We start from the raw sequence: 54,842 nt of genomic DNA, 5'->3' as shown, positions 1-54,842 counted from the left end.
GTTCATAGGTTAGAACAGCTCATTGCTAATAAAATTACAACAACAATCAAAATAAGGAATATAAAATGGCTAAGGGGCAATCGTTACAAGACCCTTTTTTAAACGCGCTTCGTCGTGAAAGGGTACCCGTTTCAATTTATCTAGTTAACGGCATTAAACTACAAGGGCAGATTGAGTCATTTGACCAATTTGTGATTCTATTAAAAAATACTGTCAATCAGATGGTATATAAGCATGCGATCTCTACGGTGGTCCCTGCAAGAGCAGTGAATCATCATACTGCCGCGGATCGTCCGCAAGGTGAGCAGAGCTCCCCTGAAAAAACTGAAGAGTAATTCACTTATAAGGAGCGATTTGCTTGTTTGACCGTTACGAGTCAGGTGAACAGGCTATTCTTGTTCATATTAACTTCACTCAAGAAGGTGAATGGGCTGACCTCAGCGAATGCGAAATGTTGGTTTCATCCGCTGGGGTTAATGCATTACGAGTAGTGACTGGCAGCCGCCAATCTCCTCATTCAAAGTATTATGTTGGGGAAGGAAAAGCACAAGAAATTGCCGATGCTGTGAGATCGGAAGGCGCTGAAATTGTCATTTTCAATCACGCGCTATCTCCAGCTCAAGAGCGAAACCTAGAGATGTTATGTCAGTGTCGAGTGATCGACAGAACCGGCTTAATTCTTGATATATTTGCACAACGAGCTCGTACACACGAAGGTAAGCTTCAAGTTGAACTTGCTCAGTTACGTCACCTTTCAACCCGTCTTATTCGTGGTTGGACGCACCTTGAAAGGCAAAAAGGTGGGATTGGTCTTCGCGGGCCAGGTGAGACACAACTTGAAACAGATAGACGTTTGCTTCGAGAAAGGATTAAAGCTATCTTGCGTCGTTTAGCTAAAGTGGCTAAGCAACGAGAGCAAGGTCGAAGAGCGAGGAACCGAGCAGAGATACCAACGATCTCTTTAGTGGGTTATACCAACGCCGGAAAATCAACACTCTTTAACCGTCTAACTGACTCAGAGGTCTATGCTGCTGATCAGCTGTTTGCCACACTTGATCCTACACTACGTAAGATTGAACTGGCAGATGTAGGCTTGGCAATTTTAGCGGATACTGTTGGTTTTATACGACATCTTCCTCATGATCTCGTTGCCGCCTTTAAAGCAACGCTTCAAGAGACACAAGAAGCCGATATTCTCTTACACGTTATTGACGCAAGTGATGACAGGTTTAGAGAGAATATCCAAGCGGTCGATGTGGTTCTTGAAGAGATTGACGCTGATGATGTTCCATCACTGATGGTGATGAATAAAATTGATAACATGCAAAATCAGCAAGCAAGAATTGAGAGAGATGACGAAGGTATACCTCGTTGCGTGTGGATATCAGCGATGGACGGTATTGGTTTGGAGCTTCTGTTTGAAGCACTGACTGAGCGCCTCGCAAAAAGTATGGTGAGTCATACTTTAAGACTTCCGCCAGAGCATGTTAGTCGTTTAAGAAGTAAATTCTTTCAAATGCAAAGTATCTTAAACGAAGAGTATGAAGAGGATGGTTGCCTGTTAATCGATGTTCGTATGCAGCAAGTAGACTGGTATAGACTTGAAAAAAGAGAAGACGCACATTTAAGTAACTTTATTATTGCTTAATTTAGCAATTACTTAATAGTATTAATATATTGTAACAGTAGATTCTGACCAATCTTATCAATTTGATGGAGTTTTCTAATGGCGTGGAATGAGCCTGGAAATAATAATGGCCGCGATAAAGACCCTTGGGGTAATAAAGATAGCGGTGGAAAAAAAGAGCAAGGTCCACCTGACCTTGATGAAGTATTTAACAAGCTGAGCCAAAAATTAGGCGGTAAGTTTGGTGGCGGTGGCAAGAAAGGGGGCAGCGGTTCACCTTTCAACGGCGGCGGTGCAATCGGACTTGGTGTTGTTGCAGCGGTTGCTGTTGCGGTATGGTTCTTTTCTGGCTTTTACACCATTGGTGAAGCAGAAAAAGGGGTCGTACTGCGCCTTGGTAAGCAACAAGAAGCTCTGGTTGATCCCGGTTTGAACTGGAATCCTACTTGGATTGATACGGTAACTCCGATCAATATGGAAGCGATTCGTTCTTTAAAAAGTTCTGGTTTGATGCTGACTAAAGATGAAAACGTTGTGACCGTTGAGATGGGTGTTCAGTACCGTGTCAGCGATCCAATTAAATACCTCTTCAGTGTGACCAATGCAGATGACAGCCTACGTCAAGCGACAGACTCTGCGCTTCGTGCTGTTATTGGTGATGCTGTGATGGATGATATTCTTACCAGTGGTCGTCAAGTGATTCGTGAGCGTACTCAGGTAACTATCAATCGTATTATCGAAAAATACAATCTGGGCTTAACTGTTGTTGATGTCAACTTCCAGTCAGCTCGACCTCCTGAAGCAGTTAAAAGCTCATTTGATGATGCAATTTCTGCTCGAGAAGATGAAGAGCGTTTCATTCGTGAAGCGGAAGCTTATAGTAATGATATTTTGCCAAAAGCAACGGGTCGTGCTGAGCGTTTGAAAAAAGAAGCCCTTGGGTATTCTGAAAGAACGGTTAACGGAGCATTAGGTCAAGTGGCACAGTTCGAGAAGTTGTTGCCTGAATTTAAAGCGGCACCTGAAGTAACACGTACTCGTATGTACCTTGATACGATGCAAAATGTTTATAGTAAAACGAGCAAGGTTCTTATTGATTCTGAATCAAATGGCAACTTGTTGTATTTACCTCTTGATCGAATGATGAATCAATCTGCTGATAAGGTATCGACAACAAAAGATGCTTCAGCGGATTATGATTACGGAATTGAGCTTGAGAAAACAGCGAATGATACACAAGACGCTAACAATGGTCGCTCTACCACTCGTCAAGGGAGATACTAATAATGCGTAAGTTAATGATCCCTGTATTAGTCTTTGTGGTCGCCACTTTTCTGATGTCACTGTTTGTGATTCAAGAAGGTGAAAGAGGTATCGTTATCCGTTTTGGCCGAGTGCTGAAAGTGGATAATGCTGATATGGCTAGAATTTATGAACCGGGTCTGCATTTTAAGTTCCCTCTATTTGATAGAGTGAAAACATTAGATGCACGTATCCAAACCATGGATGACCAAGCTGACCGTTTTGTTACTAATGAGAAAAAAGATGTCATCATCGACTCATACGTAAAATGGCGTATCTCAGATTTCGGTCAATTCTACCTATCAACAGGTGGTGGTAATATCTTAACTGCAGAGTCTCTACTACAGCGTAAAGTTGCAGATGGCCTTCGTGCTGAGATTGGTTCTAAAACCATCAAAGAGATTGTCTCTGAGAAACGTGAAGAAGTGATGGCCGAAGTTCTGACTGACGCTAAAGAGAGCTCGTTCGATCTAGGTATTGAAGTGGTTGACCTTCGAATTAAGAAGATCAACTTACCCGATGAGATCAGTGAGTCTATCTATAAGCGTATGCGTGCAGAGCGTGAAGCGGTTGCTCGTAAACACAGAGCACAAGGTAGAGAGAAAGCAGAAGTACTTCGTGCACAAGCTGAGCTTGAAGTAGCGACAGTATTGGCTGAAGCAGATAAAACAGCACGAATTACTCGTGGTGATGCAGATGCGAAAGCGGCTTCTATCTATGCGAAAGCGTTTAATCAAGAGCCTGAGTTCTTCGGATTTGTTCGTTCTCTTGAAGCGTATGAAAAGAGCTTCAATAATAAGAATGATATCTTGGTACTTGATCCTAAGACCGATTTCTTCAAATACATGAATAGCTCAGATGGTAGCAGTAAATAATTACTGAATGATCGTCTACGAAAACAAGGCCTCTGGGCCTTGTTTTTTTTTATAAGGATAAATGTTATGACACACTCAATCTGGATTGCGTTAAGTGCAGTGTTAGTGATCGAAGGATTAGGGCCTCTTATTGCACCAAATGCGTGGCGAAATATGATGTCTCAGCTGGCTCAGCAGCCTGACAACATGTTAAGAAGGCTAGGGGGATGTTTAGTCGTATCCGGGATTGTGATTGGGTATACGATGTATAGCCTGTTGTAAACGTTTGAAAAATAAGGATGTGATAGGTTTCTCTTTAAAGCGGTAACTTTGTTTAAAAAATGACTGCAAACTTCCGTTAATAGGTGCTAGAATTCTTTTTTAATTATCAGACAGAATTGGGCAGATGGGAAAAAACAACGTAGTCGTTCTAGGCACCCAGTGGGGTGACGAAGGTAAAGGGAAGATCGTTGATCTTTTAACTGAAGATGCAAAGTATGTTGTTCGCTATCAAGGCGGTCATAATGCAGGTCATACCCTAGTCATTGACGGTGAAAAAACCGTTCTTCATTTAATTCCATCCGGTATTCTTCGCAACAATGTGAAGTGTATTATTGGTAATGGTGTTGTGTTATCTCCTGATGCTCTCATGAATGAAATGGGTCCATTAGAAGAACGCGGTATCCCTGTTCGTGAACGTCTGTTCATTTCAGAAGCCTGTCCTTTAATTCTTCCTTACCATATTGCTCTTGATCAGGCGCGTGAAATCGCTCGTGGCAAGAAAGCTATTGGTACCACTGGCCGTGGTATTGGTCCAGCCTACGAAGATAAAGTTGCCCGTCGCGGTCTACGTGTTGGCGATCTGTTCGATAGAGAAGCATTTGCTGTTAAGTTAAAAGAAGTGATGGAATTCCATAACTTCCAACTTGAGCACTTCTACAAAGTTGAACCTGTCAGCTACGACGAAGTTCTTGAAACCATCCTTTCTCAAGCTGATATGTTGACCTCAATGGTTATCGACGTAACTGATGAGTTAGATGCTGCTCGTAAACGTGGTGATAAGATCATGTTTGAAGGCGCACAAGGTACTCTTCTTGATATCGACCACGGTACTTACCCATACGTAACCTCTTCAAATACCACTGCTGGTGGTGTTGCTTCAGGTTCTGGTTTTGGTCCTAACCATTTAGGTTATATTCTAGGTATTGCTAAAGCATACTGTACTCGTGTTGGCGCAGGTCCTTTCCCAACTGAGCTCGATGATGAAATTGGCAACCACTTAGGTGTCAAAGGTCATGAGTTTGGTGCAACTACTGGACGTAAGCGTCGTTGTGGTTGGTTTGATGCTGTTGCTATGCGTCGTGCAATTCAAGTTAACTCTATCACCGGCTTCTGTTTAACAAAGCTTGATGTAATGGATGGTTTGAAAGAGATCAAAATCTGTACGGGCTATAAGACAAAAGATGGCTCAATTCTTACTGTCTCTCCAATGGCTGCAGATGCCTATGACGATCTTGAATTGATTTATGAAACGGTTCCAGGTTGGTCAGAAAACACCTATGGTGCGAAGAGCTTAGATGAGCTTCCTCAAGCTGCTCTTGATTACATTCAGCGTATTGAAGAGTTGACTGGTATCCCTATTGATATCGTATCAACGGGTCCAGATCGTAACGAAACGATTGTTAAGGTTCACCCATTCTCGGTGTAAGCTTATTCTAATCGTTCAAAAAAAAACCAGCCTTTTTGGCTGGTTTTTTTTGCAAAAAATAACGCTAAAGGCAATAATTTAATCAAAGTATAAAAAATGACACCTAATACCTAAAGGATTGGCGCTGATTGTCGATAAGTTACACATGGTATGAATAGTGGGGACTTTTAATGAAGTTACGTGCTCTCGTCGTGTCAATGATGTTGGCAACGGCACCTGCGCAAGCAATAACCGATGTTGGAGCTCCGGTTGAAATTTACTCTGAAGCACAATTAATTAAACTCTTTAATGTAAATGGGCACTTAGATAAATTAAAGCAAGACAGTTGTCAGCTAGTCGAAGATATTGAAGCTCGTGCAACTCGAATAGACTCACCTGCTTACCAGTTTTTATATGGTGACATGCTCGCATGGGGTGTGTGTGTTGATCGAGATGTTGAGTTGGGTATCTACTATATGGAGAATGCCGCTCATCAAGGGCTTCCCGAGGCATTAGAACAACTTGGACGATATTACTCAAAAGGAATCTTGGTTCAACGTGATAGAGAGCGAGCGATTCCTTATCTACGTGAAGCGGCCGCAATGGGTAATATTAATGCTAGAATTCATTTAGCAGAGCTGTTGCTGGGTGACTTTGGTAGCCCTCTCGATTATGAGGATGCCTACCGATGGTTGTACAACTCTATCTCTGCAGATAAAGGGTCTCATCGTAAAATAACCTCTTTACGCAGAGGCCTTGAACAGAGAATGCCACAGAATATTATCGCTAGAGCAAAACGACGCGAGGTCTTTTGGTAAAGGCTCATGATGAATGAGCCTTTTTCATTTCTAAGAAACTTCACACACCAAGTTTGGTATTAGCCCCTGACTCCTATATAATTATTTAACACCTTCCCTTCCCTCACCAATAAGACGTCTATGTCCAATAATCAAAACGATCCATTTTTAGAGCGTGAAGCTCAGAAGTATGAAAACCCAATCCCAAGTAGAGAATTCATTCTTGATCTGCTTAAGAACTCTGACGCTCCAATGAACAGAAATGATCTGTTTGAGGTGTTAGGCCTTGAGGGAGAAGAACACTATGAAGGACTAAGGCGACGACTTCGTGCTATGGAGCGTGATGGGCAGTTGGTGTATACCCGTCGTCAATGTTATGCCTTGCCTGAGCGTTTAGAAATGGTGAAAGGCACTATCATCGGACATAAAGATGGATTTGGTTGGGTAAGACCAGAAGGCAGCATCGGAAAAGAGGATGATATCTCACTACCCTTCCATCAAATGCGCAGCGTTATTCATGGTGATTACGTATTAGTTCAGCCATCTGGTGTGGATAAAAGAGGCCGCAAAGAGGGACGTTTAGTCCGTCTGTTAGAAGCGCGCAAAACCCAGTTAGTTGGCCGTTTCTTTTTAGAAGATGGCCTCTGCTATGTCGTGCCGGATGATACCCGAATCAGCCAAGATATTTTGATCGCCAAAGAGCACCGCATGAATGCTCGAATGGGCAATGTTGTGGTATTCGAAATCACTGACCGTGGTGGTCGTTCGCGTGGAATGTCAGGTCAAGTGGTTGAAGTGCTTGGTGAGAGTATGGCTCCTGGTATGGAGATAGAAATAGCGCTAAGAACTCACAGTATTCCAAATGAGTGGCCAAATGCCGTCATTCAACAAGTCAAAGGTTTGCAAGAAGAGGTTCCTGAAGAGGCGAAAGAGGGAAGAGTGGATCTTAGGGATCTTCCGTTAGTCACCATCGATGGTGAAGATGCCCGTGATTTTGATGATGCAGTATTTTGTGAAGCGAAAAAATCAGGCGGATGGCGACTGTGGGTGGCAATTGCTGATGTGAGTCACTATGTTCGTCATAATAATGCCTTAGATAAAGAAGCGATCAATCGCGGTAACTCGGTCTACTTCCCTGCGCAAGTGATCCCTATGTTGCCAGAGGTTCTCTCTAATGGCCTCTGTTCGTTAAACCCTCAAGTTGATCGTCTATGCATGGTATGTGAAATGACCATTTCAGCGTCTGGAAAGATGTCTGGTTATCGTCACTATGAAGCGGTGATGAACTCTCATGCTCGTTTGACCTACACCAAGGTAGGGGCAATTTTAGAGGGTGATGAAGCACTGCGTGAGCGTTACTCAGCGGTTGTACCTCATTTAGAACAGTTGCATGCTATGTATAAAGTACTCAAAGAGGGACGTGCACAACGTGGTGCCATTGAGTTTGAAACCATAGAAACCAAATTTGTGTTTAATGCGGAACGAAAAATTGAACGCATTGAGCCTGTTGAACGAAATGATGCACACAAGCTAATTGAAGAATGCATGATTTTAGCCAATATCGCGTCAGCCGCGTACGTTGAAAAACAAAAAGAGCCAGCACTGTATCGCGTTCATGATACGCCAAGTGAAGAGCGTCTTGTTGGTTTTAAAGATTTCCTTAAAGAGCTAGGCTTAAGTATTGAAGGGGGGTTAAAGCCCACTCCAACTGATTATGCTGCTCTCATTCAATCGATTTCTGAACGTCCTGATAAAGAACTTATTCAAACCATGTTGCTGCGCTCAATGAAACAAGCAGTATACAACCCTGATAATGCAGGGCACTTTGGATTAGCACTAAAACGTTATGCGCACTTTACGTCACCGATTCGTCGATACCCAGATTTGTTGCTACATCGTGCGATTAAATATCTCATCGCAAAAGATAAGGGTGAGAGCCACGAAGGTGCAACACCAACGGGTGGCCATCACTACTCTTATGAACAGATGGAGCAGTATGGTGAGCAGTGCTCAATGACGGAGCGCCGAGCTGATGATGCGACTCGCGATGTCTCAGACTGGCTTAAATGTGAATATATGCAAGATCATGTTGGTGAGGAGCTGGAAGGGGTTATTGCAAACGTCACCGGTTTTGGCTTCTTTGTTCGCTTAACGGAACTGCACATTGATGGGCTGGTACACATTACGGCATTAGATAATGACTATTATCAATTTGATGCGGTAGGTCAACGTTTGGTTGGTGAGAGCTCAGGGCAGATATATCGCCTTGGTGATCAGGTGACGGTCAAAGTACTCGCAGTGAATCTAGAAAGTCGCCAGATTGATTTTGAAATTGCAGGAACTACCCGTGTTGCTCGTGGAGCGGGCAAAACTGCAAAGAAAAAATCACGAGCTCAGGGTAAAGGTGATTTTGATAAGAGAGGCAGCCGCAATAAGCGTCCTGACTTTAAAAAGAGCAAACCGAAAGCGGAAAGCAATAAAAAAGCCACTCCTGAGATAGAAGCGACCAAAGCTGCAGATAAGAAACCAGCTAAGAAAAGAAAACCGAAATCGACTAAACCTGGCGAGAAAGCCGCAACAAAATCGAAACAGACCAAAGCAAAAAAAACAGGTCGTAAGAAAGTGAAGAAGTCTAATGCTAAGAAAACAGCAGACGAATAAATACATTAGAGTGAGTAAGCAATAAATTATGAGTAATGAATTTCTCTACGGCATCCATGCGGTACAAGCTGTATTAAATCACGACCCTGTACGTTTTATCGAGATTTTTGTTTTAAAAGATCGTAAAGATGAACGAATGCTGCCTGTTATCAATGAGCTCAAAGAGTTAGGGTTCTTAGTGCAGGAGATGAGTAGAAAAACGTTAGATGATAAAGCAGATGGAGCCTCTCATCAGGGGATCATTGCGCGTGTAAAGCCCGCTAAGCAACTGAATGAGCATGACTTAGACCTTATCATTGCAAAAAGTGAAAACCCGCTGCTATTGGTATTAGATGGAGTGACGGACCCACATAATTTAGGGGCCTGCCTTCGTAATGCCGATGCGGCAGGTGTTGCTGCGGTTATCGTACCAAAAGATAAGTCTGCTAATATGAATGCCACGGTGAGCAAAGTGGCGTGTGGTGCAGCAGAAACCGTCCCATTGGTTAGAGTCACCAATTTAGCTCGTACGATGAGAGCTCTGCAAGATCAAGGTGTGTGGTTTGTTGGAACGGCTGGTGAAGCGACTCATGATATCTACCACAGTAAAATGACTGGTCCTTTGGCTATCGTAATGGGAGCGGAAGGGGATGGAATGCGTCGTTTAACTCGTGAAACTTGTGATGGTCTTATTAAAATTCCGATGTCAGGTTCGGTCTCTAGTTTGAATGTTTCTGTGGCAACAGGCATCTGTCTTTTTGAAGCCGTACGTCAACGACAAACCGAGTAATAATATCCCTTGCCTATAAAGTTGTTTTTCTGTACTATCTGCCGTCCATAATTCTCGGTCTTTTTTATTAGTTCCTTGCTTCCCTTGGATGACCGAGCCACTCGTGGAAGCTGAATAATCCGTAAGGAGCAACCAATGCGTCATTATGAAATCGTATTCATGGTGCACCCTGATCAAAGCGAGCAAGTTGCTGGCATGATTGAGCGTTACACTGGTTCTATCAAAGATTCTGGTGGTGAGATTCACCGTCTAGAAGATTGGGGTCGTCGTCAAATGACTTACCCAATCAACAAGCTTCATAAAGCTCACTACGTTCTTATGAACGTAGAAGCTGACCAAGCTGTGATCGATGAGCTAGAAACTGCTTTCCGTTTTAACGATGCAGTTATCCGTAACATGATCATGCGTACTAAAGGCGCTATCACTGAGCCATCAATCATGATGAAGGCTAAAGAAGAGCGTTCTACTAAGCGTGAAGAGCGTCCAGCATTCAATGCTGAAGAAGCTGCTCCTCAAGCTGCAACTGAAGGCGAAGCTGCCGCTGAGTAATCGTTTATGACCAATCGATTGGAGTTAAGTGGCACTGTTGCTAAAGCTCCGGTTAGAAGCCTAAGCCCTGCGGGCATTGCTCATTGCCATTTTGTGCTAGAGCATCGTTCGATTAAACAGGAAGCTGATTTACCCCGACAAGTTTATTGTCGTATTAATGTGGTAGTCAGTGGGCAAGGGTCACAAGCAATCACTCAACAATTAGCTTTAGGTAGTGACATTAAGGTGGGCGGTTTCATCGCTTACCAGACCGGCCGAAATGGCATTGGTAAATTAGTGTTGCATGCCGACCAAATTTCTCATAATTAGATCAGGAGATAGCCCATGGCTCGTTTCTTCCGTCGTCGTAAATTCTGCCGTTTTACTGCAGAAGGCGTACAAGAGATTGACTACAAAGACGTAGCAACTCTAAAAAATTACATCACTGAAGCTGGTAAAATTGTACCTAGCCGTATTACCGGTACTCGTGCTAAATACCAACGTCAGCTAGCTCGCGCTATCAAGCGTTCTCGTTACCTAGCACTTCTACCGTATACTGATAAGCATCAGTAAGCCGTAGCAGTTTAATTAAGTTAAAGAGGACAAGATAATGCAAGTTATTCTACTTGATAAAATCGGTAACCTAGGTAGCCTTGGCGACCAAGTTAACGTTAAGTCTGGTTACGCACGTAACTTCCTTATCCCACAAGGTAAGGCTGTAATGGCGACTAAATCGAACGTAGAAATGTTCGAAACTCGTCGTGCTGAACTAGAAGCTAAAGTTGCTGAGCAACTTTCTGCATCACAAGCTCGCGCTGATAAACTTAATGCTCTAGAAGCAGTAGTTATCGCTTCAAAAGCTGGTGATGAAGGTAAACTATTCGGTTCAATCGGTACTCGTGATATCGCTGATGCAGTTACTGCAGCTGGCGTTGAAGTATCTAAGAGCGAAGTTCGTCTACCTGAAGGTGCTCTACGTAACGTAGGCGAATTCGAAGTAAGCATTCAGGTTCACTCTGAAGTTACTGCGAAGATCACATTAAGCGTTGTTGCTGGTGAGTAATCACTAGTCGTTAGACGTTATAAAACGCTGCCCTCGGGTGGCGTTTTTTTTGCCCTACATATTAGAAGTGAACCAGCAGAGTGATACTAGATATGCGATCGACTTTTTCAAGTCCGGCTGGAACTCGTTCGAGCATCTCGCGAGTCTGAGAGAACTTCAACGCCGTATGCTCAGTGAGATTGTTGATTAAACTCACCTCGGTATCCAGGCGGGTATTACTATGACCCGTAACAACGGTTGCGTCAGCTTCAAACTCTAAAGAATCAAACATCTTCCATTTAAGGTAAATGTTACCTCTAAAAATTCCCTCTTCAACCACGTCTGGAAAAATTAGGTCATCGTCATCAATTTCATCTAAATTTGGTTCTTGGTATCGATAACCTGGTCCAGCTTCGAGTTCAATTACCAACGTTTTAGTATTTGATACTTGATAACCCAGTCCCGATGAGAAAGTGAAGTCTTTATAGTAGGCTGTATATTTAGAGTCCATGCCTTGAAGGTTAGCGTAGAGGTAGTAGTCGCTACTAATTTTATAATCAGTTTGTAACTTCAGGGCCATTTGGTTTCGCTTTTCAATGCCCTCGTCCTCTTTGTGTGCGTATTTTATCTCACCACTATTTCGCATCTGCCCTTTGGTATAATTGAGTTCAAGACGGTAATTGATAGCTTGAGAGCTATTGTTGCCACTTTCTGATTGATAGCCGAACTCAATCTCATTATCCCAAGGAGAGGGGAGAGGCGTAGGTTCAGTCGTCTCACAATAGGCTGCATGAGTAAATAACAGTAATGCTGCAGCAAATATCTTAGTCAAAGTATTGTTAATTCTCTTTTTATCGTGAATGTTCAGTTAAAAGAATGGTAAATAATTAGAAATATAATGCCATGCTTTTTTTTAATTGGCCCAAAAAATCTAGACTAAATCAAAAAACAGATGAAATGACATGGAATTATGCAACTTGAGATCGTTTGGGTATATACTAAACGACTCTTTTTTGTGACTGAATTGTAGACATGGCTGATAATCGAAATAAAGCTAAACTGAAAGACTCTCAAGTCGATGCGTTAAAAATGCCTCCCCACTCCCTTGAAGCGGAACAGTCTGTCTTAGGAGGGTTATTACTTGATAACGAACGTTGGGATTCTGTCGCTGAGAAGGTTGTAGCAAAAGACTTCTATAGCCGCCCGCACCGTCTGATCTTTGAGTCAATTCAAAAGCTGCTTGAAGAGAGTCAGCCACTTGACCTTATCACTTTATCGGAGCGATTAGAGCGCCATGAACAGTTAGAAGATGTTGGTGGATTTGCCTACTTAGCGGATCTTGCAAAAAATACTCCCAGCGCTGCCAACATCAATGCTTATGCGGATATCGTACGTGAAAGAGCACTAGTTAGGAACCTCATCGGGGTTGCTAATGAGATTGCGGATGCAGGCTATGATCCACAAGGACGCTCCTCTGAAGACTTATTGGATATGGCCGAAAGTAAAGTGTTTGCTATCGCCGAAGAGCGCACCACTGAGAATGAGGGACCACAAAATGTGGACTCGATTTTAGAAAAAACGTTAGAGCGAATTGAGCTTCTTTACCAAACACCTCAAGATGGGGTGACAGGTGTCAATACCGGTTTCTCTGACCTGAATAAAAAAACCGCCGGTATGCAGCCTTCTGATCTGATCATTGTTGCTGCTCGTCCATCTATGGGTAAAACTACCTTTGCGATGAACTTGTGTGAAAATGCGGCGATGGATCAAGATAAGCCGGTTCTTATTTTCTCTTTAGAGATGCCCTCAGAGCAGTTAATGATGCGTATGTTGGCCTCTTTCTCTCGAGTTGATCAGACTAAAATTCGTACTGGCCAACTGGATGATGAAGATTGGGCTCGTATTTCGTCGACCATGGGTATCTTGATGCAGAAGAAGAATATCTACATTGATGATAGCTCAGGCCTAACCCCGACTGAATTGCGTTCACGCGCTCGTCGAGTAGCACGTGAGACGGGAGGGTTAAGTATGATTATGATCGATTACCTTCAGTTGATGCGTGTTCCAGGAATGCAAGATAACCGAACCCAAGAAATTTCAGAGATCTCTCGGTCATTAAAAGCGTTGGCGAAGGAACTGAATGTTCCCGTTGTTGCTCTGTCTCAGTTAAACCGTTCATTGGAGCAGCGTGCTGATAAGCGTCCAATTAACTCGGATCTTCGTGAATCAGGCGCGATTGAGCAGGATGCTGATTTAATCATGTTTATTTACCGTGATGAGGTGTACAACCCGGAAAGTTCGCTGAAGGGTATTGCTGAAATTATTATTGGTAAGCAACGTAACGGTCCCATCGGCTCAGTACGACTTACGTTCCAAGGTCAATTTTCCCGATTTGATAACTATGCAGGCCCTGCGTTTGATGACGAGTAATGGAGCGAATATGAGCTATATGAAAGCAGCTACAGCTTATATTGATACAGAAGCACTAGAGAGTAACCTGAAGAAGGTTCAACAAGTCGCACCAAACAGTAAAATTCTTGCTGTCGTTAAAGCGAATGCGTATGGCCATGGTTTGGATCAAATTGCAGCAACAGCGACAAACAGCGCAGATTCCTTTGGTGTTGCACGCATTGAAGAGGCATTGCAATTACGAGCGGGTGGGATTGTTAAACCGATACTGTTGCTTGAAGGTTTCTACTCTGAACACGATCTGCCGATTTTGGTGACCAATAATATTCAGACCGCCGTGCACTGTGTTGAGCAGCTGGAAGCGTTAGAGAAGATGACGCTTGAGAACCCAGTCGTGGTGTGGTTAAAAATAGACAGTGGGATGCATCGCCTAGGGGTCAACTCGGATCAATACGATGAGTTTGTTGAGCGTCTAAAGCGCTGTGAAAATGTGGCGAAGCCATTACGTTATATGAGTCACTTTGCTTGTGCTGATGAGTTAGATAGCCAGATCACCGCGGATCAGCTAGATAGATTCAGTTGCTTAACTGCGGAGTGTCGTGGAGAGCGTTCTATTGCTGCCTCTGCTGCATTATTGACGTTGCCGGAGACACATTTTGATTGGGTTCGTCCTGGTATCATTCTCTATGGCGTTTCACCATTCGCGAATAAGAGTGCCCAGGAAATGGGGTTTACACCGGTTATGACGCTCAAATCCCATTTGATTGCCGTGAGAGAGGTAAAAGCAGGTGAGCGAGTGGGATATGGTGGTATTTGGCAAACTGAGCGTGATACTAAGGTTGGAGTGATTGCTATCGGTTATGGTGATGGTTACCCAAGAATGGCTCCGAACAACACGCCTGTACTGGTGAATGGTCGAAAAGTACCACTCTCAGGTCGAGTCTCGATGGATATGCTTACGGTGGATTTAGGACCAGATGCAACCGATCAAGTAGGTGATGAGGCGACACTATGGGGTCAAGGACTTCCGGCTGAGGAGGTGGCAGAGCACGTTGGAACGATTGCGTATGAGTTAGTGACCAAACTGACTTCGCGGGTGGCAATGTCTTATCAATCCAATGAAAAGTAATACCTCGTATCTACTCTCACTTCCGTTATGGGTGAAAAACGCTGCTTGGTCAGCGTTTTTTCTCTTTGGTTTATTGTCACCCCCTAGTCGCGCTGATGATCTCTTGCACTGGATGTCAAACAACAGTGCGATGGTTCCGTTTATTTTTTCAACTGAAAGTATGGGCACGACCATAGGTATGGCTGGTGTTGTAAAAGGGGTTGGCCAGCCTCAAGCGGCGTTAATTGGGGTCGGGTTAATATCAGATAAAGGAAGCTACGCAACGTACATCGGCTCTTCTAACTATCTTTTGGGTGACTCTTTCTTAGTCGGGGGCGATTTTTATAGCTCAGAATATAAAAGTTATAGCTACTATCTTGGTGATCAAGGCAGCAGTAACTCTAGTGGGGATGACTTTACGTTAGCTGATGGGAAAGAGGATCAGTTACGGCTTTCCGTTCGTTATATTTTACCTTTTGGTTTTGCGAAAGATGGTAGTGCCAAGTCGTCACTGAATCAACGTCGACCAGTGACGGGTTGGAACCCAGTAGAGAGTGGGGTCAGTACCATTGAATTACAGCCATTTTATAAATCAAGAGATCTGGGATCATCCCAGCCATCTCATGAAGCGACAGAAACATGGGGGACTCAATTGCTTTTTGATTGGGACAACCGTAATGATCTTCGTAATCCTACCCATGGAGCACACTCCACGCTTACCTTTAGTTATGCGCCTGAACAAGGAGAGGAGAGTCAATGGTGGACGTGGGAGTTTGCCCAGAGTGCTTTTTATGATTTAGGTTCATTAGGGGATCTCTTTGATCAACAGGTGTTGGCATTCAATTTTTATACTGCCGATACCCCAAGCTGGGACAGTAACAGTTATGATGGGCGCCCCCCAGAGTATGCGGGTATAAATCTAGGTGGTCTCTATCGGTTACGAAGTTTCCAGTCTGGTCGATTTCATGACCGCTCCGCTATTGCTTATAGCCTAGAGTATCGAGTTATGCCTGATTGGCAGCCACTGGAGGAGATGCCTATCATCGGTTTTTATGATATGCCCTGGTGGCAATGGGTATTGTTTACTGACTTAGGCCAAGTGTCTGATAACTATAACCTGACAGCCTTGCATGAAGAGATGAGCTGGAGTGCCGGCGCTGCTATCCGTTTTCAAGTAGAAGGTGTAGTGGTACGAACTGAGCTTGCATGGGGCAATGAGGGAGATGAGTTTAGGGTAATGATCAATCAACCTTTCTAGTCCCACTTTTGCACTTACCCACCTTTTCATCACCTCCAATTTGAATTCAGAGTCATCAAGGCATAGGCTGATTATATGGATAATTAGGGAGTGATTATAATGAAGCAATCTATGGTATTGGTTTTGAGTGTTTGGCTAGTAGCTTGTAGCAGCAGTGTGGATGAAAAAGCGGATGACTTCATGGATGTGAGCTTTAATCTCTGTGCAACTAAAATCAAATCTTTTTCAAAAGGTGATGATGGTGTTATTCGAACTGTATGTGAAGATGGTAGTTACTTTCAAGTTAAAAACCAACAGACCATAGAGGTGATGCAAGAGATCAATGGCGCGTACTGTAATGGGGTAGGTTTCAGTGCCTTTAATGAACGAAAGAACTATTACACCTTTACTTGCAAAAATGACCGCTCGTTTAATGTAGCAAAATAAAACCCTCAAATGGCAGAATTGATTCTGCCATTTTTGATCTAATTACTATAAATTTGATCGAAATTCTTCGATAATGGAAACTGTCTATTTCTTATACTTGCTTATAGCCTAAGCTATACAGTGTTTAACATGGATGACTTGTTCATGTAGGGGGAGAAAGTCAGATATTTTTCGTTTTAAGTGTAGAAAAATTACCAAATTTTATGGATGAGATAGGTAAGTAATACATGTGGGATTACATGAGTTTTTAAAATTCGCAAATATGGGCGCTTCTGTTAACCATTTTATCGGCTTAGCATGAAGTGACGAACACATTATTTCTCGGAAACATTCATTATGTTGAAAAGCATCAACCCAACAAAAACACCAGCTTGGTCTGAGTTAACTGCTCACTTTGAAACGGCACAAGATTTTGATATTTCTACGCTGTTTGCCAATGATCCTGAGCGATTCAATACATTTTCCGCTCAATTTGGCTCAGATATCCTGCTCGATTATTCAAAGAATATTATCAACGAAGAGACCATGAGTAAGCTGTTTGCTCTGGCTGAACAGACGGAAGTTAAAGCGGCAATTGCTGCGATGTTTGGTGGTGAAACCATCAATAAAACTGAAAACCGCTCTGTATTACATACTGCATTGAGAAACCGCAGTAATACTCCTGTTATGGTGGATGGGCAAGATGTAATGCCTGCGATTAACAGTGTATTAGATAAAATGAAGCATTTTACTCATCGTATTCTTTCTGGGGAGTGGAAGGGCTATACAGGAAAAGCGATTACAGATGTCGTTAATATTGGTATTGGAGGCTCCGATCTAGGTCCTTATATGGTGTCAGAGGCACTAGCAGCATATAAAACCCATTTAACCATGCACTTTGTGTCTAATGTCGATGGGACTCATATTGCTGAAACGTTAAAGCGAGTGAACCCTGAAACGACCCTGTTTTTGATTGCATCGAAAACATTCACGACTCAAGAGACAATGAGTAATGCACTTTCTGCTCGTGACTGGTTCTTAACATCAGCGATGGAGCCAGAACATGTTGCCAAACACTTTGCAGCACTCTCCACTAATGCCAGTTCGGTGGCTGAATTTGGTATCGATACAGACAATATGTTTGAGTTCTGGGATTGGGTTGGCGGCCGCTACTCATTATGGTCAGCTATTGGTCTCTCCATCTCGCTCTCTGTCGGATTTGATAACTTTGTAGAATTACTGCAAGGTGCCCATGATATGGATGTGCACTTTTCACACAGTGACGCTGAGAATAACCTTCCCATTATTTTGGCATTGATCGGTATTTGGTATAACAACTTCCATGGTGCGGAATCAGAAGCTATTCTACCTTATGACCAATATATGCATCGTTTTGCCGCGTACTTCCAGCAAGGGAATATGGAGTCAAACGGTAAGTGTGTTGATCGTGATGGAAGTTTGGTTGAGTACCAAACTGGGCCAATCATTTGGGGGGAACCTGGAACCAATGGCCAGCACGCCTTTTATCAGTTGATTCATCAAGGCACTAAGCTCATTCCGTGTGACTTTATTGCTCCTGCCATCAGCCATAATCCAATTGGTGATCATCATCAGAAATTGATGTCTAACTTTTTTGCCCAGACGGAAGCATTAGCGTTCGGTAAAAGCAAAGAGCAAGTCGAAGCGGAGTGCATTGCTGCGGGAAAAACGACTGATGAGATAGAAGCATTGGCTAATTTCAAAGTGTTTGAAGGTAACCGCCCAACCAACTCTATCCTAGTTAAGAAAATCACACCGAAAACATTAGGTAGCCTTATCGCGATGTACGAACATAAGATCTTTGTACAAGGTGTTATCTGGAATGTCTTTAGTTTTGATCAGTGGGGCGTTGAGCTTGGTAAACAGTTGGCGAATCAAATACTGCCAGAGCTTCGAGATAATGAGAGTGTGACATCTCATGATAGCTCAACCAATGGTTTGATTAATGCATTTAAAGCGTATCAAGCGTAACGTTATAAATAACAAATGAAAAAAAGGGGTTGAACAATGTTCAACCCCTTTTTTTATTAAAAAACCTTAAACAGCAATAGCAGTTGGTGAATCAAGATGTTTTAATTCGTTCATGACTTCTTCTGCCCATACTATCCAACCTTGTCGTTCAATAATATTTCGGCGTAGAGTCAAGCGCTCTAAACGAGCTTGTCGATTCAACAGAGAGGGCGATGAAAAATGCGTCTCTTCAATACTTCTGTAGTTATTTAATAGTGATTTCGACTCTTCAATTAATGAAGCGAGTTGAAATTGCATCGGTTCGGAATTGTATATTTCACAAACGAGTAACTTGGCTGTGAATTCATCACGAATCGTAGAGTGGAATGTTGGCTCTTGGAACCATTGAAATAAGCTCTCTTTACCTGCCTCGGTAATAGAATACACCTTACGGTCAGGCTTTCCTTGCTGTGGAATTAAAATACAAGTGACCAACTCATTAGAAGCCATTTTATTTAATTCGCGATATACCTGCTGGTGACTCGCTTTCCAGAAGTAACCAATACTCTGCGAAAACTCTTTAGTTATGTCGTATCCAGTGGCGTCTTTTGTACTTAATACTGTTAAAATTACATGTGGTAGTGACATGTTCTCTATCCCTTTAATGTGAAAGTGTATCTCCGCGCGTCCTTGTGCTCTTCGTCACTTCAGCCAAAATAAAGGACTTCATTATTTTGGTGTTGAACGTGAAATTGCGGTAATTTTATTATTTACATATATAGTTATGGCATCAATAATGCTCAAAAGCTACTTTTTGTTCATATTGTTCATGTATTATTATTTATTATAGAACCGAGCAAAGCAATTAAAATTAATGATTGTTTATCAATTGCCTACTCTGAAGCTTATATCAACTCGTACGCATTAGGTAGAATAGGGATCACTATATTGATTTTTTTTTGACAAAATACTCATTAATTTCATTTTATAAATTAAAACCACCCCGATTTGGGGTGGCTTTTCCTTTTCCACGAAATTTTATCCTGTCGTTATCCTGTATTTCTCATTCCAGTAGCTATTCCTGCAATAGTAACCATTAGTGCCTCTTCAAGATCCTGTGATGTCGTGGATTGATGGCGAGTGCGGTAAAGTAATTCAGCTTGTAACATATTAAGAGGCTCAACATAGATATTTCTTAAACGAATGGCTTCTTGCCCCCAAGGATTACTTGCCATTAAATGATCAGAATTCTCAACATTTAATACTGACGTTATATCTTTATTTAATTGCGCTCTTAATCGTTCGCCAAGTGGCCATAAAGAGGGGTCAGTGAGTCGTTGATCGTAATATTCGGAAATTGAGGCGTTGGTTTTTGCATAGACCATTTCAAGCATGCCTAAGCGAGTAGAGAAAAACGGCCAAGTTCGACACATCTCTTCAAGCTCGGATTGATGGCCGTGGTCGACTGCGTGTTGTATCCCTTCTCCTGCTCCCAACCATGCTGGTAACAAGAGTCTGTTTTGGCTCCATGAAAAAATCCAAGGGATCGCTCTTAATGATTCGACGCCCCCGTTAGGGTTTCTTTTTGCAGGACGAGATCCTAAAGGCAGTTTTCCGAGCTCTAACTCAGGAGTGGCTGCTCGAAAGTAGGGAACAAAATCGGGTTCACCTTGCACAACATCTCGATAGGCTTTGCATGACACATCAGAAATAGTGTTCATCAGTTCATACCAAGCGTGCTTAGGTGCAGGTGGCGGCAGTAAGTTTGCTTCTAAGATGGCACTGGCGTACAAGTTAAAGCTGTTTACTGCAATATCAGGGAGGCCAAGTTTAAAACGGATCATCTCTCCCTGCTCTGTCACTCTTAATCCACCTTTTAAGCTTTTTGGTGGCTGAGAAAGCAATGCGGCGTGAGCAGGAGCACCACCACGGCCAATGGTTCCGCCTCGACCATGGAATAGCCTTAGTTCAACATCCGCACTTTCACACACTTCAACTAACGCTTCCATCGCAGTATATTGCGCCCATCCAGCGGCCATAACACCAGCATCTTTGGCGGAATCAGAATAACCGATCATCACCATTTGATAGTTTTGGATAAAGCCACGATACCAATCAATATCTAGTAGCTGTTTGATCACTGACTCAGCGTTTTGCAGATCGTCTAAGGTCTCAAACAGTGGGCAGACATCCATTCTAAAAGAGCAACCAGTCTCTTGCAGCAGTAAATGGACAGCCAGCACATCTGATGCTGTACGAGCCATTGAAATAACATAAGCACCGAGAGCTTCACGAGGTTGATGAGCAATCACCCTGCAGGTATCCAGCACCTCTTGCACGTCATCTGATGGCTGCCAATTATTGGGAATCAATGGGCGTTTTGAACTGAGTTCATTCACTAAAAATGAAATTTTATCTTGCTCACTCCACTGTTGATAATCACCGATTCCGAGGTAACGGGTCAGCTCTGACAGCACATTGGCGTGACGCGTACTCTCTTGGCGTATATCAAGTCGAACAAGGTGAACTCCAAAGGTTTTAATTCTTCTTAGAGTATCTAATAGCGACCCTTCTGCAATGATGGCCATGCCACATTGGTGAAGCGATTGGTAACAGGCATACAAAGGAGTCCATAATTGATCAACCGAGGTTAAAATTTCTTTATTGCCCGTTGGTTGGTTATTGATTTGTGCATCCAGATGATCAAGCGTGTTATGCAGAAGAGTACGGAGCTGTTTTAAGACGGCACGGTAAGGTTCGTGTGCATCACCAGCTAATGCACGAATGGCATCGTTAGCTTTTACCATAGAGAGTTCGTTGATTAAATCTTGAATATCTTCCAAGTAGAGATCAGCGGCTTTCCAGCGAGAGAGTAAGAGTACCTCTTTGGTGACGGTATGAGTGACAAACGGATTGCCATCACGATCGCCACACATCCATGAAGAGAAGTGCAGTGGTTTCGCATCGATAGGTAAACCTTGGTGTAAATGGTTCTTTAACTTGTCATCAAAATCTCTTAAAAAATCAGGCACTGCTTGCCATAGTGAGTTCTCAATAACGGCAAACCCCCATTTTGCTTCATCAAGCGGGGTTGGGCGCTGCTTTCTAATAACATCGGAGTGCCAAGACTGTGCAATAAGTTGTTCTAGGCGACGTTCAACTTTGGTGCGTTCGCTGAATGAGAGATCCGTTAATTCCAATTCAGAGAGACACTTATTAATCTGCACAAACTTATGAATGGTGGTGCGACGAGCGATCTCAGTAGGGTGCGCGGTGAGTACCAATTCAATGTCTAACTCATTTATTGCTTGGCTAATATCAGATTGATTAACATTGTTTTGCGACAACTTTGCAAACAGGCTATTAATGACATCTGGCTCACAGATCTGCTCTTCACAGTGTCTTGAGATCGTGTGGTACTGTTCGGCCATATTGGTGAGATTTAGAAATTGACTGAAGGCACGAGCTACAGGAGTAAGCTGTTCATCTGATAGGTGTTTAATGTCATCAATGAGCAAATCACGATCACTGCTACTACCAGCTTGAGCTGATTTGGAACGCTGGCGAATACCTTCTATCTTATTAAACAGCTCTTCTCCGTGCGCATCACGAATTGTATTTCCAAGAAGTTGTCCAAGCATGTTGACATTACTGGTAAGTGCACCGTATTTTCCATTCATAATTGCATCCTATTGTGTAACTTAATTACATGACTTGTTGGTTTAGTAACTTAATTTAGCGAAAATAAGCCGTGTTGGTCAAACTTTGTCTGAGGTTAGCGCGATAAAAGCGAGAGATAGGTAATAATATGCTGTGTAATACCACCTTTTGTGAAATTAAATTTCAGTTAATGTGTAACAAAAGGTGGTGAATGGAATGGCGTAAATTAGAAACAGTATTTGTGAACCAGTTTATTGAGTAGGCTAATTGTCGGGTCGATGAACGACATAGCGAGGAACTCGTCGGGTTGATGCGCTTGCTCTATGGATCCTGGCCCTAAGACAAGAGTAGGGCAAAGCTGTTGTAAGAACGGCGCTTCTGTACAGTAGTTAACGGTTTCTGCTTGTTGCTGACAGATTGCTTCAACCCCTGAAATAATTGCACTGTCTGCGTTGCATTCATAACCTGGAATCGGGGTGTGTAGAGGCGTAACTTCGATGCACCCTGGCCACTGTTCTTCGATCTCTTTAAGGGCTCCTTTTAGCATATTGTCGAGACCATCCAGGCTGATACCTGGGAGTGGACGTACATCATAGTGAAGCTCACAACAGCCACAAATTCGATTGGCACTATCACCTCCATGGATATGACCTAGATTTAACGTCGGAGATGGGATAGTAAAGCCGGGGTGATGATACTCTTTGATTAACTTATCTTTTAAAGCGATCAGCGCAAACATCACTTGATTCATGATCTCTAAGGCGTTAATACCGCGAGCGGGATCTGAGGAGTGTCCAGATTTTCCGGTGATTCTTACCGCGTTCGCCACATGCCCTTTGTGTCCACGGATAGGCACTAAGCTGGTGGGCTCTCCAATAATACAGTAATCAGGTTTGATGACGGTATTCTCAGTGAAATGGCGGGCACCTAACATGCTGGTCTCTTCATCGCAGGTTGCCAATATATAAAGTGGTTTTTGTTGCTTGCTCCACTCGTGCTCTCTGACTGCTTCAAGAATGAAGGCAAAAAAGCCTTTCATATCTGCAGTCCCTAAGCCATAGAAACGGTTGTTAGCTTCGGTCACGGTATGAGGGTCAAAGTTCCATCGACCTTCATCGAAGGGGACGGTATCGGTATGACCCGCAAGCAGTAACCCTCCCTCACCACTGCCTTTTTTGGCGAGTAGATTCTGTTTTCCACTGGCCACTTGTTCAATCTCTACCTCAAAACCAAGATCAGTAAACCATTGAGCTAAAATGGAGATAACGGGCTCATTACTCTGGTCCCATTTAGCATCAGTAGAGCTAATGGAAGAGGTAGAAATCAACCCTTGGTAAATATCAATAAAAGCAGGAATTTTCATTTAATCGCACATCCACTGTTGACAGGAATTCAATAACGCTGTAAAACACATATTAACGCACAAAAAGTGCATAAAAATCTAATTTATTTTTTGATTAACTCGGACGTTGATCATCATACGCTAAACCAAGGATTACCAGTTAATGAACCAAACGAACCCGCTACTACAAGATACCCTCCGACGACGCCAAGTCTAATTTCGTTTGGTGCAGCCCTCTGCACGCTTTATCGCCAGTAACAGGAACATCGTTACTTGCACCTCCAAGATACACCATCAAGAAAACAATACGGAAATACTATGTTGAATACCACAATTATCGGTGCGAGCGGTTACACCGGAGCTGAACTTGCGGTTTTGGTTAACAAACACCCACAATTGACCTTGTCAGGACTCTACGTTTCGGCCAATAGCCTTGATGCGAATAAGCCGATCAGTGAGCTTCATGGACACTTGAAAGGGGTGATTGATAGCCCACTACTCCCTTTGATTGATATGAATAAAATTGCAAAAGAGAGTGACATCATTCTGTTAGCAACGGCACATGAAGTGAGTCATGACATTGCCACACACTTTCTTGACAATGAGTGCGTTGTGTTTGATTTATCCGGCGCATTTAGGGTGCAAAAAGAGAATTTCTACCAAGATTTTTATGGTTTCGAACACCAGCACCAGCAGTGGTTAGACAATGCAGTATATGGGCTGGCAGAGTGGAATCAAGCATCGATAGCCAAAGCACAACTGATAGCGGTTCCTGGTTGCTACCCTACGGCGTCACAGCTGGCACTTAAGCCTCTTATTGAAAATAACCTTCTTGATTTGACCCAGTGGCCTGTGATTAACGCAACCAGTGGTGTGACTGGAGCAGGACGTAAAGCATCAATCAGCAGTAGCTTTTGTGAAGTGAGTTTACAGCCCTATGGTGTGTTTGCGCATCGTCATCAGCCAGAGATTGCTGCCCATTTAGGCTGTGACGTTATTTTTACGCCACATTTGGGCAACTTTAAGCGTGGCATTCTCGCCACGATTACTACGAAGCTGGCAAAAGGGGTGACTCAGCAGCAGGTTGATGAAGCCTTTACTCAGAGCTACCAGCAACAACCAGCTGTACGTCTTCTTTCGGATACGATGCCTTCAATTAAAAATGTTGCTCAGACACCTTATTGTGATTTGGGTTGGAAAGTACAAGGTGAGCATCTGATTATTGTCTCTGCCATCGACAACTTATTAAAAGGGGCATCGAGTCAGGCGATGCAGTGCATAAATATTCGTTACGGTTTTCCAGTATTAACGGCGTTGGTTTAGAGAAGGATAGAGATATGAGTCAGATACCATTAGTGATTAAGTTAGGCGGCGCCGCACTCTCTTCAACGGAGACGTTGAGCAAGCTGTTTGCGGCGATTAATCAATACCAACAATCTTCGCAAAGAGCGCTTGTGGTTGTTCATGGTGGGGGTTACTTAGTCGATGAGTTGATGAAGAAAATGCAACTCAAGACAGTGAAAAAAGAGGGTTTACGTGTCACTCCGTATGACCAAATCCCATATATTGCTGGCGCACTAGCGGGCACCGCGAATAAGTTACTGCAAGCAGAAGCGATAAAAAGTGGCGTGAACTCTGTTGGTTTAAGTTTGGCGGATGGCGGTTTATGTCAGATAACCGAGTTAGATCCTGAGTTAGGTGCGGTAGGAAAAGCAGCACCGGGAAATGCCGCACTGCTTAATGCAATCTTAGCAACAGGTATTGTGCCAATCATTAGCTCTATCGGAATTACCGCTGAAGGCCAAATGATGAATGTGAATGCTGATCAAGCGGCTGTTGCCGTTGCCGCAGCCCTTGAAGGGGACTTGGTTCTGCTTTCAGATGTGAGCGGAGTGTTAGATGGCAAAGGAAAATTGTTAGCTAGCTTAGATGCTAGTCAGTCTGAAGCCTTGATTACAGGAAAAGTGGTCACTGATGGAATGATAGTCAAAGTAAGGGCCGCAGTGGAAGCTGCACAATCTCTTGGACGACCAATTGAAGTAGCGACTTGGCGATACCCTGAGAAGCTGACAGAACTGTTTGATGGAAAGAGTATCGGAACCCAGTTTTTACCTTAGTCATTAAGACGGAAAAGTGTAAAGAATCTAATTTAAAGCGTAAAACCCTCACGGATTGACCGTCTGAGTGGACCAAGGAGAAATACAATGAGTAAAGTTGAAGTTAAAAAAGTAGTCGTAGCTTATTCTGGCGGTCTAGATACCTCAGTGATCATTCCATGGCTAAAAGAGAACTACCACTGTGAAGTTGTGGCTTTTGTCGCGGATGTTGGGCAGGGTGATGAGGAGCTCGAAGGGATTGAAGCAAAAGCGATCGCCTCTGGTGCATCCTCGTGTTTCATTGCTGACTTAAAAGAGGAGATGGTGGCTGATTATATCTATCCTACTCTGAAAACCGGTGCCCTCTATGAAGGTAAATATCTATTGGGTACTTCAATGGCTCGTCCTATTATTGCTAAAGCTCAGGTTGAGTGTGCACTGGAAGTAGGCGCTGACGCCCTTTGTCATGGCTGTACGGGTAAAGGAAACGATCAAGTACGTTTTGAAGGCGCATTTGCAGCTCTTGCTCCTGAACTGCATGTTATTGCACCTTGGCGTGAGTGGGATTTGGTTAGCCGTGAAGAGTGCCTAGATTACTTAGCGGAGAGAGACATTCCTTGCACGGCTTCATTGACTAAGATTTACTCTCGTGACGCCAACGCATGGCACATCTCAACAGAAGGTGGTGTGTTAGAAGATACTTGGAATCAACCAGATGACGATTGCTGGGCGTGGACGACCTCTCCAGAGCAAGCGCCAAATGAATCTGAGCTTGTGACCTTGAAGGTTGAAAATGGCGAAGTGGTTGCGGTTGATGGCGAAACGATGACGCCATATAACGCACTGGTTTATCTCAATGATAAAGGGGCTAAACACGGTGTTGGTCGTATCGATATTGTTGAAAACCGTTTAGTCGGCATGAAATCACGTGGTTGTTATGAAACACCAGGTGGAGCAATTATGATGGAAGCGTTGCGTGCTGTTGAGCAATTGGTTCTGGACAAAAGTGCGTATGAATTCCGTGAAGAGTTAGGCCTAAAAGCCTCGCATTTAGTATATGATGGTCGTTGGTTTACACCGTTATGTGACTCAATTCTCGCAGCATCTGCAGAGTTGGCAAAAGATGTGAACGGAGAGGTAGTAATTAAGCTGTATAAAGGTCAAGCGACGGTTGTACAGAAGCGTTCGCCAAACAGCTTATATTGTGAAGAGTTTGCAACCTTTGGTGAAGATGAAGTTTACGACCAAAGCCATGCTGGTGGTTTTATTCGTCTCTATGCACTTTCAAGCAGAATCCGTACACTGAACAAACATAAAAACAGTTAATCATATTCACGACGCATTGAAGCAGCAGAAATAGGCAATAGGAGAAATACAATGGCATTATGGGGCGGGCGGTTTAGTCAAGCAGCAGACACACGGTTTAAGCAGTTTAACGATTCACTTCGTTTTGACTACCGACTAGCCGAGCAAGACATCGTAGGTTCTATTGCCTGGTCAAAAGCACTGCGAGCAGTCAATGTTATTTCTGAACAGGAACAGCAAAAACTTGAGTTAGCGCTGAATGAGTTGAAGCTCGCGGTGATGGAAGATCCTGAGCAGATTTTGCTGTCCGATGCAGAAGATATTCATAGCTGGGTAGAGCAGCAGTTGATCAGCAAAGTGGGTGATTTAGGTAAAAAACTGCACACTGGACGTTCACGTAATGATCAAGTGGCGACCGATTTAAAATTATGGTGTCGTCAACAGGGCCAACAGCTTTTATTGACCTTGGATAAACTGTTAAGTCAACTGGTTAACGTAGCACAAGCTCATCAAGGCACAGTGCTTCCTGGTTATACGCATTTACAGCGCGCTCAACCGGTGACCTTTGCTCATTGGTGTTTAGCGTATGTAGAGATGTTTGAGCGTGATTACTCTCGTATGGAAGATGCGATAAAGCGCCTCGATACCTGCCCGTTAGGTTCTGGCGCATTAGCGGGAACGGCTTACCCGATGGATCGTGAAGAGCTGGCTCATAATTTAGGCTTCCGCCGTGCGACAAGAAACAGTTTAGACTCTGTTTCCGATCGTGATCACGTGATGGAGCTGCTCTCTGTTGCTTCAATTTCAATGCTTCATCTTTCGCGTTTAGCTGAAGATATGATCTTCTACAACTCGGGTGAGTCCAATTTCATTGAGTTAGCAGATACGGTGACCTCTGGTTCTTCGTTGATGCCGCAAAAGAAAAACCCAGATGCATTAGAGTTAATACGTGGCAAGTGTGGACGTGTTTATGCCTCAATGGCTGGCATGATGATGACTGTTAAAGCTCTGCCTCTTGCTTATAACAAAGATATGCAAGAAGACAAAGAGGGGCTGTTTGATGCGTTAGATACGTGGAATGACTGCATGGAGATGGCCGGACTCTGCTTTGAAGGTATTAAAGTGAATGGGGAGCGTACGCTTGAAGCGGCGCAACAAGGTTACGCTAACTCGACTGAACTGGCTGATTACCTCGTTGCTAAGGGGATCCCTTTTCGTGAAGCGCACCATATTGTTGGTGTCGCAGTGGTTGGCGCGATTGATAAAGGGTGCGCGTTGGAGGAGTTATCACTGGATGAGCTTAAGCTGTTCTCTGAGGTGATAGACGAAGATGTGTACGCCATTTTAACCATTGAATCTTGTCTTGAGAAACGTAATGCCTTGGGTGGCGTCGCTCCTCAACAGGTAGAGTATGCGGTTAATCAAGCTCAGGTTCGTCTGGATCAGCGTGATTCTGCGGGAGTTAAGGTTCGATCAGCACGCTTAACGGATCTCGATGCACTAGAAGGCATGGTGGCTTACTGGGCAGGGTTAGGTGAAAACTTACCTAGAACTCGCAATGAGTTAGTGCGTGATATTGGCTCGTTTGCTGTTGCTGAGCATCATGGAGAGGTCACTGGCTGTGCATCTCTGTATGTTTATGATTCTGGTTTAGCAGAAATTCGTTCTCTAGGGATCGAAGCAGGCTGGCAAGGTCAAGGGCAAGGTACAGCAGTGGTGCAATACCTCGTTGAGAAAGCCAAACAGATGGCGATTAAAAAGGTCTTTGTGTTAACTCGAGTACCTGAATTCTTTATGAAGTTAGATTTCATGCCGACATCAAAAATGCTGTTGCCTGAAAAGGTCCTTAAAGATTGCGAACAGTGCCCACGTCAACACGCCTGTGACGAAGTAGCCTTAGAAGTGAACCCAAACGAGCAAATTATAGCTAAAAAGCAGGTTGCCTAAATAAAATTGAAATTCTATGAACTTTTTTGATTATTCGCACTCTTAGTTATACTGCTTTTTCTTAGAATGCGAATCTCTAAGTAACCCCATCGTCGACTTGTTGAACAAGTATTGATGTTGGGGTTTTATTTTATCTGCTGTTTTTTTTTGACCACAAATAGAGCGCAATCACTAAGTGGAGTGCCAACAGTGCACTAAAAATAGCGGAAGCACTGAATGCGGTAATGGCTTCAACCGTGAAAGGAGTATGATAAAAAAAAGTAATCCAAGTCCCCCAGCCGAGCAGACTTAAGCAGGCGAGTTGGATCATGCAGCGTTTGCAGCGACCTAGCTTTTCTTTGAATTGAAACTTACCACTACAAATCCGACAGCTCATCACATCTTCAATATCATCAATAGAGAAGGTAATTATACAAAAAATGAGCTAAAGATCTCTCATTAGCTCGTTGATTTTATCTATTGAGTCTCGCTGCGATGATTAACAACCAGGGCCACAGTCTAAGCAGTGCTTCACCATCTCTGGTCCTAAATGCAGTTTGGCATTGAGATCACGGAGTGCTGTTCTGACTCCCTCTTCTATCACTGGGTGATAAAATGGCATATCTAACATCTCTGATATGGTCATTTTACTTTGGTGTGCCCAAGCGAGTAAGTGTGCTAAGTGTTCGGCATTTGGCCCCATCATTTCGGCACCAAGGAATCGACCTGTGCCTTGCTCACCATATACGTGTAGCAAGCCTTTGTTCCTTAACATAACGCGAGAGCGCCCTTGCCCTTCAAATGAGACTTCTCCGGTTGCAAAGCAGCCACAAGTGCCTAATCGGGTTGTGATCTCTTTATAGCTCTCACCCACCATGGCAATTTGTGGATCGGTAAATACCGCTGAAATTTTAGATCGTCTGAGTCCTGCACGGATCTGTGGGTGACGTCCTGCATTATCCCCAGCAATACGCGCTTGGTCAGCCGCTTCGTGTAGCAGTGGAAGCTGGTTACTGGCATCTCCAGCGATAAAGATTGAAGGTACTGACGTCTGCATGGTGTAGTAATCAGCCGTTGGTACACCACGTTCATCAAGTAAAAGTGAGGTATTTTCAATATCAAGTTTATCAACATTTGGACGACGGCCTGTGGCAGCAAGTACATAGTCGACTACTACGGTTTCTGGTTTGCCATCAAGGTTGGTAAATTTGATCTCTACGCCGTTGTCTACACGGATCATACTTTCGATTTTGACATCCGCATCCAAATAGAACTCTTGGCTAAAGGCGGTGGCGGAATAATCCATTACTGCCGGGTCAGTTAAAGGGCCGACTTGTCCACCTAAACCGAACAGTTTGGTCTTAACCCCTAGACGGTGCAGTGATTGGCCTAACTCTAAACCAATAACTCCAGGACCAAATACAGCAACAGATTGGGGCAGATCATCCCAATTAAACACATCATCATTAATGATCAAACGATCACCTAACTCATTCCAAGCCGCAGGGTAAGCTGAACGAGATCCCGTTGCAACAACGATTCGTTTGGCATTAATCGTCGTATGATTATTGACAATTAAGGTGGTGTCATTGATAAACTTTGCGAAGCCATTTATTTTATCTTCCTCTGGGATCTCATCTACCCCTTCGAGTACAAAACCAACAAAGCGGTCACGCTCACTCTTGACGCGAGCCATGACTTCACGGCCATTAATCTCAATCTCACCGTGTGGATGAATACCAAAAGCGGGAGCCTTTTCAATTTGATGAACACTTTCAGCGGCAGCAATTAGTAATTTTGATGGCATACAGCCAACACGCGCACACGTTGTACCGTATTCGCCACCCTCTATCATTACGACGCTATCGGTATGAGATTTAGCAGCACGATAGGCGCCTAGACCTGCAGTACCGCCACCAATTATTGCGACATCAACGTTCACTGTTTTCATACTGCTTCTCTCTATTTATTCTGCACAATGGCTGATTAGTTACGTGACTTAATGAGTGTATTTCAGGAGTTGCTATGGCTTTATTAGAGCCATAGCTTTTGAGTTATGATAGCTCTTGGACTATCGTAGCTTTTTAGCTTAAGTAGCTCTCAAGTTCCTCACTGCCACCAATGTGTTTTCCGCCAATAAAGATTTGAGGAACGGTACTACGACCAGTGATAGCACGAAGGCTTACTGTTGTTGCATCTTTACCCAAAATCACCTCTTCATATACCAAACCTTTATCAATAAGGTTCTGTTTTGCTTTGACACAGAATGGGCAACCAGGCTTAGAGAAAACCGTAATCGACTCTTGAAGTTTGTGCTGTGGTGCAATATAGCTCAGCATAGTATCGGCATCAGACACTTTGAACGGGTCGCCAGGTTCTTCGTTTTCAATGAACATTTTCTCAACAATGCCATTTTTAACTAGCATGCTGTAACGCCATGAACGAGCACCAAAACCAATATCACCTTTGTCGGTTAACATCTCCATTCCCTTGGTGAATTCACCATTTCCGTCTGGGATGAATGTGATACTTTCCGCCTCTTGCGCATCTTTCCATGCGTTCATAACAAAAGTATCATTGACTGATACACACAACACATCATCGACACCGTGTTCTGCGAAAACAGATTTTAGCTCGTTATAACGAGGCAGGTGGCTTGATGAACATGTTGGTGTAAACGCGCCTGGCAAGCTAAAGACGATAACGGTCTTATTTTCGAAAAGCTCATCAGTGGTCACGTCAACCCAAGCATCACCTTGACGAGTGTGAAAAGTGACTTGAGGAACCGCGTGGCCTTCTTTTGATGCGAACATAATAGGATTTCCTTTTATTAATTATTGTTTAGTTCAACTGGAGTATCTGCTTATCAGCTCCGTTTTGATGTGATGATTATCTGCATTTTATGTTGATAGTTCTAATCGTTTGCTGTTATTGTTTTGATAGTTATTACCTATCAAAGATAGTGAGGGATTGGTGAACATTCGTGACTTTGAATATTTAGTGGCACTTTCTGAGCACAAGCATTTTCGAAAAGCGGCGGAAGCGTGTTTTGTTAGTCAGCCAACCTTAAGCGGCCAAATTAAAAAATTAGAGCAGGATGTCGGTGTTGCATTGCTTGAGAGAAGCAGTCGTCGAGTGTTGTTTACCGATGCAGGTATGCAGCTGATTGAGCAGGCTAAGCGAATTCTAAGAGAGGTGAATACCTTTAGTGAGCTAGCCAGCCAGCAGGGAAAAGAGATGGCTGGGCCACTGCATATAGGTTTTATCCCAACGGTTGGACCTTACCTATTACCGCATATTGTCCCACTGCTTAGAGAGCGATTCCCCGATCTTGAGCTATTTCTGCATGAAGACCAAACTCATAAACTAGTGCAACAATTAGAGGATGGAAAGTTAGACTGCTTAGTTCTGGCATCTGTAAACGAAACGTCTCCGTTTATAGAAGTCCCCGTTTATAATGAACCTATGATGTTGGCGGTACCGTGTCAACATGAGTGGGCTCAGCAAGACAGTGTGGATATGAGTCGGTTAGATGGTCATACGGTACTTATGTTAGGTGATGGCCACTGCTTACGAGATCAAGCGTTAGGTTTTTGCTTCGCAGCGGGAGCAAAAGATGATCAACGATTTAAAGCAACCAGTTTAGAGACACTGCGTAATATGGTAGCAGCGGGTGGTGGTATTACGTTACTTCCGCAACTGGCTGTTCCGTCGGATAGAGAGAGAGATGGTGTCTGCTACCTAACGGCTCAGCACCCCGTTCCACATCGACAGATCGTCCTTGCTTATCGTCCTGGATCTCCATTGAAACCTCGTTATGAGAAGCTGGCATTCACCATTAAAGAGAAGATGAACACCATTATTGAGATTCAATAGAGATAAAAAAGGATGTCACAAGGCATCTTTTTTTCATTTTGTCCCATTGTGCAAAGAGTGTTAAAACAACTCTTCGCTTCCAGACTCTTCTGAGTAAATGGTATTACTGATCGACTCGCTTAGATATTCTGTCGGTTCAGTGCCGCTAGTAAAGTACTCAAACATAGAGCTTGAATCGTCCTTATTAGTCAATAAAGCACTCTCTCTATCAATTCGCACTTTAACGATATCAGTCGGAAGCACTTTTCTCTCAAGTGGTACGCCTTGTAGTGCGACATCCATAAAGCTTACCCAAGCGGGTTGTGCCGTCTTACCACCAGATTCGCCACCCACATTCTGCTTTTTACCCAAATTGCTGTTAGCAGTCGTTTTTCCTAAGTTTCTTGAGTGTTGATCGAAACCAACCCAAGCGGTTGCCACGATGCCAGGTGCATAACCGTTATACCATGCATCTTTTGAGGAGTTAGTGGTACCTGTTTTTCCACCAATATCACGACGTTTTAAAGCTTGCGCTCGCCAACCGGTACCGTTCCAACCTGTGCCGTTTCTCCAGTTACCGCCACCCCAAATGTTGCTGTACATCATCTCTCTTACCAGAAAGGCATTTTGGGGGCTGATCACTTTTTCAGCATGCAGGGCTTCGGGATCATCGTCGCAGCTTGAGTGACAGACGGTGGTTGGGTTTGCCTGAAATTCAAGCTCACCAAATGGACCTTCGACCTTATCAATGTAATACGGTTTCACATAGTAACCGCCATTGGCAAATACCGAGAAGCCTTGAACCATCTCAACAGGGGTTAAGCTACCAGCACCAAGGGCAATGGTTTCAGACAGTGGAAGCTCCTCTTTTTTAAATCCAAAACGAGTGAGGTAATCAATAGCATTATTGAGTCCAACTTGACGTAGTACTCGAACCGCCATGACGTTTTTAGATTGCGCTAAACCAATGCGAAGACGGGTGGGGCCCATGTAAGTTGGGGGAGAATTTTTTGGTCGCCATGCCGTACCTTGACTCTTATCCCACTTATTAATAGGAGCATCGTTAACTAGGCTTGCTAGTGTCATCCCTTCATTCAGAGCGGCAGAGTAGATAAAGGGTTTAATGCTTGAACCAACTTGACGGACCGACTGTGTCGCACGGTTAAATTTATTGTGTACAAAGTTAAAACCGCCCACTAACGAGGTAATAGCCCCATCTTGCGGATCCATTGAAACAAAAGCCGTATTGGCGACCGGAACTTGACTTAGCTGCCATTGAGTCAGGAGGTGCAGGGAAGAGTCGGTATCAGTAACACTGTTATCATCAATAGGAAGTTCCATTGGGCGAACCCAAATTTGTTGGCCAACCTCAACGATATCGGTGGCTTTGTTAGGAGCTGCTCCTTGTTTTTCATCGGTAATGTACTTTCGAGCCCACTTTAAACCATCCCACTGAATCTGTGCGTCATCGTGGTTTTTGATAACCACATGAATACTCTTATTTTCAACTTGGGTAATAACCGCTGGAAAAAGCTCACCATAGGAAGGCTGTTTGGATAGGTGTTTCACTATTTTAGCACTTTCCCAAGCGGTATCATCCGCCTGCCACAAGGTTTTGACAGCGCGGCGGTATCCGTGACGTTCATCGTAAGCTAACAAGTTGCTGATCGCCGCTTTATTCGCGGCCGTTTGCAGCGTTGAATCAACCGTGGTGTAAATGTTCATTCCTGAAGTGTAAGCAGCCTCTTCACCGAAGCGATCAACCATCCAAGCTCGAGCTACTTCCGCAACATACGGAGCGTTTAAGGCAATTTCAGCACCGTGATAATTAGAGAGAATACTCTCAGCCACCGCGTCATCATACTCCTGCTTTGTGATGTACTCTTCCGTCAGCATCCTGCCAAGTACAACATTGCGTCGAGTTGTTGCTCTATCTACAGAATAGATAGGGTTCATCGTCGAAGGGGCTTTAGGTAACCCTGCTAATACGGCGATTTCACTCAACGTAAGCTCATCCATGGTTTTACCAAAATAGACGTGAGCTGCAGCACCAAAACCGTAAGAGCGATGGCCTAAATAGATCTTGTTGACATACAGCTGCAGTATCTCTTCTTTGCTTAATAGCTGCTCAATATGAAGTGCGATGAATATCTCTTTGATTTTTCGCATTATCTTCTTTTCATTTGATAAGAAGAAGTTACGAGCAAGCTGCTGAGTAATGGTACTCGCACCCTGTTTGGCTGAACCTGATGTTACGACCACTATTGCAGCACGAGTAATACCGATAGGATCAATACCAGGGTGGTGATAATAGCGGCTATCTTCTGTTGCGATTAACGCTTCAATTAAATGGGGAGGAATCTCATCAAAAGTCAGCGGAATACGGCGCTTTTCACCAAATTGAGCGATCAATTTGCCATCACGACTGTATACCTGCATTGGGGTCTGTAGTTTTACATCTTTTAATGTAGCAACGTCTGGAAGTTCTGGTTTTACATATTGGTAAAAACCAAAAATTGTACCGACTCCAAGAATAATGCAAATCAATGTAAATGCTAAAAATAGCTTTATGAACTTCACTTGATATTTCCTGTTTGCTAATAGATGTTACGTTTCAGACTTTTGGCTGGATAGTATAAATAGAAGTGGCCAAAAAATAACGTTTTATTCAACTTAATTTTGAGAACTTACGGCACGAACGCACGCAAAGTGAGAGAAAGCCTATGTATATCACTGGACTAGAGATTGGTTTTAACGCTCTACATATGATCACCTTGAAAATGATAGGTAGGGATTATTATATCCTCCATCAAGAAAAAATTAACATTCAATCAGGAGAGCCATTATCGACAGTGTCATCGCCCCTTATTAATGCTTTAATTTTATTAAAGAAAAAGTGGCCTCTTCGAGTAGGGAGAGTGTCGTTGATCGTACCCGATAGTTATGTGTCTTGTAGACCTATACACATCAATGGCTTTATCCGTGAGACAGAGAAGTATTCAAGGGTACTTCATGTCTTTAATCAGCAGTCTGACTTTCCTATTGATGATCTGTATGTTGATATTGTTGAGCGTAGCCATCGTGAGAGCAAACAGCAAGAATTTACCGTATATGCGTTAAAAAAGGAGGTCGTCAGGGATTTTTTAAAGGCTGTAAAGCAGGCGAGGTTTATCCCTGTTTTGTTAGATTTTCACAGTAATGCTTTTCTGACTATTTGGAGGGAAATTGCTCGAAGATCGAATAAAAAGAGTGGCTGGATGCTTGTGGAGTTACATGTAGACCGATTGAAAGTGGGACTATATTGCCCTGATAATGGGGAGTATTACCGAGATTGTTCTATCACAATGGGTGATTCACCGCAGGTGCTGAATGAGCAAATCCAGCGACAAATACAACTCTACCTTGCAAGTAAGTCTACCCATCGGCTCGAAGGGATCTGGTTATTAGGAGGTAATAAGGTTATTGCCGCATGGTTAACCGAGACGGTGCAGTTACCTGTTGAAACGGTCGAACTCCCTCATTCTCATCATGATGATTTTACACTTGCCATTGGGGCGGCAATTAGCGGCAAGCGTTGGTTAGAGTTAGAGGATTCTTATGATGGCACTTAATCTTCTTCCTTGGCGTGAGACGAAACAACGACAACACAGGCGTCGATTCGTCGGTTTATTGATTGTCGGGTTGGGCATCGTTGGATTTATTCATGCTATGGGATGGCGCCATGTGAGTGACCAAGTGACTCAACAGAAGAATAAAGAGAGTCAGTTAATCGCATCTGTGAAAAGGCAAACTATTGAGCGTAAAAGAGCAGAAAAAGCGATGGGCAATAAAGAACAACTTCAACGTCGCTTATTTGATCTTACTGCGCTTCAGCAGCAAAGAAATCGCGCCACTCATCTGTTTAACCTGCTTACTGCCTCGTTACCTAGAGGGGTTTTTATTACTGGTGTCACGTTGGAGGAGTGGCGGTTAACTCTGTCTGGATACAGTGACACCGCGATTCAATTCACTCAACTGGTGGCAACGCTTGAAGGTAACCCATGGATTAATAATATCAATATTCATTATTTGCGAAGTAAGACTCTGAAGCTTGAGTTACAACAGCACTTTTCACTCTCCCTTACTATCTTGCCAAACTTTACCCATGACGATGTTTAAACCAATGGAACTCGATCGTTAATGCCGTGGTCTTCACTCGAACTTGATGAGTTTATGGATTGGCCGATTAGAGCTCAGCTGTTGCTGTTGGCGGCATTGATGATTCTATTGCAGTTAGCGATCGCGTGGTGGTGGTTACTGCCACTTCAAGAGGCGTTGATGGACAGTAAAAACAGAGAACATCAACATGTGGTGGCTTTGCAATCAGAGCGAGTTCAGCTGCAGAGTTTAGACGATGAATTAATGCCAGTGAAAGATCTCTCTATGCGTTATCAGGGGATGATGAATCAATTTCCTGAGCAGAGTGAGTTATCGGAACTTCTGTCGCTAATTCATTCATTGGGTAATAGGCACCATTTGACGTTTATTCGTTTTGGTTGGGGTAAACGAGAAAAGAGCGGATACCTGTCAACAATTCCAATTCACATCGAGTTGCGTGGTGAGTTTCATGCTATCGGTCGATTTAGTGAGGCCCTTGCTGCGCTACCTACCATGGTAACGATTCAACAACTTTCATTAAACAGCAATGGAGATGGTCAAGACATTGCCGTCAAGATGGAGGCTCTTACCTACCAAGCGGATCAAGACATCACTCTTGGAGATTATCTCACCGAACAGGTTGAGTTAACACCTGTCATCGACAATGTGGAAATTAGAAAGCCGCCTTTTATTATTCACTATCAAGGTTCGATGAAGCGCTCTCCGTTTTATGAAAAAGAAGAAAATAGAGCGGTGGTCATAGAAAAAGAGGTTTGCCTTCGTTCTGGGCCAAATAGCATAAAGGTGGCGATTACCGATCAAGCATTGAGCACAATCCAAGTTAAAGGGGTGCTATTGATGGAAAGCCAATATGTGGGGTGGTTGCAACCCAAAGGTAGCCCACTGATTAAAGTGTATAAAGGGGAGAGGATTGGTCCTAACTACGGTGAAATCATACAGATTAACCATGATGGCTTGCTGGTCAAAGAGTTCAAAGTGGCTGCCAATGGCTGCTGGTTCGAGAGCTTACTCACTATGCCAATTAAAGAGTAATGGAGTCATTGTGCGATGATGTTATGCGTTAGGTTAGCCACTATAAGTTTACTCTTTCTTTTCTCTACGCCTATATCCGCTAATGAGAAGCTGTCGGCAATCACTCTGTCGGTACAGGATATTCCCATTAGGCATGTTCTTCAGTTGCTGGCGAATGAACGGCATTACAATGTGATCATTGATGCATCCGTTGACGGTAATATAAGTTTAAATCTAGTGGATGTTCCTTGGCAGCAAGCCTTTGATGTTATTTTGAAGACCAAACAGTTGGGACAAAAAAGAGAAGGGAATGTGCTTTTTATTGCTCCTGAAACGGTGATAAAGCAGATGCAAGATTTGCAATTAAACAGTGAAGCACTACATTTATCGATATTTCAGATCAACTATGCTGATGCCAGTGATATTGCCGAGCTAATTCGTAACGAGAGTAACCGCTTTATTCTTTCTCAGAGAGGATCGCTTACCGTAGATAAGAGAACCAATAGTGTACTTATCAGAGATATTAAGAGTAATTTGGAGACGATTAAGCAGTTAATAAAGCGCATTGATGTCGCGGTAAAACAGGTGCAAATAGAAGCTCGTATTATCATCATTGATGAAGGTAATCTCGATGAAATGGGGGTACGCTGGGGCTTTTCAAAGCAGCAGGGGGATAACAGTATCGGAGGCTCCATTGAGAGCAATCTAGCCAGTAGTGGGTTGTTTGATGCCGATAGCTCTAACATTGATGATTTTCTTAGTGTGAATTTAGCGGTAGCCAACCCCAATGCAGCAAGCATCGCTTTTCAAGTGGCAAAGTTGGGTTCAGGAACACTGTTGGATCTTGAACTATCTGCGTTGCAGGCGGAATCAAAAGCGGAGATCATTTCCAGCCCAAAGCTTATTACCTTGAATAACAAACCTGCGTTTATTGAGCAAGGAACTGAAATTCCCTATCTTGAGGCCGCTTCCAGTGGCGCTACATCCGTGTCATTTAAAAAGGCAGTATTAAGCCTCTCGGTTACGCCTAAAATCACTTCAGAAAATACACTGATTTTAGACTTGAATGTGACGCAAGATAGACCGGGTGAAGTCGTTAAAACGGGAAGGGGTGAGGCCGTTGCTATTAATACTCAAAGAATTGGTACTCAAGTCTTGGTTAATCACGGAGAAACGGTGGTATTAGGGGGGATATATCAACACTCAGTAACCACTACTGAAGACAAGGTTCCACTGCTTGGAGATATCCCTATGCTGGGGGCACTATTTCGTCGTTCATACGAAAAAGAGGGCAAGCGGGAGTTGTTGATTTTTATTACACCTAAGGTAATTGAAGCCACTTCACCTAATTAAAATGAATAATGGCGATAAGAGGAAGAGTAACCCATCGAAATCTATCACATTTCATCAAGGCAGCTAGATATTTTTTTTACGTCAGCCACCGAAAACAAAGGGGTTGTGGAACAGTTTATATAAAAAATCAGCATCTCTTCATCTAGCTATTGCAATGTAGGCACTATAACTGAGATAATTTCGGGTCAGATCACAACTCAATCTGTGAGGAAACGGTGCCACAGGCCAGTATCTCTGCTTTGTTTTTAAATAAAAGTAGCAGATGTCTAGTGGCGATATAATTTGATTAACGTGTGTATAACTGCTGAACATGGCTGAAAAACGAAATATTTTTCTTGTTGGCCCAATGGGAGCCGGCAAAAGTACAATAGGTAGACATCTAGCTCAACAACTGCATATGGAGTTCTTTGACTCCGATACTGTTATTGAAGAGAGAACTGGCGCTGATATTAGCTGGGTATTTGATGTTGAAGGTGAAGAGGGCTTCCGAGTTCGTGAAGAGACCGTAATTAACGATCTTAGCCAAGAGCAAGGCATCGTACTTGCAACTGGTGGTGGTTCTGTTATCAGCAAAGATAATAGAAATCGTCTCTCTGCACGTGGTTTAGTTGTCTATTTAGAAACGACTATTGAGAAACAGTTAGCTCGTACTCAACGAGATAAAAAAAGACCGCTTCTACAAACGGACGCGCCACGTGAAGTGCTTGAAGCACTTGCAGGGGAGCGAAACCCAATGTATGAAGAGATTGCCGACTACGTAGTTCGCACTGACGATCAGAGCGCAAAAGTCGTTGCCAATCAAATCATTAAAATGCTGGAAGAGCGCTAAGTTTTATCTGGGAGCAAATAAACCATGGAACGGATTAACGTAAAGCTTGCAGAGAGAAGTTATAACATCTCAATTGGTGCAGAGTTATTTGATAACTCCGCACACTTCTCTTCTATCCCATCGGGCAAACAAGTGGTTGTTATTAGTAATGAGACGGTAGCTCCGCTCTATGCTGAGCGTGTCATGACAACCATCTCTTCACTTGGTTGCCAAGTGAGTCTGTTTGAACTTCCAGATGGTGAGCAGTACAAAACCCTTGATACCTTTAACCTTATTATGTCATTTCTTCTTGAAGGGAATTATGGACGTGATGTGGTTATTGTTGCCCTTGGCGGCGGTGTTGTGGGCGATGTAGTAGGTTTTGCCGCTTCCTGTTATCAACGTGGTGTCGATTTTATTCAAGTACCAACAACACTACTATCTCAAGTGGACTCATCGGTAGGCGGAAAAACAGCCGTTAACCACCCTCTTGGTAAAAATATGGTAGGGGCTTTTTATCAGCCTAAATCGGTGGTAATTGACATTAATTGTCTGTCGACACTTCCGGCGCGAGAGTTCTCCGCGGGTATGGCTGAAGTGATTAAGTACGGCATTATTGCCGATGCTGATTTTTTCGGCTGGCTTGATGACAATATGGACGCGTTATTTGCTTTAGATGCGGATGCGCTTACGTATGCCATCTCACGATGTTGCCAGTTAAAAGCCGATGTTGTTGCACAGGATGAAAAAGAGTCTGGTGTGAGAGCTCTGCTTAATCTAGGCCATACCTATGGCCACGCGATTGAAGCAGAAATGGGCTATGGAAACTGGTTACATGGTGAGGCCGTCTCTGTTGGGATGGTCATGGCTGCATTGACAGCTCAAAAACAGGGACTTCTTAGTAAGCGAGATGTTGATAAAATTCGCGCTATTCTAGTGAAAGCAAAATTACCCGTACTGGCTCCCAATAGTATGAGTGCTGATGACTTTATGAAGCATATGATGCGAGATAAAAAAGTATTAGCCGGTCAACTACGACTTATTTTGCCTACTTCAATTGGTAGTGCTGATGTCATTGCTGATACGCCAGTATCAGTAATTAATGAAGTGATTGAATCTTGCAAAGCGTAACCGATTAGATAGATTGACTCTTTAATATCAAAGGTATGATATGACCATTGCTCATGAAATGGCGGTACTTGAACTTGAATCCCAGACTGAACTTCTCTCGAGGATTCAGTTTCTTACCCGTTTTGGTTCGAATTTGGTTCATATTTCAGGTCCTGCTGGCTCAGGGAAAACATGGTTAGCTCAGCGATATCTAGAGAAGTGGTCTGAAGATCAAAATCAAGCGCTGCTGATGACTCATGCATCACAATCAGTCAGCCAACAACGCTCCATTTTGCTTAAGCAGTTAGTCTCCGACCCACTCTTTAATGAACACGATCCGATCATGGACAGTCTAGGTATGATGCTAGCTGGCCAGAATTGTAATATTTTGATTGTGATAGATGATGCTCATCTGCTCAGTCATGATTTAATTGCAGAGTTGTGGACTGTGGTGCAAAAAGCGCAAACCACACCCAATTGGCAAATTAGCGTGCTACTCTTTTCAGAGCATCACAAAATAGATAAGTGCCTATCCCAGCTCAGTTACGGGCAAGAGAATAAACCGTTAGACCTTGATATTGAGACGTTAACTGTAGACGAAGCCAAAACGTTTGTTGATATGTTAGTGGTTCGACATCTAGAACATAACAGCGACAAAATGCATATTAGGCAATTGGTTGGAAAAAGCTCATGCCTACCAGGAGAACTTATGGCTTTAGGTAATAAAAAAACAGAGCGTCGTATAATTATTCGTTCCATTATTCAATCTCCAGTAAAGACATTAATAGCGATTCTTATTTTGCTGTTATTAGTTATCGGCGGATATCTTGTGCTCTCAAACAGTAATATAAATGATGAGACTATCGATGATTCGGAGGTTGCGGTTAGCACCACTTCCGACTCATTAGTTGAAGAGGAAGGGACTGTTGATGGCGAACAAATGGCCATGACAGAGACGACACCAACAGAGCCTGAGGATACCAGTGTTCCGAGCGAAGATGTTGATCCGCTGCCCCAAGAGATTCTTGAAGATCCGATGCAAGTAGGCACGGAAGAGAGTGACCAACAACGCGTGGTTGTGCCTTCTAATGTTGTTGATGCATTAATTGATAACCAGCATGACAATATTGACACGGAAGAGAAAGCCAAAATTGAAGCTGTGGTAACCGCGGTTGTCCCAACGGCGCCAACGGAAGAGAGCATTCAGCAAGCGGAAGACGCAGTATTAACCACAGAAACGTTGAAAGCGATCCCGCCAACGCACTATACATTGCAAGTGGCAGCGACCACAGAGCTTGATGTGGTAAACGAATTTATTGCAGAACATCAACTGGCTGAAGAGGCTTATGTTCATAAAGCACTTCGTCAAGGTGAGACATGGTATATCATCTCTGTTGGCGATTATGCGTATTATGGTGCTGCAAAAGATGCACTTCCAGAGCTTAAGCCTGAACTGAAGACAGTGGGTGCATGGGTTAAATCTTTCGCCACCATTCATAAAGAGATTGATAGTGATAAATAACACTGAGGTTGTGTGCCAAATAGGGTACAATCCGCATCTTTATTTTGCTAGGTAGTAGGTTCAAGTTGAAATGAAGAAGCATCGTGCGTTTCTAAAGTGGGCGGGAGGAAAGTATGGATTGGTTGAAGAGATCCAGCGTCATCTGCCCCCTGCTCGAAAGTTGATTGAGCCTTTTGTCGGTGCCGGTTCGGTTTTCTTAAACACCCATTTCGATCACTATCTGCTAGCGGATATCAATCCAGATCTTATCAATCTCTATAATCACTTAAAAGAGAAACCTGAACAACTGATCGAAGACTGCAAGGTACTTTTTCAGCCTGAATATAATCAGAAAGAGGTCTATTTAGCACTGCGTGTTGAGTTTAATCAATGCACAGATACCTATCGCCGCTCCATTCTTTTCCTCTATATGAATCGCCATGGTTTTAATGGTTTATGCCGTTATAACAAAAAAGGTGGATTTAACGTTCCGTTTGGCTCTTATAAAAAACCGTACTTCCCAGAGAAAGAGATGCTTCATTTTGCTGAAAAGGCGAAAAAGGCGACGTTTGTGTGTGAGGGCTATACTCAGACTTTTGCTCGAGCGAGAAAAGGCAGTGTGGTGTATTGTGATCCGCCATACGCCCCTCTTTCGACGACGGCCAATTTTACCTCTTATTCAGGTAATGGTTTTTCATTGGACGATCAAGCCAAGCTGGCTGAGATTGCAGAACGAGCAGCGGCAGAGCGTGAGATACCAGTACTGATCTCAAACCATGATACTGCGCTAACACGTCGACTTTATAAAGGTGCAACATTATCCCATGTTAAAGTAAAACGAACCATCAGTCGTAACGGCTCAAGTCGTAACAAAGTGGATGAGTTAATGGCGCTGTTTGAAGGTAATGAAAAGCAGAACAACGAATTAATCATACCCGTTGTGGACTATAAAATAGCCACAACGAAAGAAGTATAAAAATAGAACAACTACCGCTTATTTCCAATTAACCGTTTGATTGCTATGAAAGTAATGAGGATAAAATGAAAGATTTTTTGATCGCACCTTCGATTCTATCTGCTGATTTTGCTCGCTTAGGCGAAGATGTTAAAAAAGTATTAGCAGACGGTGCTGATGTGGTTCATTTTGATGTGATGGATAACCACTATGTACCCAATCTGACGTTTGGTGCACCGATATGTAAAGCTTTGCGTGATTACGGAATCACAGCCCCAATTGATGTTCACCTCATGGTGAAACCGGTTGATCGTATCATTCCTGATTTTGCTAAAGCGGGCGCAACGATGATCACTTTTCATGTTGAAGCGAGTGAGCACGTGGATCGTACGCTACAGCTGATCAAAGAGTGTGGTTGTAAAGCAGGGGTGGTATTAAACCCAGCGACGCCGCTTTCAGCGCTAGATTACATCATGGATAAAGTGGATCTGATTCTACTGATGTCTGTAAATCCAGGCTTTGGCGGTCAATCATTCATCCCGCATACATTAGACAAACTTCGTGCAGTACGTAAATTGATTGATGAGAGTGGCAGAGAGATCCGTTTAGAGATCGATGGTGGCGTTAAAGTCGATAACATTCGTGAGATCGCTGAAGCGGGTGCGGATATGTTTGTTGCTGGTTCTGCTATTTTCAGTCGTCCAGATTACAAAGAAGTTATTGATGAGATGCGTCTTGAGCTGGAAAAAGTGAAAAAAGCCTAAATGAGCAGATTTTCGGACATTAAACTGATCGCTTTTGATCTGGATGGAACACTGCTAGACAGTGTTCCTGATTTAGCGATTGCCGCGGATCTTACGATGCAAGATTTTGGCTATCCAAGGGTGAGCTTAGAGCAAGCGTCACACTGGATAGGCAATGGTGCCGATGTATTGATCGCCCGTGCGTTAAGCGGAAGTATGAGCATAGATCCAACGCTATCACCAGAGTTGGTTAAAGAGGCAAGAAAGCGTTTTGACCAGCATTATAAACAGGGTGAACATAAACTCAGTCACCTCTACCCACACGTTTTATCAACACTAGAAACGTTAAAAAAAGCGGGTTTTACCTTAGCGTTAGTCACCAATAAGCCGGCTAAATTTGTTCCAGAATTATTAGTTCAGCATCAGCTAGACCATCTGTTTAGTGATGTCATTGGTGGTGATACTTTTACCGAGAAAAAGCCAAATCCAATGTCCCTCAATTGGTTATTAGAGAAGCACGGAGTCACTGCTAACCAGGTGGTTATGGTGGGTGATTCAAAGAATGATATTAAAGCGGCACATAATGCGGGTTGTTACTCTATTGGTTTAACGTATGGTTATAACCACGGTGAACCCATTGCTAACAGTAACCCTGATTGTATTTATGACGACTTTGAGCAGATTGTCAGTAGTTTCTCTTTATCGTAACCCTTTAAATGAGAGAACTTGACACTTCTCTGGCATATTGTATTTTTACACGTCTTCAACGTTTTTAAACTAAGGAAAATCATCATCATGAGTAAACCTGTTGTATTAAGTGGTGTTCAGCCGTCTGGTGAATTAAGCATTGGTAACTACATGGGGGCCCTGCGTCAGTGGGAGAGCATGCAAGATGATTATGATTGCCAGTACTGTGTGGTTGATCTGCATGCCATTACGGTACGTCAAGATCCTAAAGCATTGCATGAAGCAACGTTAGATGCGTTAGCGACATGTTTGGCTGTTGGAGTAGCGCCAGAGAAGAGTACGCTTTTTGTTCAGTCTCACGTCCCTGAACATGCTCAGCTTGGTTGGGTGCTTAATTGCTATACCCAAATGGGTGAGTTAAATCGTATGACTCAGTTTAAAGATAAGTCGAAGCGTTACGCAGAAAATATTAATGCAGGGCTCTTTAGCTATCCAGTATTGATGGCGGCCGATATTCTCCTTTATCAAGCAGAGCAGATTCCTGTCGGCAATGATCAAAAGCAGCATCTTGAACTGGCTCGTGATATCGCGACTCGTTTCAATAATGCTTATGGTGATACATTTGTCGTGCCTGAGCCGTACATTCCACCAGTGGGTGCACGTGTAATGAGCCTGCAAGATCCTCTTAAGAAAATGTCAAAGTCAGACGATAATAGGAACAACGTCATTGGGTTATTAGAAGATCCAAAATCGATTGTTAAAAAGATCAAGCGTGCAATGACTGACTCTGAAGAGCCGCCAAGAATTCTATTTGATATTGCTGAAAAACCCGGCGTTTCAAACCTGCTAGGTATTATGTCTGGTGTTACTGGGAAGAGCATTAAAGAGATAGAAGCAGAATATGTCGATAAGATGTATGGCCATCTTAAAAAAGATACGGCCGAAGCGGTTGTGGCGATGCTTGAGCCAATGCAAGCCCGATATAAAGCTTTTAGGGAAGATCGTGCTTATCTTGATTCAGTAATGAAAATTGGCGCAGAGAAGGCGTCGGAACGCGCTGCAGTCACATTGAAAAAAGTGTACGAAGCGGTCGGTTTTGTCAATCGCCCGTAGTCGTACGGCGCGCTAAATGATGGCCTGAGCACTCAAAAAATCGAATTATTAAATGAAACCACTAACTTACGTTAGTGGTTTTTTTTGTTGAAAGTTGAATTGAGATCTAATAACAGGGAAATAAAAGTGACACATACCTCATTCACAATGAATATAGATAAATTGATTTCATAATTCTTGGAAATAGTTCTAAGTTTTATGGGTTGTTAACTGTGTTTATTCATTCATAGCGTAATAGATGTTGACCTAAGAGAGGGAGTGCATCAGGGAAGTAGTTGCGCAAATAACGAGGTGTGAAATGAAAAGGAAATTAGTTCGCTCAGCGATTGCAATAGCGGTGACAGGAAGTATCGCTGTCTCAGCATCGGCGCAAGCTGATATTGTATTAAGTGAATACGTAGAGGGACCTGCTTACAATAAAGCGGTAGAGATCGCCAACACCGGCGCTACTGCAGTCACATTGACAGGCTACCAGCTCTCTAAATCAACCAATGGTAACAATGAGTGGAGCAGTAATTTAGATCTTAGCGGTATCACGCTTGAGCCAAATAGTGTCGTAGTGGTATATAACTCGCAAGCGGATGCCGAAGTCACTGATCGAGGTGATATTCCAAGTGGTGTGATGGGCCATAACGGTAACGATCCTATCGCACTTCGACTTGACGGTGTGGTGGTCGATGTTATAGGTAACATGGGAGGGGCAAACTTTGGTAAAGATGTTACCTTAGTGAGGAATACCTTTACCCCTTCAGCAACCTATGATGAAGCGCAATGGACTGCCTTGCCTAATAAAACCTATACCGGATTAGGCTCATTAGATATCGTTGAACCACCAGCCCCTTTTGCTTGTTTGACCCCTGAAAGTGAAGTACCTGAATTTACGTCGATTAATGCCATCCAGGGCGAAGGTGACCGATCACCACTTCTTAGCTCAGGATTCACAACCGAAGAAGATTATTACGTAACCGGAGTGGTAAGTGCACGTGTTGAAAGCCTCTATAAAGGTTTCTATTTAGCGGCGCTTGATGCTGATGATAATGACAACACCTCTGATGGTCTGTTTATATCAACAGGCGCAGTGCCTAGTGCAGACATTCAGCCAGGTGCGGTTGTTTGCGTAAAGGGTAAAGTGAGTGAGTTCTATAGTGAAACACAACTGAAAAGTGATAATTCACTCTATGTTGTGACGGATACTCAATCAGCACCAGAAGCGACAGATCTGGAAGTTGATGACGAAGAGACATTAGCTCAAGCGCTAGAGCGACATGAAGGTATGTTGATTCGCTTAACTGATGAAAGCGAAATGAAGGTGACGCGTAATTTCGGATTTGATTACGACTCATACCGCAACAACATGGTGCTCTCTTATCAGCAGCCATTGATTAAACCTACTCAAAAATACCTTCCTCTGAGTCCAGAAGCTGAACAGTTAGCGATTGATAATGCTGCGAGTCAGATGTTTATTGAGACGGACTTTAAACCGGACAATGGTGTGATGCCATATTTCCCAGAGCTTGATGCTTCCCAAGGTTATATTCGAGTTGGTGATAGAGTTGAGAATCTTGAAGGTGTGGTGGGTTACAGTTATAGCCGTTATCGCCTAGTTGTCACAAATGAACTTGCTCCAGCAGATTTTGTTCACCTTAATGATCGAACCGCTGAGCCAGAAGTCTATGAAGATAGCAACTTAAAAGTGGCTAGCTTTAATGTATTGAACTTCTTTACTAGCGCTAGCGCGATTGGTGGGGCACTCAATGCCAGTTGTAGCGATCAGGCTGATGCCGATGCATCTCGTGGCTGTAACCGCGGAACCAAAGATCTGAATGAGTTCTTATTACAACGAACTAAGATTGTGAATGCTTTAGTCGCCATGAATGCTGATATCGTCGGTTTAATGGAGATAGAGAACAACGGCTTTGAGTCAGACAGTGCGGCGCAAAACTTACTGGATGAGTTGAACAGTCAATTCTCAAATAGTGCTGATCACTACCAGTTGATAAAAATTGCAACGGAAGATATGAATCAAGGCAAGTTTCTTGGTTCGGATGCTATCACCGTAGCACTTATTTATCGTCCTTCAAAGGTGAAACCGAAAGGCAGTGCTGGTGTGATTAGAATGCCAGAGCAACACATCACAGGCACAGATCCAGACGGTAAAGAGAAGACGCTGAACAAATACCAACGTGATAGTTTGATGCAGACCTTTAAAGTCAAGGCTAAAGGTAAGGGTAAGAAGAAACTGACGGTTGTGGTTAATCACCTAAAATCGAAAGGTTCGAGCTGTTATGAAGATTGGATTACCGGTAACGATAAGAGTGAACCTGCTGATCTACAAGGCCACTGTAATGCATTCCGAGTCTCTGCTTCTGTTGCACTGAGTGATGCCTTAAAATCGAAAAAAGGCGATGTGCTAGTGTTGGGTGACCTTAATGCTTATGGCATGGAAGATCCGGTTCGTGTGTTAACCGATTACGATCCTAGCAGTGAAGCGCGTAAAATCATGTCAGCATCTGGTACCTCTATTGCAGGCGTTCCTATGCACGAAGTCGGTATTGAAGTTGGACCAGGTCTTGGTCTGAAAAACTTGAATACAGAGCTCCATGGAACGGATACCTACTCATACAGTTATGAAGGTGAGTTGGGTAATCTAGATCATGCGCTAGGGAATAAATCGCTAGTGAAAAAGCTAGTAGGCATTGAAGACTGGCACATTAATGCCGTTGAGAATAAGTTGTTTGAGTATTCAGGCAAATATTCTGGCGATCTGGTGAAGTCTGACGGACCTTACTCTGCCTCTGATCATGATCCTGTGATCATCAGTCTAAAGTATGGTAAATCAAAACCAAGCTTCTCATTAACCATAAAAAACAACAGTAACCTACCGCTCTACCCTGTGTTTAACACTTGGTATTGGGATACCACCAAGCCATGGATGTTTGCACATGATGAGCGTATCTATGACGAGAAAGATAATTTCTTAAAATACATAGATATTGGTGCTGGCGATAAGGTTAAATTAAGTGTGCTGGCTTTAGGGGTATTTAATGTACCTTGTGGTCACTCTCCGCTTAAGCTAAAAGGTGAGATGACAGCAACCTACAATGGACGTTACTGCCGAGTAAAATAGAGTAGCGGACATTTTTTAAATAAGGCAAGGCGATGATTCTATAATCGTACTTGCCTTTCTTTTTTGTTGTAGCACAATAGCCGTGATTAAATTGTTTAAACGTAGAGCTCAAAACTATGCTGTTGATCATCGATAATTACGACTCTTTTACCTACAACCTCTATCAGTACTTCTGCGAGTTGAAGGTTGCCGTTACCGTTGTTCGTAATGATGAGATTGATCTAGCAGGTATCTCTGCATTGAACCCAACCCATCTCGTTATCTCTCCAGGTCCCTGCACACCAAATGAAGCGGGAATTTCGCTGAATGCCATTGAACATTTTAGCGATAAACTGCCAATTTTAGGGGTCTGCTTAGGCCATCAATCCATTGCTCAAGTGTTTGGCGGAGATGTCGTTAGAGCCAGACAAGTGATGCATGGAAAAACCTCGCCGATTAAACACAGTAATATTGGTCTTTTTTTAGGCCTCAATAACCCATTAACGGTCACTCGTTACCACTCCCTTGTGGTAAAAAAAGAGACCTTGCCAAGCTGTTTTGAGATGACAGCATGGACGGAAACGGATGGTGGTGAGGTTGATGAAATAATGGGTTTTCGTCACCGTACCTTACCTATTGAAGCGGTACAATTTCATCCTGAATCGATTTTGACTGAGCAAGGACATCAACTTTTAGCTAATTTTGTTAAATCATAGTTGATCCATCTCTCTTTTTTTACATATATCTTAGCGAACCACGCTTATTCACTTCTTGCAATCTTATGCAAATCCCCCCTAGCTAAATACTTTGTTTCCCATATGGAAATAGTGATTTAGTGAATGACCACTTCATATTTCTTATCAAAATGTGCATAAATAGTGCACCTGTAGTCTTTCTCTCTCTTTTTTTGCGAGAAGAAAAAAATATTCTACTATTGAAGTCGTTAATGAAATGTAATTAATATGGTTAATTGCCGTATGCACAGAGGGAAAATGTGATGACGATGAAACAGAAAGTTGAACGTAAAGATTTTAATGATGTAATGGTACCTTGTTATAACCCGATGGAGATCATTCCAGTAAGGGGTGAAGGTTCAAGGATTTGGGATCAGAATGATCGTGAGTTTGTTGATTTTGCTGGTGGAATTGCCGTTAGCTGCTTAGGTCATTGTCACCCTATTATGGTGAATGCACTAAAAGAACAAGCCGATAAACTGTGGCATTTAAGTAATGTGATGGCCAATGAGCCAGCGATTCGATTAGCAAAGAAACTAACAGAAATCTCATTTGCTGAAAAAGTATTCTTTGCCAACTCTGGCGCAGAAGCGAATGAGGCAGCGTTGAAATTGGCTCGCCGTTGGGCTGCTGATGTACATGGCGCTGAAAAATCAGAGATTATTGCCTTTAATCAAGGTTTCCATGGGCGTACCTTCTTTACGGTAACTGTGGGTGGACAAGCCGCTTATTCTGATGGCTTCGGACCAAAACCAGGTGATGTAACGCATCTGGCCTATAACGATTTAGAGGCGTTTGCGGCGCAAATATCAGACAAAACCTGTGCTGTAATGATGGAGCCTTTACAAGGGGAAGGTGGCATTATTTCACCGACATCAGAGTTTATCCAAGGTGTACGTGAACTGTGTGATAAGCACAATGCATTGCTTATTTTTGATGAAGTTCAAACAGGCAATGGTCGTACCGGTGAGTTCTACGCTTACCAAGGGTTAGGAGTCACACCTGATATTTTAAGTACGGCCAAATCATTAGGTGGCGGCTTTCCAATCGGAGCCATGCTAACGACGACTGAACTTGCCCAACATATGAAAGTCGGCACTCACGGCTCTACCTATGGCGGTAACCCATTAGCCTGTGCTGTAGCAGAAGCGGTTGTTGAAGAGGTGTCTAAACCTTCAGTACTTGCTGGCGTGAAAGAGCGTGAACAGTGGATGCGAGAGGGTTTAGAAGCTCTGAATGATAAATATAACCTATTCTCCGAAATTCGTGGCAAAGGATTGTTGCTCGGTGCTGCTCTTAATGATGAGTGGCAAGGACGAGCACGTGACATTCTTGTCGCGGCAGGTGAAGAGAATTTATTACTGCTTGTTGCTGGTGTTAATGTGGTGCGTTTTACGCCGTCATTAGTGATCAGCCAACAAGATATCGAAGAAGGTCTTGCTCGTTTAGATAGAGCAGTCGCAAAACTAGTAGCAGCTTAAAAGAGCAGTAGCCCAAGCAGACTCTGTTTGGGCTTTAATGTCGTAAGCTGTTGCCTGCATCCGGAGGGAATATTGATGCTGGTTATTCGTCCTATTACTGAAGCAGACTACCCTGCACTAATGAAATGTGCGGTAGATTCTGGTCATGGATTTACCTCATTGCCTGTCAATGAAGAGTTGTTAAGAAACAGAATTGAACACTCAATGAAAAGCTTTCAAACCGACGCAAAAGAGCCCGGTAGTGAAGGTTACTTAATGGTCGGTGAAGATACTGAAACGGGTGAAATTACGGGGACTACTGCCATAGAAGCGGCGATTGGTCACGATGTTCCGTTTTACAGTTATCACATTAGCAAAGTGGTTCACTCCTCACAGAGGTTAGGTGTGAACAATGTGGTTAAGTTACTGACTTTTGGTAACAACTACACGGGGTGTTCTGAGTTATGTACGCTGTTTCTTCGTCCTGAGTTCCGTAAGGGGCTAAATGGTCGCTTAATGTCTAAATCCCGATTCTTGATGATGGCGGAGCACCCACACCGGTTCTCTGAAACGGCATTTGCTGAGATGCGAGGCGTTTCGGATGATGAAGGAAACTCCCCATTTTGGCAGTGGCTACAAGAGCACTTCTTCTCTATTGAGTTCACTTTAGCGGATTACTTGACGGGTATTGGTAAAAAAGGATTCATTGCCGATTTAATGCCTAAACTGCCTATTTATATCAATCTGTTGAGTAAAGAGGCTCAAGAGGTGATTGGTGTTGTGCATGAAAAGACACGCCCAGCACTCCGTCTTCTCGAAAATGAAGGTTTTACCTGCCGTGGTTATGTCGATATTTTCGATGCGGGACCAACGGTTGAGTGTGATGTTCGAAATGTTGAATCTATTCGTCACTCATTTACCGCGAAAGTTGTGATTGATGAACATACCAGTGCGCAGCAGTATTTGATCTCAAATAGCTCTTTTGAAAACTTCAGAGCAACAGCAGCAGTCGCGGCCTATGATAACGAAAGTGGCATGGTACACATCACAAGTGAGGTTGCTGAAGCATTACTGCTTTCTAGCGGTGATTCTGTACGTTTATTAGCGCAATAGTGAGTAATTAAGGAGACGGTCATGGCTCAATGGATCTCAGGTGAATGGGTTGTCGGTGAAGGTGAGGCGATGGTCTCTCTCAGTCCGGTTGATAATAAAGAAGTGTGGCATGGTGATATGGCCAGTGCTTCTCAAGTAGAGCAAGCGGTCTCTTCAGCACGTAAAGCCTTTCCATTATGGAAAAAGTTGAGCTTTGAACAGCGTGAAGCGATCGTGTTGAAATTTGGCGAGTTATTAAAAGAGAACAGCGAAGAGGTCGCTCGTATTATTTCAGAAGAGACAGGTAAACCATTTTGGGAAACCAAAACGGAAGCGGGCGCGATGGTTGGAAAGTTGGCTATCTCCGTCCGCTCATATCACGAGCGTACTGGTTATAAACAGCGTGAAGCTGCGGGTAACAGTATTGTTCTACGTCACCGTCCTCTTGGTGTTATGGCTGTTTTTGGACCTTATAACTTCCCAGGGCATCTACCTAACGGTCACATTGTTCCTGCTTTATTAGCAGGGAATACTGTGGTGTTTAAACCTTCCGATCAAACGCCATGGATTGGTGAGTTTGTCATGAAGTTATGGCAACAAGCAGGACTACCAAGTGGTGTAATCAACTTAGTACAAGGTGCCCGAGCAACGGGAGAAGCCCTTGCAGGATCTAAGGGGATCGACGGACTACTCTTCACTGGCAGTGCCAATACCGGCCATATTCTCCATCGTCAGTTTGCAGGGCAACCTGGTAAAATGTTGGCTTTAGAAATGGGCGGCAATAACCCAATGGTTATCTCTGAATCATTCGGTGAGATTGAAGCAACAGTTTATACCATTATTCAATCAGCCTTTATTAGTGCAGGTCAACGATGTACCTGTGCACGACGCCTATATGTCGCTGAAGGCAGCAAAGGTGATCAGCTACTGAACCGTCTTATTGACGTCACCAAGCAGCTGAAAGTGGATCAACCGTTTGCTGAACCACAGCCGTTTATGGGGCCGCAAATCTCAGTTGTTGCAGCTGAAGGTATTGTTAATGCGCAATCTGAGCTGCAGGAGTTAGGTGGCGAGAGCTTGATTGAAGCCAAAATCCTCTCAGGGGCATTAGTGAGTCCAGGTATCATCGATGTAACTGCGGTGAAAGATCTTCCTGACGAAGAGTATTTTGGTCCGTTGCTACAAGTCGTTCGTTATCGCGGATTAGAGCAGGCGGTTGAGCTAGCAAATGATACGCGCTATGGCTTATCAGCAGGGTTAGTCTCTACAGATGATGAAGAGTGGGACTATTTTGTTGAGCATATTCGTGCTGGTATTGTTAACCGAAATCGACAATTAACAGGTGCAAGTGGTGATGCTCCCTTTGGTGGTCCAGGGGCGTCGGGTAACTTAAAACCGAGTGCGTATTATGCTGCGGATTATTGTGCTTACCCAATGGCCTCAATGGAAGGGGCTGAGACTGAATTGCCAGCAACGCTATCACCGGGTATAACCCTTTAAGGAGAGGACGATGACAACTGAAGTAGAGACACTATTTACTGCATTGTGGAGTGACTTTATTACTCGACTATGCCCATCAGCGGATGAGATTCATCAGCTGTTGACTGAACACGAAGCACTAGAGAATGATCATATTGCATTAAGAACATTCAATCTTCCGTCAGTAGGAATCGATGTTGTCGCGGCTCCTTTTCTTGCTATCGGTTATAAAGCGTGCGGAGAGTATTTGTTTGAGTCTAAAAAGCTCTCAGCAAGACACTATGAGCACCCAAACCCATCAGCGCCTAAAGTATTCATTAGTGAGCTTATGGTTGAGCAGTGCTCGCCTGAGCTTCAGGAGGTTGTACATTCATTAGTTTCTCAAGTGCCTGACGGTTTTGATCACCAACAGAGCTTTTTATATGGCGGTCGACCTTGGACATTGAGCTATGAACAGTATCAGCAATTAGCACTAGAGAGTGAATACGCCGGGTGGTTAGCCGCTCACGGGTTTGGTGCTAATCATTTTACGGTGAATGTTAACCAGCTTAATAACTACAATGAAGTCGTTGAAGTGAATCGTAAACTAAGAAGTGTCGGTTTTACTATTAATGATGCTGGTGGTGAAGTGAAAGGGACTCCTGAGGTCTTCTTAGAGCAGTCATCTACCATGTCAGATAAAGTTGAGGTACTGTTTAGTGATGGTAAAAAAACGATTCCGGGTGGTTTTTACGAATTTGCTAAACGATATCCGTTAGCGAATGGCTATCTTTATCAAGGTTTTGTTGCCGCTTCTGCCGATAAAATATTTGAAAGTACAAATAACTAATTATTAAAGACCAATATATTTAAATAATAGATATATGGGTTATTTAATTAGAGTCTAAAAATAAAGCCACATAAAGAATATCT

The 54,842-nt window shown here is 43.4% G+C and carries 48 protein-coding genes; 40 read left to right on the top strand and 8 right to left on the bottom strand.

Annotation, left to right across the window (positions count from 1 at the left end; all coding sequences use genetic code 11):
* Window positions 1–65: 65 nt before the first annotated feature.
* The 13 genes from hfq to rplI all read left to right on the top strand — a co-directional run bounded on the left by hfq (window position 66) and on the right by rplI (window position 11,288).
* Window positions 66–335 carry an RNA chaperone Hfq gene (gene hfq / locus L4C32_RS09545; protein WP_428196646.1) on the top strand — a complete coding sequence of 90 codons (270 nt, stop codon included), beginning with the start codon at window positions 66–68 and terminating at the stop codon, window positions 333–335.
* A gap of 23 nt (window positions 336–358) precedes the next feature.
* On the top strand, window positions 359–1,648 hold the full coding sequence (gene hflX, locus L4C32_RS09540) for a ribosome rescue GTPase HflX (RefSeq protein ID WP_428196645.1): 1,290 nt from the start codon (window positions 359–361) through the stop codon (window positions 1,646–1,648).
* A 78-nt stretch (window positions 1,649–1,726) separates the two neighbouring features.
* Window positions 1,727–2,911, top strand: a complete 1,185-nt coding sequence (gene hflK, locus L4C32_RS09535; protein ID WP_428196644.1) for an FtsH protease activity modulator HflK — start codon at window positions 1,727–1,729, stop codon at window positions 2,909–2,911.
* Window positions 2,912–2,913: 2 nt separating this feature from the next.
* Window positions 2,914–3,804: a protease modulator HflC gene (gene hflC / locus L4C32_RS09530; protein ID WP_428196643.1), complete on the top strand. Its 891-nt coding sequence runs from the start codon at window positions 2,914–2,916 to the stop codon at window positions 3,802–3,804.
* A 66-nt stretch (window positions 3,805–3,870) separates the two neighbouring features.
* On the top strand, window positions 3,871–4,065 hold the full coding sequence (locus L4C32_RS09525; protein ID WP_428196642.1) for a DUF2065 domain-containing protein: 195 nt from the start codon (window positions 3,871–3,873) through the stop codon (window positions 4,063–4,065).
* A gap of 124 nt (window positions 4,066–4,189) precedes the next feature.
* Complete coding sequence (locus L4C32_RS09520) at window positions 4,190–5,491, top strand: adenylosuccinate synthase (RefSeq protein WP_428196641.1); 1,302 nt, start codon at window positions 4,190–4,192, stop codon at window positions 5,489–5,491.
* A gap of 170 nt (window positions 5,492–5,661) precedes the next feature.
* Window positions 5,662–6,288, top strand: a complete 627-nt coding sequence (gene motX / locus L4C32_RS09515; RefSeq protein WP_428196640.1) for a flagellar protein MotX — start codon at window positions 5,662–5,664, stop codon at window positions 6,286–6,288.
* 120 nt (window positions 6,289–6,408) lie between these two features.
* Complete coding sequence (gene rnr / locus L4C32_RS09510) at window positions 6,409–8,928, top strand: ribonuclease R (RefSeq protein WP_428196639.1); 2,520 nt, start codon at window positions 6,409–6,411, stop codon at window positions 8,926–8,928.
* Between the two features lie 28 nt (window positions 8,929–8,956).
* On the top strand, window positions 8,957–9,697 hold the full coding sequence (rlmB, locus tag L4C32_RS09505; RefSeq protein WP_428196638.1) for a 23S rRNA (guanosine(2251)-2'-O)-methyltransferase RlmB: 741 nt from the start codon (window positions 8,957–8,959) through the stop codon (window positions 9,695–9,697).
* Window positions 9,698–9,832: 135 nt separating this feature from the next.
* Entirely contained in the window at window positions 9,833–10,246 is a 414-nt protein-coding gene (gene rpsF, locus L4C32_RS09500) for a 30S ribosomal protein S6 (protein WP_428196637.1), read from the top strand.
* Between the two features lie 6 nt (window positions 10,247–10,252).
* Window positions 10,253–10,555: a primosomal replication protein N gene (gene priB / locus L4C32_RS09495; RefSeq protein WP_428196636.1), complete on the top strand. Its 303-nt coding sequence runs from the start codon at window positions 10,253–10,255 to the stop codon at window positions 10,553–10,555.
* 15 nt (window positions 10,556–10,570) lie between these two features.
* On the top strand, window positions 10,571–10,798 hold the full coding sequence (rpsR, locus tag L4C32_RS09490) for a 30S ribosomal protein S18 (protein ID WP_002539422.1): 228 nt from the start codon (window positions 10,571–10,573) through the stop codon (window positions 10,796–10,798).
* A 37-nt stretch (window positions 10,799–10,835) separates the two neighbouring features.
* On the top strand, window positions 10,836–11,288 hold the full coding sequence (gene rplI / locus L4C32_RS09485) for a 50S ribosomal protein L9 (protein ID WP_428196635.1): 453 nt from the start codon (window positions 10,836–10,838) through the stop codon (window positions 11,286–11,288).
* Window positions 11,289–11,349: 61 nt separating this feature from the next.
* Here rplI and L4C32_RS09480 read toward each other — a convergent pair whose 3' ends face one another.
* On the bottom strand, window positions 11,350–12,099 hold the full coding sequence (locus L4C32_RS09480) for a DUF481 domain-containing protein (protein ID WP_428196634.1): 750 nt from the start codon (window positions 12,097–12,099) through the stop codon (window positions 11,350–11,352).
* Window positions 12,100–12,299: 200 nt separating this feature from the next.
* Here L4C32_RS09480 and L4C32_RS09475 point away from each other — a divergent pair, with 200 nt between their 5' ends.
* The 5 genes from L4C32_RS09475 (at window position 12,300) to pgi (ending at window position 18,457) form a co-directional block, all read left to right on the top strand.
* On the top strand, window positions 12,300–13,697 hold the full coding sequence (locus L4C32_RS09475; protein WP_428196633.1) for a replicative DNA helicase: 1,398 nt from the start codon (window positions 12,300–12,302) through the stop codon (window positions 13,695–13,697).
* Entirely contained in the window at window positions 13,669–14,805 is a 1,137-nt protein-coding gene (alr, locus tag L4C32_RS09470) for an alanine racemase (protein ID WP_428196632.1), read from the top strand. The genes L4C32_RS09475 and alr overlap by 29 nt, the downstream gene beginning before the upstream one ends.
* Complete coding sequence (locus tag L4C32_RS09465; protein ID WP_428196631.1) at window positions 14,795–16,042, top strand: BamA/TamA family outer membrane protein; 1,248 nt, start codon at window positions 14,795–14,797, stop codon at window positions 16,040–16,042. The genes alr and L4C32_RS09465 overlap by 11 nt, the downstream gene beginning before the upstream one ends.
* Before the next feature lie 99 nt (window positions 16,043–16,141).
* Window positions 16,142–16,468: a hypothetical protein gene (locus L4C32_RS09460; protein WP_428196630.1), complete on the top strand. Its 327-nt coding sequence runs from the start codon at window positions 16,142–16,144 to the stop codon at window positions 16,466–16,468.
* Window positions 16,469–16,804: 336 nt separating this feature from the next.
* Window positions 16,805–18,457 carry a glucose-6-phosphate isomerase gene (pgi, locus tag L4C32_RS09455; RefSeq protein ID WP_428196629.1) on the top strand — a complete coding sequence of 551 codons (1,653 nt, stop codon included), beginning with the start codon at window positions 16,805–16,807 and terminating at the stop codon, window positions 18,455–18,457.
* Window positions 18,458–18,523: 66 nt separating this feature from the next.
* On the opposite strand, the gene L4C32_RS09450 is transcribed toward pgi, so the two are convergent.
* The 3 genes from L4C32_RS09450 to argE form a co-directional block, all read right to left on the bottom strand.
* Window positions 18,524–19,084, bottom strand: a complete 561-nt coding sequence (locus L4C32_RS09450; protein ID WP_428196628.1) for a PadR family transcriptional regulator — start codon at window positions 19,082–19,084, stop codon at window positions 18,524–18,526.
* A gap of 401 nt (window positions 19,085–19,485) precedes the next feature.
* A complete protein-coding gene (gene ppc / locus L4C32_RS09445) occupies window positions 19,486–22,116 on the bottom strand; it encodes a phosphoenolpyruvate carboxylase (RefSeq protein ID WP_428196627.1) in 2,631 nt (876 codons plus the stop codon).
* Window positions 22,117–22,322: 206 nt separating this feature from the next.
* Window positions 22,323–23,459 carry an acetylornithine deacetylase gene (argE, locus tag L4C32_RS09440; RefSeq protein ID WP_428196626.1) on the bottom strand — a complete coding sequence of 379 codons (1,137 nt, stop codon included), beginning with the start codon at window positions 23,457–23,459 and terminating at the stop codon, window positions 22,323–22,325.
* 297 nt (window positions 23,460–23,756) lie between these two features.
* On the opposite strand from argE, the gene argC reads away from it, so the two are divergent.
* The 4 genes from argC to argH all read left to right on the top strand — a co-directional run bounded on the left by argC (window position 23,757) and on the right by argH (window position 28,786).
* On the top strand, window positions 23,757–24,761 hold the full coding sequence (gene argC, locus L4C32_RS09435) for an N-acetyl-gamma-glutamyl-phosphate reductase (protein ID WP_428196625.1): 1,005 nt from the start codon (window positions 23,757–23,759) through the stop codon (window positions 24,759–24,761).
* A 14-nt stretch (window positions 24,762–24,775) separates the two neighbouring features.
* Entirely contained in the window at window positions 24,776–25,555 is a 780-nt protein-coding gene (gene argB / locus L4C32_RS09430; protein ID WP_428196624.1) for an acetylglutamate kinase, read from the top strand.
* Window positions 25,556–25,642: 87 nt separating this feature from the next.
* On the top strand, window positions 25,643–26,860 hold the full coding sequence (locus tag L4C32_RS09425; protein ID WP_428196623.1) for an argininosuccinate synthase: 1,218 nt from the start codon (window positions 25,643–25,645) through the stop codon (window positions 26,858–26,860).
* A 51-nt stretch (window positions 26,861–26,911) separates the two neighbouring features.
* A complete protein-coding gene (argH, locus tag L4C32_RS09420; protein ID WP_428196622.1) occupies window positions 26,912–28,786 on the top strand; it encodes an argininosuccinate lyase in 1,875 nt (624 codons plus the stop codon).
* 130 nt (window positions 28,787–28,916) lie between these two features.
* Here the strand turns inward: argH and L4C32_RS09415 are convergent, their stop codons facing one another.
* The 3 genes from L4C32_RS09415 to L4C32_RS09405 all read right to left on the bottom strand — a co-directional run bounded on the left by L4C32_RS09415 (window position 28,917) and on the right by L4C32_RS09405 (window position 31,578).
* On the bottom strand, window positions 28,917–29,162 hold the full coding sequence (locus L4C32_RS09415; RefSeq protein ID WP_428196621.1) for a DUF3624 domain-containing protein: 246 nt from the start codon (window positions 29,160–29,162) through the stop codon (window positions 28,917–28,919).
* 102 nt (window positions 29,163–29,264) lie between these two features.
* Window positions 29,265–30,716: a dihydrolipoyl dehydrogenase gene (locus tag L4C32_RS09410; protein ID WP_428196620.1), complete on the bottom strand. Its 1,452-nt coding sequence runs from the start codon at window positions 30,714–30,716 to the stop codon at window positions 29,265–29,267.
* Window positions 30,717–30,849: 133 nt separating this feature from the next.
* Window positions 30,850–31,578, bottom strand: a complete 729-nt coding sequence (locus L4C32_RS09405) for a glutathione peroxidase (protein ID WP_428196619.1) — start codon at window positions 31,576–31,578, stop codon at window positions 30,850–30,852.
* A gap of 160 nt (window positions 31,579–31,738) precedes the next feature.
* Here L4C32_RS09405 and oxyR point away from each other — a divergent pair, with 160 nt between their 5' ends.
* Window positions 31,739–32,641 carry a DNA-binding transcriptional regulator OxyR gene (oxyR, locus tag L4C32_RS09400; RefSeq protein ID WP_428196618.1) on the top strand — a complete coding sequence of 301 codons (903 nt, stop codon included), beginning with the start codon at window positions 31,739–31,741 and terminating at the stop codon, window positions 32,639–32,641.
* Window positions 32,642–32,701: 60 nt separating this feature from the next.
* On the opposite strand, the gene L4C32_RS09395 is transcribed toward oxyR, so the two are convergent.
* Window positions 32,702–35,200 (bottom strand): penicillin-binding protein 1A, encoded by a 2,499-nt coding sequence (locus tag L4C32_RS09395; RefSeq protein WP_428196617.1) that lies wholly within the window; start codon window positions 35,198–35,200, stop codon window positions 32,702–32,704.
* Between the two features lie 143 nt (window positions 35,201–35,343).
* On the opposite strand from L4C32_RS09395, the gene pilM reads away from it, so the two are divergent.
* The 17 genes from pilM to L4C32_RS09310 all read left to right on the top strand — a co-directional run bounded on the left by pilM (window position 35,344) and on the right by L4C32_RS09310 (window position 54,759).
* Complete coding sequence (gene pilM / locus L4C32_RS09390; RefSeq protein ID WP_489672085.1) at window positions 35,344–36,231, top strand: type IV pilus biogenesis protein PilM; 888 nt, start codon at window positions 35,344–35,346, stop codon at window positions 36,229–36,231.
* The gene (locus L4C32_RS09385) at window positions 36,218–36,778 is read left to right on the top strand and encodes a PilN domain-containing protein (protein ID WP_428196615.1); all 561 of its coding nucleotides are present in this window, start codon (window positions 36,218–36,220) and stop codon (window positions 36,776–36,778) included. The genes pilM and L4C32_RS09385 overlap by 14 nt, the downstream gene beginning before the upstream one ends.
* Before the next feature lie 21 nt (window positions 36,779–36,799).
* Complete coding sequence (locus L4C32_RS09380) at window positions 36,800–37,810, top strand: pilus assembly protein PilP (RefSeq protein WP_428196614.1); 1,011 nt, start codon at window positions 36,800–36,802, stop codon at window positions 37,808–37,810.
* A gap of 15 nt (window positions 37,811–37,825) precedes the next feature.
* A complete protein-coding gene (locus tag L4C32_RS09375; RefSeq protein ID WP_428196613.1) occupies window positions 37,826–39,142 on the top strand; it encodes a type IV pilus secretin PilQ in 1,317 nt (438 codons plus the stop codon).
* Between the two features lie 310 nt (window positions 39,143–39,452).
* On the top strand, window positions 39,453–39,971 hold the full coding sequence (gene aroK / locus L4C32_RS09370; protein WP_428196612.1) for a shikimate kinase AroK: 519 nt from the start codon (window positions 39,453–39,455) through the stop codon (window positions 39,969–39,971).
* Between the two features lie 24 nt (window positions 39,972–39,995).
* Window positions 39,996–41,081, top strand: coding sequence for a 3-dehydroquinate synthase (gene aroB / locus L4C32_RS09365; RefSeq protein WP_428196611.1), 1,086 nt, complete (start codon window positions 39,996–39,998; stop codon window positions 41,079–41,081).
* A gap of 40 nt (window positions 41,082–41,121) precedes the next feature.
* Window positions 41,122–42,582 carry an SPOR domain-containing protein gene (locus L4C32_RS09360; RefSeq protein ID WP_428196610.1) on the top strand — a complete coding sequence of 487 codons (1,461 nt, stop codon included), beginning with the start codon at window positions 41,122–41,124 and terminating at the stop codon, window positions 42,580–42,582.
* 70 nt (window positions 42,583–42,652) lie between these two features.
* Window positions 42,653–43,537 (top strand): adenine-specific DNA-methyltransferase, encoded by an 885-nt coding sequence (gene dam / locus L4C32_RS09355; RefSeq protein ID WP_428196609.1) that lies wholly within the window; start codon window positions 42,653–42,655, stop codon window positions 43,535–43,537.
* A gap of 65 nt (window positions 43,538–43,602) precedes the next feature.
* Complete coding sequence (gene rpe, locus L4C32_RS09350) at window positions 43,603–44,280, top strand: ribulose-phosphate 3-epimerase (RefSeq protein WP_428196608.1); 678 nt, start codon at window positions 43,603–43,605, stop codon at window positions 44,278–44,280.
* The gene (locus tag L4C32_RS09345) at window positions 44,281–44,967 is read left to right on the top strand and encodes a phosphoglycolate phosphatase (RefSeq protein WP_428196607.1); all 687 of its coding nucleotides are present in this window, start codon (window positions 44,281–44,283) and stop codon (window positions 44,965–44,967) included.
* Window positions 44,968–45,054: 87 nt separating this feature from the next.
* Complete coding sequence (trpS, locus tag L4C32_RS09340) at window positions 45,055–46,059, top strand: tryptophan--tRNA ligase (RefSeq protein ID WP_428196606.1); 1,005 nt, start codon at window positions 45,055–45,057, stop codon at window positions 46,057–46,059.
* A gap of 298 nt (window positions 46,060–46,357) precedes the next feature.
* Window positions 46,358–49,186 (top strand): ExeM/NucH family extracellular endonuclease, encoded by a 2,829-nt coding sequence (locus L4C32_RS09335; protein WP_428196605.1) that lies wholly within the window; start codon window positions 46,358–46,360, stop codon window positions 49,184–49,186.
* A 116-nt stretch (window positions 49,187–49,302) separates the two neighbouring features.
* Window positions 49,303–49,881, top strand: coding sequence for an aminodeoxychorismate/anthranilate synthase component II (locus L4C32_RS09330; protein ID WP_428196604.1), 579 nt, complete (start codon window positions 49,303–49,305; stop codon window positions 49,879–49,881).
* Window positions 49,882–50,162: 281 nt separating this feature from the next.
* Entirely contained in the window at window positions 50,163–51,380 is a 1,218-nt protein-coding gene (locus L4C32_RS09325; protein WP_428196603.1) for an aspartate aminotransferase family protein, read from the top strand.
* A gap of 75 nt (window positions 51,381–51,455) precedes the next feature.
* Window positions 51,456–52,472: an arginine N-succinyltransferase gene (astA, locus tag L4C32_RS09320; RefSeq protein ID WP_428196602.1), complete on the top strand. Its 1,017-nt coding sequence runs from the start codon at window positions 51,456–51,458 to the stop codon at window positions 52,470–52,472.
* A gap of 21 nt (window positions 52,473–52,493) precedes the next feature.
* Window positions 52,494–53,951, top strand: coding sequence for a succinylglutamate-semialdehyde dehydrogenase (gene astD / locus L4C32_RS09315; RefSeq protein ID WP_428196601.1), 1,458 nt, complete (start codon window positions 52,494–52,496; stop codon window positions 53,949–53,951).
* A gap of 10 nt (window positions 53,952–53,961) precedes the next feature.
* Window positions 53,962–54,759 carry a DUF1338 domain-containing protein gene (locus L4C32_RS09310; protein ID WP_428196600.1) on the top strand — a complete coding sequence of 266 codons (798 nt, stop codon included), beginning with the start codon at window positions 53,962–53,964 and terminating at the stop codon, window positions 54,757–54,759.
* The last annotated feature ends 83 nt before the right edge of the window (window positions 54,760–54,842 follow it).

The sequence above is a fragment of the Aliivibrio kagoshimensis genome, from assembly GCF_050337105.1.
Taxonomy (GTDB): domain Bacteria; phylum Pseudomonadota; class Gammaproteobacteria; order Enterobacterales; family Vibrionaceae; genus Aliivibrio_A; species Aliivibrio_A kagoshimensis.
The sequence above is the reverse complement of the archived record's forward strand: the minus strand, read 5'-3'. Positions and strand labels throughout refer to the sequence as shown.

Bases quoted from the DNA above. Each gene is read 5' to 3' on its own strand.
- hfq (WP_428196646.1), top strand. From the start codon at position 66: ATGGCTAAGGGGCAATCGTTACAAGACCCTTTTTTAAACGCGCTTCGT.
- hflK (WP_428196644.1), top strand. From the start codon at position 1,727: ATGGCGTGGAATGAGCCTGGAAATAATAATGGCCGCGATAAAGACCCT.
- hflC (WP_428196643.1), top strand. From the start codon at position 2,914: ATGCGTAAGTTAATGATCCCTGTATTAGTCTTTGTGGTCGCCACTTTT.
- L4C32_RS09525 (WP_428196642.1), top strand. From the start codon at position 3,871: ATGACACACTCAATCTGGATTGCGTTAAGTGCAGTGTTAGTGATCGAA.
- L4C32_RS09520 (WP_428196641.1), top strand. From the start codon at position 4,190: ATGGGAAAAAACAACGTAGTCGTTCTAGGCACCCAGTGGGGTGACGAA.
- motX (WP_428196640.1), top strand. From the start codon at position 5,662: ATGAAGTTACGTGCTCTCGTCGTGTCAATGATGTTGGCAACGGCACCT.
- rnr (WP_428196639.1), top strand. From the start codon at position 6,409: ATGTCCAATAATCAAAACGATCCATTTTTAGAGCGTGAAGCTCAGAAG.
- rlmB (WP_428196638.1), top strand. From the start codon at position 8,957: ATGAGTAATGAATTTCTCTACGGCATCCATGCGGTACAAGCTGTATTA.
- rpsF (WP_428196637.1), top strand. From the start codon at position 9,833: ATGCGTCATTATGAAATCGTATTCATGGTGCACCCTGATCAAAGCGAG.
- priB (WP_428196636.1), top strand. From the start codon at position 10,253: ATGACCAATCGATTGGAGTTAAGTGGCACTGTTGCTAAAGCTCCGGTT.
- rpsR (WP_002539422.1), top strand. From the start codon at position 10,571: ATGGCTCGTTTCTTCCGTCGTCGTAAATTCTGCCGTTTTACTGCAGAA.
- rplI (WP_428196635.1), top strand. From the start codon at position 10,836: ATGCAAGTTATTCTACTTGATAAAATCGGTAACCTAGGTAGCCTTGGC.
- L4C32_RS09475 (WP_428196633.1), top strand. From the start codon at position 12,300: ATGGCTGATAATCGAAATAAAGCTAAACTGAAAGACTCTCAAGTCGAT.
- alr (WP_428196632.1), top strand. From the start codon at position 13,669: ATGCAGGCCCTGCGTTTGATGACGAGTAATGGAGCGAATATGAGCTAT.
- L4C32_RS09465 (WP_428196631.1), top strand. From the start codon at position 14,795: ATGAAAAGTAATACCTCGTATCTACTCTCACTTCCGTTATGGGTGAAA.
- L4C32_RS09460 (WP_428196630.1), top strand. From the start codon at position 16,142: ATGAAGCAATCTATGGTATTGGTTTTGAGTGTTTGGCTAGTAGCTTGT.
- pgi (WP_428196629.1), top strand. From the start codon at position 16,805: ATGTTGAAAAGCATCAACCCAACAAAAACACCAGCTTGGTCTGAGTTA.
- L4C32_RS09450 (WP_428196628.1), bottom strand. From the start codon at position 19,084: ATGTCACTACCACATGTAATTTTAACAGTATTAAGTACAAAAGACGCC.
- ppc (WP_428196627.1), bottom strand. From the start codon at position 22,116: ATGAATGGAAAATACGGTGCACTTACCAGTAATGTCAACATGCTTGGA.
- argE (WP_428196626.1), bottom strand. From the start codon at position 23,459: ATGAAAATTCCTGCTTTTATTGATATTTACCAAGGGTTGATTTCTACC.
- argC (WP_428196625.1), top strand. From the start codon at position 23,757: ATGTTGAATACCACAATTATCGGTGCGAGCGGTTACACCGGAGCTGAA.
- argB (WP_428196624.1), top strand. From the start codon at position 24,776: ATGAGTCAGATACCATTAGTGATTAAGTTAGGCGGCGCCGCACTCTCT.
- L4C32_RS09425 (WP_428196623.1), top strand. From the start codon at position 25,643: ATGAGTAAAGTTGAAGTTAAAAAAGTAGTCGTAGCTTATTCTGGCGGT.
- argH (WP_428196622.1), top strand. From the start codon at position 26,912: ATGGCATTATGGGGCGGGCGGTTTAGTCAAGCAGCAGACACACGGTTT.
- L4C32_RS09415 (WP_428196621.1), bottom strand. From the start codon at position 29,162: ATGAGCTGTCGGATTTGTAGTGGTAAGTTTCAATTCAAAGAAAAGCTA.
- L4C32_RS09410 (WP_428196620.1), bottom strand. From the start codon at position 30,716: ATGAAAACAGTGAACGTTGATGTCGCAATAATTGGTGGCGGTACTGCA.
- L4C32_RS09405 (WP_428196619.1), bottom strand. From the start codon at position 31,578: ATGTTCGCATCAAAAGAAGGCCACGCGGTTCCTCAAGTCACTTTTCAC.
- pilM (WP_489672085.1), top strand. From the start codon at position 35,344: ATGTATATCACTGGACTAGAGATTGGTTTTAACGCTCTACATATGATC.
- L4C32_RS09385 (WP_428196615.1), top strand. From the start codon at position 36,218: ATGATGGCACTTAATCTTCTTCCTTGGCGTGAGACGAAACAACGACAA.
- L4C32_RS09380 (WP_428196614.1), top strand. From the start codon at position 36,800: ATGCCGTGGTCTTCACTCGAACTTGATGAGTTTATGGATTGGCCGATT.
- L4C32_RS09375 (WP_428196613.1), top strand. From the start codon at position 37,826: ATGATGTTATGCGTTAGGTTAGCCACTATAAGTTTACTCTTTCTTTTC.
- aroK (WP_428196612.1), top strand. From the start codon at position 39,453: ATGGCTGAAAAACGAAATATTTTTCTTGTTGGCCCAATGGGAGCCGGC.
- aroB (WP_428196611.1), top strand. From the start codon at position 39,996: ATGGAACGGATTAACGTAAAGCTTGCAGAGAGAAGTTATAACATCTCA.
- L4C32_RS09360 (WP_428196610.1), top strand. From the start codon at position 41,122: ATGACCATTGCTCATGAAATGGCGGTACTTGAACTTGAATCCCAGACT.
- dam (WP_428196609.1), top strand. From the start codon at position 42,653: ATGAAGAAGCATCGTGCGTTTCTAAAGTGGGCGGGAGGAAAGTATGGA.
- rpe (WP_428196608.1), top strand. From the start codon at position 43,603: ATGAAAGATTTTTTGATCGCACCTTCGATTCTATCTGCTGATTTTGCT.
- L4C32_RS09345 (WP_428196607.1), top strand. From the start codon at position 44,281: ATGAGCAGATTTTCGGACATTAAACTGATCGCTTTTGATCTGGATGGA.
- trpS (WP_428196606.1), top strand. From the start codon at position 45,055: ATGAGTAAACCTGTTGTATTAAGTGGTGTTCAGCCGTCTGGTGAATTA.
- L4C32_RS09335 (WP_428196605.1), top strand. From the start codon at position 46,358: ATGAAAAGGAAATTAGTTCGCTCAGCGATTGCAATAGCGGTGACAGGA.
- L4C32_RS09330 (WP_428196604.1), top strand. From the start codon at position 49,303: ATGCTGTTGATCATCGATAATTACGACTCTTTTACCTACAACCTCTAT.
- L4C32_RS09325 (WP_428196603.1), top strand. From the start codon at position 50,163: ATGACGATGAAACAGAAAGTTGAACGTAAAGATTTTAATGATGTAATG.
- astA (WP_428196602.1), top strand. From the start codon at position 51,456: ATGCTGGTTATTCGTCCTATTACTGAAGCAGACTACCCTGCACTAATG.
- astD (WP_428196601.1), top strand. From the start codon at position 52,494: ATGGCTCAATGGATCTCAGGTGAATGGGTTGTCGGTGAAGGTGAGGCG.
- L4C32_RS09310 (WP_428196600.1), top strand. From the start codon at position 53,962: ATGACAACTGAAGTAGAGACACTATTTACTGCATTGTGGAGTGACTTT.